At 38.6% G+C, this 57671-nt stretch carries 56 protein-coding genes, 1 other RNA gene and 1 pseudogene (2 of these 58 running past the window's edge); 35 read left to right on the top strand and 23 right to left on the bottom strand.

The annotated features are described in order from the left end of the window. Positions 1–1556, top strand: partial view of an ABC transporter substrate-binding protein gene (locus tag KKW16_RS04140; RefSeq protein WP_048953937.1) — the 3' portion only. The gene continues 88 nt to the left of window position 1, outside the view; only the last 1556 of its 1644 coding nucleotides appear in the window; the start codon falls outside the window, past its left edge; it ends in the stop codon at positions 1554–1556. Positions 1557–1611: 55 nt separating this feature from the next. Then, positions 1612–2244 carry a pyridoxamine 5'-phosphate oxidase gene (gene pdxH / locus KKW16_RS04135; protein ID WP_215767931.1) on the top strand — a complete coding sequence of 211 codons (633 nt, stop codon included), beginning with the start codon at positions 1612–1614 and terminating at the stop codon, positions 2242–2244. Positions 2245–2330: 86 nt separating this feature from the next. Here the strand turns inward: pdxH and KKW16_RS04130 are convergent, their stop codons facing one another. The 3 genes from KKW16_RS04130 to KKW16_RS04120 form a co-directional block, all read right to left on the bottom strand. After that, complete coding sequence (locus KKW16_RS04130) at positions 2331–2876, bottom strand: YggT family protein (protein WP_048953935.1); 546 nt, start codon at positions 2874–2876, stop codon at positions 2331–2333. Continuing rightward, positions 2876–3823: a magnesium/cobalt transporter CorA gene (corA, locus tag KKW16_RS04125; RefSeq protein WP_005629627.1), complete on the bottom strand. Its 948-nt coding sequence runs from the start codon at positions 3821–3823 to the stop codon at positions 2876–2878. Before corA ends, KKW16_RS04130 begins: the two co-directional genes overlap by 1 nt. A 290-nt stretch (positions 3824–4113) precedes the next feature. After that, positions 4114–4713 carry a YajG family lipoprotein gene (locus KKW16_RS04120; RefSeq protein ID WP_048953934.1) on the bottom strand — a complete coding sequence of 200 codons (600 nt, stop codon included), beginning with the start codon at positions 4711–4713 and terminating at the stop codon, positions 4114–4116. Positions 4714–4805: 92 nt separating this feature from the next. On the opposite strand from KKW16_RS04120, the gene KKW16_RS04115 reads away from it, so the two are divergent. The 10 genes from KKW16_RS04115 to mnmA all read left to right on the top strand — a co-directional run bounded on the left by KKW16_RS04115 (position 4806) and on the right by mnmA (position 13964). Beyond that, positions 4806–5117 carry a BolA family protein gene (locus tag KKW16_RS04115; RefSeq protein ID WP_048953933.1) on the top strand — a complete coding sequence of 104 codons (312 nt, stop codon included), beginning with the start codon at positions 4806–4808 and terminating at the stop codon, positions 5115–5117. 293 nt (positions 5118–5410) lie between these two features. Beyond that, positions 5411–6754, top strand: a complete 1344-nt coding sequence (locus KKW16_RS04110; RefSeq protein ID WP_005636870.1) for a Na(+)-translocating NADH-quinone reductase subunit A — start codon at positions 5411–5413, stop codon at positions 6752–6754. A 2-nt stretch (positions 6755–6756) separates the two neighbouring features. Continuing rightward, positions 6757–7992 (top strand): NADH:ubiquinone reductase (Na(+)-transporting) subunit B, encoded by a 1236-nt coding sequence (locus tag KKW16_RS04105; RefSeq protein WP_005636872.1) that lies wholly within the window; start codon positions 6757–6759, stop codon positions 7990–7992. After that, positions 7985–8770, top strand: a complete 786-nt coding sequence (locus KKW16_RS04100; RefSeq protein WP_005633382.1) for a Na(+)-translocating NADH-quinone reductase subunit C — start codon at positions 7985–7987, stop codon at positions 8768–8770. Before KKW16_RS04105 ends, KKW16_RS04100 begins: the two co-directional genes overlap by 8 nt. Then, positions 8770–9399 (top strand): NADH:ubiquinone reductase (Na(+)-transporting) subunit D, encoded by a 630-nt coding sequence (locus tag KKW16_RS04095; protein ID WP_005633380.1) that lies wholly within the window; start codon positions 8770–8772, stop codon positions 9397–9399. Before KKW16_RS04100 ends, KKW16_RS04095 begins: the two co-directional genes overlap by 1 nt. Before the next feature lie 3 nt (positions 9400–9402). Continuing rightward, positions 9403–9999 (top strand): NADH:ubiquinone reductase (Na(+)-transporting) subunit E, encoded by a 597-nt coding sequence (nqrE, locus tag KKW16_RS04090; protein ID WP_005633378.1) that lies wholly within the window; start codon positions 9403–9405, stop codon positions 9997–9999. A 10-nt stretch (positions 10000–10009) separates the two neighbouring features. Beyond that, positions 10010–11245 carry an NADH:ubiquinone reductase (Na(+)-transporting) subunit F gene (nqrF, locus tag KKW16_RS04085; RefSeq protein WP_005636875.1) on the top strand — a complete coding sequence of 412 codons (1236 nt, stop codon included), beginning with the start codon at positions 10010–10012 and terminating at the stop codon, positions 11243–11245. A gap of 144 nt (positions 11246–11389) precedes the next feature. Next, on the top strand, positions 11390–12430 hold the full coding sequence (locus KKW16_RS04080) for an FAD:protein FMN transferase (protein ID WP_048953932.1): 1041 nt from the start codon (positions 11390–11392) through the stop codon (positions 12428–12430). Positions 12431–12432: 2 nt separating this feature from the next. After that, positions 12433–12693 carry a (Na+)-NQR maturation NqrM gene (gene nqrM / locus KKW16_RS04075; protein ID WP_005633372.1) on the top strand — a complete coding sequence of 87 codons (261 nt, stop codon included), beginning with the start codon at positions 12433–12435 and terminating at the stop codon, positions 12691–12693. A gap of 116 nt (positions 12694–12809) precedes the next feature. Next, a complete protein-coding gene (gene mnmA / locus KKW16_RS04070; protein WP_106014025.1) occupies positions 12810–13964 on the top strand; it encodes a tRNA 2-thiouridine(34) synthase MnmA in 1155 nt (384 codons plus the stop codon). A gap of 45 nt (positions 13965–14009) precedes the next feature. Here the strand turns inward: mnmA and rplS are convergent, their stop codons facing one another. From rplS to rpsP, 4 genes are read right to left on the bottom strand one after another with little or no spacing between them, the layout of a single operon-like run. Beyond that, positions 14010–14360: a 50S ribosomal protein L19 gene (gene rplS, locus KKW16_RS04065; protein ID WP_005626422.1), complete on the bottom strand. Its 351-nt coding sequence runs from the start codon at positions 14358–14360 to the stop codon at positions 14010–14012. Positions 14361–14396: 36 nt separating this feature from the next. After that, the gene (gene trmD, locus KKW16_RS04060; RefSeq protein ID WP_048953930.1) at positions 14397–15137 is read right to left on the bottom strand and encodes a tRNA (guanosine(37)-N1)-methyltransferase TrmD; all 741 of its coding nucleotides are present in this window, start codon (positions 15135–15137) and stop codon (positions 14397–14399) included. A 37-nt stretch (positions 15138–15174) separates the two neighbouring features. After that, complete coding sequence (rimM, locus tag KKW16_RS04055) at positions 15175–15702, bottom strand: ribosome maturation factor RimM (RefSeq protein WP_065265330.1); 528 nt, start codon at positions 15700–15702, stop codon at positions 15175–15177. Positions 15703–15746: 44 nt separating this feature from the next. Then, on the bottom strand, positions 15747–15995 hold the full coding sequence (gene rpsP, locus KKW16_RS04050; RefSeq protein ID WP_005626429.1) for a 30S ribosomal protein S16: 249 nt from the start codon (positions 15993–15995) through the stop codon (positions 15747–15749). A 310-nt stretch (positions 15996–16305) separates the two neighbouring features. Here rpsP and KKW16_RS04045 point away from each other — a divergent pair, with 310 nt between their 5' ends. Continuing rightward, complete coding sequence (locus KKW16_RS04045) at positions 16306–17085, top strand: amidohydrolase family protein (RefSeq protein ID WP_048953928.1); 780 nt, start codon at positions 16306–16308, stop codon at positions 17083–17085. Between the two features lie 24 nt (positions 17086–17109). Further along, the gene (gene nadN / locus KKW16_RS04040; protein ID WP_048953927.1) at positions 17110–18921 is read left to right on the top strand and encodes an NAD nucleotidase; all 1812 of its coding nucleotides are present in this window, start codon (positions 17110–17112) and stop codon (positions 18919–18921) included. A gap of 228 nt (positions 18922–19149) precedes the next feature. Here the strand turns inward: nadN and KKW16_RS08985 are convergent. After that, positions 19150–19907: pseudogene (locus KKW16_RS08985) on the bottom strand (transposase); the annotation flags it as partial. A gap of 311 nt (positions 19908–20218) precedes the next feature. On the opposite strand from KKW16_RS08985, the gene KKW16_RS04030 reads away from it, so the two are divergent. Genes KKW16_RS04030 through fecE form a run of 4 tightly spaced genes read left to right on the top strand, consistent with a single transcriptional unit; the run spans position 20219 to position 23848 of the window. Next, on the top strand, positions 20219–21109 hold the full coding sequence (locus KKW16_RS04030; RefSeq protein ID WP_065265329.1) for a Fe(3+) dicitrate ABC transporter substrate-binding protein: 891 nt from the start codon (positions 20219–20221) through the stop codon (positions 21107–21109). Beyond that, on the top strand, positions 21109–22098 hold the full coding sequence (gene fecC, locus KKW16_RS04025) for an iron-dicitrate ABC transporter permease FecC (protein ID WP_065265328.1): 990 nt from the start codon (positions 21109–21111) through the stop codon (positions 22096–22098). Before KKW16_RS04030 ends, fecC begins: the two co-directional genes overlap by 1 nt. After that, positions 22098–23081, top strand: a complete 984-nt coding sequence (gene fecD, locus KKW16_RS04020; RefSeq protein ID WP_106014028.1) for a Fe(3+) dicitrate ABC transporter permease subunit FecD — start codon at positions 22098–22100, stop codon at positions 23079–23081. The genes fecC and fecD overlap by 1 nt, the downstream gene beginning before the upstream one ends. Further along, entirely contained in the window at positions 23081–23848 is a 768-nt protein-coding gene (gene fecE / locus KKW16_RS04015; RefSeq protein ID WP_106014029.1) for a Fe(3+) dicitrate ABC transporter ATP-binding protein FecE, read from the top strand. Before fecD ends, fecE begins: the two co-directional genes overlap by 1 nt. A gap of 65 nt (positions 23849–23913) precedes the next feature. On the opposite strand, the gene clpB is transcribed toward fecE, so the two are convergent. From clpB to ssrS, 3 genes are all read right to left on the bottom strand, one after another. Further along, positions 23914–26481: an ATP-dependent chaperone ClpB gene (gene clpB / locus KKW16_RS04010; RefSeq protein ID WP_048953922.1), complete on the bottom strand. Its 2568-nt coding sequence runs from the start codon at positions 26479–26481 to the stop codon at positions 23914–23916. A 128-nt stretch (positions 26482–26609) separates the two neighbouring features. After that, complete coding sequence (locus tag KKW16_RS04005) at positions 26610–27173, bottom strand: 5-formyltetrahydrofolate cyclo-ligase (RefSeq protein WP_048953921.1); 564 nt, start codon at positions 27171–27173, stop codon at positions 26610–26612. 17 nt (positions 27174–27190) lie between these two features. Next, positions 27191–27388: non-coding RNA, 6S RNA (ssrS, locus tag KKW16_RS04000), on the bottom strand. Positions 27389–27572: 184 nt separating this feature from the next. Here ssrS and yaaA point away from each other — a divergent pair. The 3 genes from yaaA to pfkA all read left to right on the top strand — a co-directional run bounded on the left by yaaA (position 27573) and on the right by pfkA (position 29995). Next, the gene (gene yaaA, locus KKW16_RS03995) at positions 27573–28349 is read left to right on the top strand and encodes a peroxide stress protein YaaA (RefSeq protein WP_048953920.1); all 777 of its coding nucleotides are present in this window, start codon (positions 27573–27575) and stop codon (positions 28347–28349) included. Beyond that, complete coding sequence (locus KKW16_RS03990; protein WP_048953919.1) at positions 28342–28923, top strand: HI_0983 family protein; 582 nt, start codon at positions 28342–28344, stop codon at positions 28921–28923. Before yaaA ends, KKW16_RS03990 begins: the two co-directional genes overlap by 8 nt. Positions 28924–29029: 106 nt before the next feature. Beyond that, positions 29030–29995, top strand: coding sequence for a 6-phosphofructokinase (gene pfkA, locus KKW16_RS03985; RefSeq protein WP_048953918.1), 966 nt, complete (start codon positions 29030–29032; stop codon positions 29993–29995). Between the two features lie 87 nt (positions 29996–30082). Here the strand turns inward: pfkA and KKW16_RS03980 are convergent, their stop codons facing one another. Further along, entirely contained in the window at positions 30083–30853 is a 771-nt protein-coding gene (locus KKW16_RS03980) for a M48 family metallopeptidase (protein ID WP_048953917.1), read from the bottom strand. A gap of 140 nt (positions 30854–30993) precedes the next feature. Between KKW16_RS03980 and mtr the strand changes: the two genes are divergently transcribed. Next, positions 30994–32250, top strand: a complete 1257-nt coding sequence (mtr, locus tag KKW16_RS03975) for a tryptophan permease (RefSeq protein WP_048953916.1) — start codon at positions 30994–30996, stop codon at positions 32248–32250. Between the two features lie 85 nt (positions 32251–32335). On the opposite strand, the gene ychF is transcribed toward mtr, so the two are convergent. The 4 genes from ychF to KKW16_RS03955 all read right to left on the bottom strand — a co-directional run bounded on the left by ychF (position 32336) and on the right by KKW16_RS03955 (position 36242). Then, positions 32336–33427 (bottom strand): redox-regulated ATPase YchF, encoded by a 1092-nt coding sequence (gene ychF, locus KKW16_RS03970; protein ID WP_048953915.1) that lies wholly within the window; start codon positions 33425–33427, stop codon positions 32336–32338. A 47-nt stretch (positions 33428–33474) separates the two neighbouring features. Then, positions 33475–34059, bottom strand: coding sequence for an aminoacyl-tRNA hydrolase (pth, locus tag KKW16_RS03965; protein ID WP_048953914.1), 585 nt, complete (start codon positions 34057–34059; stop codon positions 33475–33477). Positions 34060–34185: 126 nt separating this feature from the next. Then, complete coding sequence (locus tag KKW16_RS03960) at positions 34186–35493, bottom strand: MFS transporter (protein WP_048953913.1); 1308 nt, start codon at positions 35491–35493, stop codon at positions 34186–34188. A 47-nt stretch (positions 35494–35540) separates the two neighbouring features. Further along, positions 35541–36242, bottom strand: coding sequence for a 7-cyano-7-deazaguanine/7-aminomethyl-7-deazaguanine transporter (locus KKW16_RS03955; RefSeq protein WP_065265325.1), 702 nt, complete (start codon positions 36240–36242; stop codon positions 35541–35543). A 209-nt stretch (positions 36243–36451) separates the two neighbouring features. Here KKW16_RS03955 and KKW16_RS03950 point away from each other — a divergent pair, with 209 nt between their 5' ends. The 3 genes from KKW16_RS03950 (at position 36452) to purN (ending at position 40824) form a co-directional block, all read left to right on the top strand. After that, the gene (locus KKW16_RS03950; RefSeq protein WP_048953911.1) at positions 36452–38674 is read left to right on the top strand and encodes a FepA family TonB-dependent siderophore receptor; all 2223 of its coding nucleotides are present in this window, start codon (positions 36452–36454) and stop codon (positions 38672–38674) included. 379 nt (positions 38675–39053) lie between these two features. Then, positions 39054–40091: a phosphoribosylformylglycinamidine cyclo-ligase gene (gene purM, locus KKW16_RS03945; protein ID WP_048953910.1), complete on the top strand. Its 1038-nt coding sequence runs from the start codon at positions 39054–39056 to the stop codon at positions 40089–40091. A 94-nt stretch (positions 40092–40185) separates the two neighbouring features. Beyond that, on the top strand, positions 40186–40824 hold the full coding sequence (gene purN / locus KKW16_RS03940; RefSeq protein WP_065265324.1) for a phosphoribosylglycinamide formyltransferase: 639 nt from the start codon (positions 40186–40188) through the stop codon (positions 40822–40824). A 32-nt stretch (positions 40825–40856) separates the two neighbouring features. Here purN and cpdA read toward each other — a convergent pair whose 3' ends face one another. Further along, entirely contained in the window at positions 40857–41681 is an 825-nt protein-coding gene (gene cpdA / locus KKW16_RS03935) for a 3',5'-cyclic-AMP phosphodiesterase (RefSeq protein WP_048953908.1), read from the bottom strand. 9 nt (positions 41682–41690) lie between these two features. Beyond that, positions 41691–42323: an ADP-ribose diphosphatase gene (nudF, locus tag KKW16_RS03930; RefSeq protein WP_048953907.1), complete on the bottom strand. Its 633-nt coding sequence runs from the start codon at positions 42321–42323 to the stop codon at positions 41691–41693. Positions 42324–42699: 376 nt separating this feature from the next. Here nudF and acpP point away from each other — a divergent pair, with 376 nt between their 5' ends. From acpP to hflC, 5 genes are all read left to right on the top strand, one after another. Further along, positions 42700–42930, top strand: a complete 231-nt coding sequence (gene acpP, locus KKW16_RS03925; protein ID WP_005627318.1) for an acyl carrier protein — start codon at positions 42700–42702, stop codon at positions 42928–42930. Positions 42931–43134: 204 nt separating this feature from the next. Beyond that, entirely contained in the window at positions 43135–44466 is a 1332-nt protein-coding gene (locus KKW16_RS03920) for an anaerobic C4-dicarboxylate transporter (RefSeq protein ID WP_048953953.1), read from the top strand. 60 nt (positions 44467–44526) lie between these two features. Beyond that, a complete protein-coding gene (locus KKW16_RS03915; protein ID WP_215767930.1) occupies positions 44527–45234 on the top strand; it encodes a 4'-phosphopantetheinyl transferase family protein in 708 nt (235 codons plus the stop codon). 121 nt (positions 45235–45355) lie between these two features. Further along, entirely contained in the window at positions 45356–46591 is a 1236-nt protein-coding gene (gene hflK / locus KKW16_RS03910; protein WP_165818740.1) for an FtsH protease activity modulator HflK, read from the top strand. Next, the gene (gene hflC / locus KKW16_RS03905; RefSeq protein WP_005639909.1) at positions 46591–47478 is read left to right on the top strand and encodes a protease modulator HflC; all 888 of its coding nucleotides are present in this window, start codon (positions 46591–46593) and stop codon (positions 47476–47478) included. The genes hflK and hflC overlap by 1 nt, the downstream gene beginning before the upstream one ends. A 43-nt stretch (positions 47479–47521) precedes the next feature. Here hflC and KKW16_RS03900 read toward each other — a convergent pair whose 3' ends face one another. The 5 genes from KKW16_RS03900 to KKW16_RS03880 all read right to left on the bottom strand — a co-directional run bounded on the left by KKW16_RS03900 (position 47522) and on the right by KKW16_RS03880 (position 53732). After that, positions 47522–47956 (bottom strand): methyltransferase family protein, encoded by a 435-nt coding sequence (locus KKW16_RS03900; RefSeq protein WP_111407583.1) that lies wholly within the window; start codon positions 47954–47956, stop codon positions 47522–47524. A 63-nt stretch (positions 47957–48019) separates the two neighbouring features. Beyond that, positions 48020–49483 carry an N-acetylglucosamine-specific PTS transporter subunit IIBC gene (gene nagE, locus KKW16_RS03895; RefSeq protein WP_111407582.1) on the bottom strand — a complete coding sequence of 488 codons (1464 nt, stop codon included), beginning with the start codon at positions 49481–49483 and terminating at the stop codon, positions 48020–48022. 88 nt (positions 49484–49571) lie between these two features. Then, positions 49572–50699: an N-acetylneuraminate epimerase gene (locus tag KKW16_RS03890; protein ID WP_165818739.1), complete on the bottom strand. Its 1128-nt coding sequence runs from the start codon at positions 50697–50699 to the stop codon at positions 49572–49574. Positions 50700–50822: 123 nt separating this feature from the next. After that, complete coding sequence (locus KKW16_RS03885; protein ID WP_048953901.1) at positions 50823–52673, bottom strand: TRAP transporter large permease subunit; 1851 nt, start codon at positions 52671–52673, stop codon at positions 50823–50825. Positions 52674–52745: 72 nt separating this feature from the next. After that, complete coding sequence (locus KKW16_RS03880) at positions 52746–53732, bottom strand: sialic acid TRAP transporter substrate-binding protein SiaP (protein ID WP_080351572.1); 987 nt, start codon at positions 53730–53732, stop codon at positions 52746–52748. A gap of 276 nt (positions 53733–54008) precedes the next feature. Between KKW16_RS03880 and KKW16_RS03875 the strand changes: the two genes are divergently transcribed. The 5 genes from KKW16_RS03875 to nagB all read left to right on the top strand — a co-directional run. Continuing rightward, the gene (locus KKW16_RS03875) at positions 54009–54695 is read left to right on the top strand and encodes a putative N-acetylmannosamine-6-phosphate 2-epimerase (RefSeq protein ID WP_111407580.1); all 687 of its coding nucleotides are present in this window, start codon (positions 54009–54011) and stop codon (positions 54693–54695) included. A 44-nt stretch (positions 54696–54739) separates the two neighbouring features. Then, positions 54740–55642 carry an N-acetylmannosamine kinase gene (locus KKW16_RS03870; protein ID WP_111407579.1) on the top strand — a complete coding sequence of 301 codons (903 nt, stop codon included), beginning with the start codon at positions 54740–54742 and terminating at the stop codon, positions 55640–55642. Next, positions 55635–56501, top strand: coding sequence for a MurR/RpiR family transcriptional regulator (locus KKW16_RS03865; protein WP_111407578.1), 867 nt, complete (start codon positions 55635–55637; stop codon positions 56499–56501). Before KKW16_RS03870 ends, KKW16_RS03865 begins: the two co-directional genes overlap by 8 nt. 10 nt (positions 56502–56511) lie before the next feature. Then, positions 56512–57390 (top strand): N-acetylneuraminate lyase, encoded by an 879-nt coding sequence (gene nanA / locus KKW16_RS03860; protein WP_215767929.1) that lies wholly within the window; start codon positions 56512–56514, stop codon positions 57388–57390. Positions 57391–57568: 178 nt separating this feature from the next. Then, positions 57569–57671: the beginning of a glucosamine-6-phosphate deaminase gene (nagB, locus tag KKW16_RS03855; RefSeq protein WP_009500377.1), read on the top strand. 701 nt of this gene lie beyond the right edge of the window; 103 of the gene's 804 nt are visible here — the first part of the coding sequence; its start codon is at positions 57569–57571; its stop codon lies off the right edge, out of view.

Here is a 57671-nt window from a genome sequence, read left to right as displayed (position 1 = left end):
CACAAGCTGAAACTAAATCAGCATCTAACAACACTTTCGTTTACTGTACAGCAAAAGCACCTTTAGGATTTAGCCCTGCACTTGTGATGGAGGGAACATCTTATAATGCAAGCTCACAACAAGTGTATAACCGCTTAGTTGAATTTAAAAAAGGCTCAACAGATATTGAACCAGCCTTAGCTGAAAGCTGGGAAATTAGCGATGATGGTTTAACTTATATATTCCATTTAAGAAAAGGTGTTAAATTCCATACAACAAAAGAATTTACCCCAACACGTGATTTTAATGCGGATGATGTTCTATTCTCATTCCAACGTCAGTTAGATCCAAATCATCCATATCACAATGTATCTAAAGGGACCTATCCATATTTCAAAGCAATGAAATTCCCTGAATTGTTAAAATCAGTGGAGAAAGTAGATGACAACACAATTCGTATTACCTTGAACAAAAAAGATGCGACTTTCTTGGCAAGTTTAGGTATGGATTTTATTTCTATTTATTCCGCAGAATATGCGGATGCAATGTTGAAAGCTGGTAAGCCTGAAACAATTGATAATCGCCCAGTGGGAACTGGGCCATTTGTTTTTGTTGATTACAAAACGGATCAAGCTGCTCAATATGTAGCAAATGAAAACTATTGGAAGGGTAGAACACCATTGGATCGTTTAGTTATCAATATTGTGCCAGATGCGACAACACGTTATGCAAAATTACAGGCGGGCTCTTGTGATTTAATTTTATTCCCGAATGTAGCGGATTTAGCCAAAATGAAAACAGATCCAAAAGTACAACTTTTGGAACAAAAAGGTTTGAACGTGGCGTATATTGCATTCAATACCGAAAAAGCACCGTTTGATAATGTCAAGGTTCGTCAAGCACTGAACTATGCAGTAGATAAAAAAGCGATTATTGAAGCGGTTTACCAAGGCGCAGGTACACCAGCTAAAAATCCACTTCCTCCAACAATTTGGAGTTACAACGATGAAGTTCAAGATTATCCGTACGATCCAGAAAAAGCAAAACAACTTTTAGCAGAAGCAGGTTACCCAAATGGTTTTACAACAGATTTTTGGATTCAACCTGTTGTACGATCTTCTAACCCAAATCCCAAACGTATGGCTGAACTTATCATGGCTGACTGGGCAAAAGTTGGTGTAAAAACTAACCCAGTTACCTATGAATGGGCGGATTACCAAAAACGTGCGAAAGCGGGTGAGTTAACTGCGGGTATCTTTGGTTGGTCTGGTGATAATGGTGATCCTGATAACTTCTTATCTCCATTATTGGCAAGTTCAAATGCGGGTAATTCCAATATGGCTCGTTTTAAAAATCCAGAATTTGATGCATTACTAGATAAAGCAATCGGATTAACAAATAAGGAAGAACGCACCGCACTTTATAAACAAGCACAAGTTATCGTTCATAATCAAGCACCTTGGATTCCAGTGGCGCATTCTGTTGGTTTTGCACCACTTAGTCCACGCGTAAAGGGCTATGTACAAAGCCCATTTGGCTATGATTCATTCTATGGTGTGAGTGTTGATAATAAGTAAGTAATATTTTAAAGCCTTAGTTTTATACTAAGGCTTTTATTTTGACGGAGGGAAAATGGATTTACATCATATTCGTGAAGAATATAGAAAACGTGTGTTATCACAACAAAATTGTCAAGATAATCCGATTTCGCAATTTGAATTGTGGATGAATGAGGCTATTAATAGCCAGGTTTGCGAACCGACAGCAATGAATATCTCGACAGTAGATAAAGAGGGGAGACCTAGTAGTCGAGTCGTCTTGTTGAAAGAGGTTAATTCAGAGGGTTTTGTCTTTTTTACGAATTATCATAGTCATAAAGGACAAAATATAGCCAATAATCCCAATGTGGCAATTACTTTTTTCTGGCCTGAGTTAGAACGTCAAGTTCGAATTGAAGGGAAAGCGGAAAAAATTCCTACAGAACAATCAGATGCGTATTTTGCTAGTCGTCCTTATACCAGTCAGATAGGGGCTTGGGCAAGTGAGCAAAGTACGGTTATTTCGGGCTATAAATTTTTATTAAGCAAAGCAGCATTAATTGCCGCTAGATATCCATTTCATGTACCACGGCCGATGCATTGGGGAGGTTATTTAATTCGTCCAGAAATAGTTGAGTTTTGGCAAGGTCGTCTAAGTCGTTTACATGATCGGATTTATTATAGAAAAGGAAATGGCAATTGGATCCGTGAAAGGTTATCACCTTAAATTTTGAATTTGGTTGCTTTAAGAGAAATTAGGTTAAGTATAAAAATACTTAACCTAATTAATATAAATAATTTTTGAGTAATTGTTTAACCAGCAATTATCCAAAGTCCACCTAACATATCAAGCATTAGGTTATTTAAGAATAATAAGATAAATACGACGACCATAGGGGAAAAATCAATCATGCCAAATGTTGGCAAGAATCGACGGATAGGTCTTAAAAGTGGTTCTGAAAGTTGATAAAATGCATAAATCACAGGGCTATTGCCACGATTAAACCAACTTAAAACAGCGCCAATAAAAAGCACATAAAAAATTGCTAAACCAATGCTTTTCAATACAGTTAACACACCCAATACTAAGAGTACATTTACTGATAAACCAAAATAAATAATACCTTTCAACATACCGATAATAAATATTAGCAGTAAAGCAGAAGTATCGATATTTTTCACAGTAGGCGCAATTTTACGCAGAGGTTTTAATACTGGATCAGTCATTTTTACTGCAAATGTTGAAACAGGGTTGTAATAATCCACTCGAGCAAACTGTAACCAAGCTCGTAAGATTAAGACAAGTGCATAAAGATTAATAATTGATCCAATAAATAATGCGGTTTGGGATAATTCCATCATAACCATCCTTTTCTTCTAAAATAAATATATGGTGTCAATGCTGCGGCGATCATTAATCCAATTGCCATTGGATAACCATATTTAAAATGTAATTCAGGCATAAAATCAAAGTTCATACCATAAGTGGATGCAACTAATGTTGCAGGAAGGAACATCACAGAAACAACTGAGAAGAATTTCATAATTTTGTTCTGTTCAATATTGATGTAACCCATTGCAGCTTGCATTAAAAAGTTTACTTTTTGGAACAATGATTCATTATGAGGCTGTAAAGATTCAATATCTCGTAATATTTCTCGTGCTTGTTCTAACTGGTTTGTTGGTAAGCGCGTTTTGCGAACCAAGAAACCTAATGCTCGTTGGGTATCCATCAAGCACAAACGAACTTTTGAGCTCGTATCTTCTTGTTCCGTGAGCGTATTTAATGCTTCATCAAAGGCTTCATCTTGTTTTCCGTTTAAAATAACGCGACTCAACTCTTCCAAATCTGCATAAACGTTTTCAATCACGTCCGCTAATTGCTCAATTTTCGTTTCAAATAAATCCAGTAAAACTTCATAGGAATTACATTCTAACAAACGCTGGCTACGTGAACGCATACGATATAAACGGAATGCTGGTAGCTCGCGATCACGCAACGTAAATAAACGACCATCACGAATAGTAAAAGCGACGCTCGCTAAATCAGCATAATTGTCTTCATCTTCGCAATAAAAAAATGAGTGAAGGTGTAAACCATCTTCGTCTTCAAAGAAACGGGCGGAAGCTTCGATATCTTCCAATTCTAGAAAAGATGCTAAGCTCTGGCCTAAGCCTTCTTGTAGCATTTCACGTTCTTCGCCTGTCGGCTCAAGTAAATCAAGCCAAATGGCAGTATTGAGATCAGTTTGGTCTTCGTCAATGCGAACCAAGCGGGAATCATTGATAGCAAACGCGTTGATCATTTCATACTCCTTATAGGATTATGAACAGCTAACAGTGAACAAATTAAAGAAGAAACGAAAGTGCGGTGAAAAATCGCAAAGTTTTCGTTAAGAGATGCCGAAACAACGGTAAATTTACCGGCGAACGCGCGCCGATAATAAAAGGCGGGCGTCTAGAGCGATATTCGGTATCGACTATGACTGTCCAAAGTGTGTGTCCTTCTCGTTAAAAAATCGGGCGAATGTTACGCTTGAAAGCGGTGTTCGTCAAGTTTTAATCTTAATAAAAAAGGGCAAAATTGCCCTTATAATTAGTTTGTATATTGATTAATCGCAGCGGATACTTCTTGATCTTGATAAATGTTATTCACAATATCGTTAAATGTTTGAGACAGAACTTTTTGAATTTCGTCATTATCCGCGTTTAATGCGCCTTCTTGTGAACGAGTAGCATTAAATGCTTTGTTATATGAGCCTTTCGCGCCTTGAACATAAACAGTTGCTTGAATTTTGGTATTAAGTTTATAACGAAGATTACCTTGTTCTACTTGCGTAGCAAATTCACGCACATCCACAGTTACCCACGCATTTGATCCATTGGATTGCCCAATTCTGAAACCTTTACTAATAAGATTTTGTTGCATCACTTGTTGGAATAATTGTGTAACACTCGGTGATGAATTTAATTTAATGAGTTCTCCACGCTTGGTATAGCTCGCGATATCTTGCGTTGTGCGGCTATCTTTCGTTGTTACATACACAATCGCATTTTGATTAATGTTCATTGTGGCATTCGGTGCTGGTGGTGTGAACGTTAATGTATTTGATTGTGCTTGGCAGCCAGCAAGGAACAGCGTGGCGGCTGCAATACTTACTGCTGATAATGTTTTGATTTTGTTTGATAATGTCATAATTTCCCCAATGAGCCAGTTAAAACTGTGTTATTCTTGCAAACTTCATTGCTAATGTATAGCGTTTCATTGTGATTTTGTGGAGATTTATGATGTCTGTTCAACAAACTATCGAACAAAAAATTCAACTAGAATTTCAACCGCACTTTTTTAGTGTAGAAAATGAAAGCCACTTACATAGTTCTGGTCGTGGCGAGGAATCTCATTTTAAATGTGTGATTGTGAGTAATGTTTTTGAAGGAATGCGTAAAGTACAGCGTCATCAACGTGTTTATCAATTGCTTGCAGATGAGCTTAATGGCGGTATTCATGCGTTAGCGTTGCACTTGTTTACTGCAGAGGAATGGGGAGAGTTAAATGAGAAAATTCCCGCTTCAACGAAATGCGCAGGCGTTGGACATTAATTTTTTATGTTATGAAGATGTAACATTTTTTTGATATATCGCAAAAGGTTTTTACAAAAAAGTAGGCGTTTAAGTAGCGAAAAAAGCAGATTTTCGCTAGAATAAGGCGTTTAATTTTATCCAAATTCAATTTCTCGATAAGCATGTTTATCGTGAAGTTAACCGATTTGAGTTTTTTATTTTTGTGGCATTGATGTCTTTCTAAAGGTGCTTTGTCACGCTCAAACACGAGATTGCATTTAACTTGCTTATTTGCAATTGTATTTTTAACCTTGAAAAGTAGTGCAAACAGTATGATTACAATTAAGAAAGGCTTGGATCTCCCAATTGCGGGAAAACCAGCACAAGTAATCCACAACGGAAATGTTGTGAATCAAGTTGCGATTCTAGGTGAGGAGTATGTGGGGATGCGTCCTTCGATGAAGGTGCGCGAAGGCGATGTTGTAAAGAAAGGCCAAGTGCTTTTTGAAGACAAGAAAAATCCTGGTGTGATTTTTACAGCCCCTGCAAGTGGTACTATCACTGTAATCAATCGTGGTGAGAAGCGTGTATTACAATCTGTCGTAATTAATGTGGAAGGAAATGAGCAAATCACTTTCGCAAAATATAGTACAGAACAATTGAATACGCTTTCTTCTGAACAAGTAAAACAAAACCTTGTTGAATCAGGTTTATGGACTGCATTACGTACTCGTCCATTTAGCAAAGTACCTGCGATTGATAGTGAACCAGCCTCAATTTTCGTGAATGCAATGGATACCAATCCATTAGCCGCAGATCCTGCAATCGTGCTAAAAGAATTTTGGCAAGATTTCACGAATGGTTTAACAGTATTAAGTCGTTTATTCCCTTCAAAACCGTTACACTTGTGTAAAGCAGGTGATACCAATATCCCAACTGTTGATCTTGAAAATTTACAGATTCATGATTTTGGTGGCGTCCACCCAGCTGGTCTTGTTGGTACTCATATTCATTTTATTGATCCTGTTGGTGTAAATAAAACTGTATGGCACATCAATTATCAAGATGTGATTGCAGTGGGTAAATTATTTACAACAGGTGAGCTTTATGTTGAACGTGTAATTTCTCTTGCTGGTCCGCAAGTGAAAGAGCCTCGTTTAATTCGCACTGTAATTGGTGCTAATCTCTCTCAATTAACCCAAAATGAATTAAGTGCGGGTGAAAATCGCGTAATTTCTGGTTCAGTGCTTTGTGGACAAACTGCAAAAGGTGCGCATGACTATTTAAGTCGCTATGCATTGCAAGTCTCGGTAATCGCTGAAGGTAATGAGAAAGAATTCCTAGGCTGGATTACACCTCAATCAAATAAATATTCAATTACTCGTACAGTGTTAGGTCACTTCGGTAAGAAATTATTCAACTTCACTACGGCTGAAAATGGTGGTGAGCGTGCAATGGTTCCAATTGGTAGCTATGAGCGTGTTATGCCGTTGGATATTTTACCGACATTATTATTACGTGATTTAATCGTGGGTGATACCGATGGTGCGCAAGCGTTAGGTTGTCTTGAATTAGATGAAGAAGACTTAGCGTTATGTTCTTTCGTTTGCCCGGGCAAATATGAATACGGTTCAATCTTGCGTCAAGTATTAGATAAGATTGAGAAGGAAGGTTAAAAATGGGTTTAAAAAATCTTTTTGAAAAAATGGAACCCGCGTTTTTACCAGGTGGTAAATACAGCAAGCTTTATCCGATCTTTGAATCGATTTATACCTTGCTTTATACACCAGGTACGGTAACGCACAAAAATACTCACGTTCGTGATGCGTTAGACTCAAAACGTATGATGATTACGGTTTTCCTTGCGTTGTTCCCTGCGATTTTCTACGGGATGTACAATGTGGGTAACCAAGCGATTCCAGCCTTAAATCAATTAGGCAATTTAGATCAACTAATTGCTAACGATTGGCACTATGCACTTGCAAGTTCATTAGGTTTAGATTTAACTGCCAATGCAACTTGGGGCTCGAAAATGGCGCTGGGAGCGATCTTCTTCTTACCAATTTACTTAGTGGTTTTTACCGTTTGTACAATTTGGGAATTGTTGTTCTCAGTGGTGCGAGGTCATGAAGTAAATGAGGGGATGTTCGTTTCAACCATTTTATTTGCGTTAATCGTTCCACCAACATTGCCATTATGGCAAGCCGCATTAGGTATTACTTTTGGTATCGTTGTTGCAAAAGAAATTTTTGGTGGCGTTGGTCGTAACTTCATGAACCCTGCACTTGCAGGCCGAGCTTTCTTGTTCTTCGCCTATCCAGCTCAAATTTCAGGTGATACTGTTTGGACTGCTGCTGATGGTTTCTCTGGTGCAACCGCACTTTCACAATGGTCACAAGGTGGTCAGGGAGCATTACAACATACAGCCACTGGCGCTCCAATCACTTGGATGGATGCTTTTGTTGGTAACTTACCTGGTTCAATGGGTGAAGTTTCTACGCTTGCAATTTTAATCGGTGGCGCAGTGATTGTGTTCACTCGTATTGCTGCATGGCGCATCATTGCTGGTGTGATGATTGGTATGATTGCAACTTCAACTCTATTCAATTTAGTGGGTTCTGATACTAACCCAATGTTCTCAATGCCTTGGCATTGGCACCTTGTTTTAGGTGGATTTGCATTAGGTATGGTATTTATGGCAACAGACCCTGTTTCAGCATCCTTTACCAATGCAGGTAAGTGGTGGTACGGTGCATTAATTGGTGTAATGGCTGTATTAATTCGTACTGTAAACCCAGCTTATCCGGAGGGAATGATGTTAGCGATTTTATTTGCAAACTTATTTGCACCGATTTTCGACTACATCGTTGTTCAAGCAAATATCAAACGTCGGAGAGCAAGAACAAATGGCTAAGTTTAATAAAGACAGCGTTGGTGGTACAGTTACCGTTGTTGTATTGCTAAGTTTAGTGTGTTCTATCATTGTTTCCGGTGCCGCGGTGGCATTGAAATCGAAACAAGATGAGCAAAAAGCACTGGACGTTCAACGTAATATTTTAACGGTTGCTGGCTTAATGAAAGAAGATAATGCTTCCGTCATTAAAGACACTTATAACAAGTTTATTGAACCACGTTTAGTGGATTTGCAAAGTGGTGATTTTGTTCAAGCATCAAAAGAGGATGTAGAAAAATTTGATCCAAAAACAGCAGTAAAATCGACCGCACTTAGTCAAGCCATTCCGGTGGAACAAGATAAAGCCGGAATTAAAGTGCGTGCCAATCAAGCGCGAGTTTATCTTGTAAAAGATGAACAAGGTCAAGTCAATCAAGTCATATTGCCGATGTACGGTCGCGGTTTATGGTCAACAATGTACGGTTTTGTTGCGGTTGCCCCAGATGCCAATACCATCAAAGGCATTACTTACTATGATCAAGGTGAAACAGCAGGTCTTGGTGGTGAAATTGCCAATCCGCGTTGGCAAGCACTTTTCGTAGATAAAAAACTGTTTGATGATGATCAACGTGTGGCTATTCGTATTGCTAAAAATGCTTCTTCTAACAAAGAATACGGTGTTGATGCTTTATCAGGTGCAACTTTAACCTCAAATGGTGTGCAAGGTTCCTTTGATTATTGGTTTAGTCAAAACGGTTTTGGTCCATTCTTAGCAAAATTTAAAGCGGGGGCAAGATAATGGCTGATGCAAAAAGCAATTTAAAAGCACTTTTGCTTGATCCGATCGTAAAAAATAACCCGATTGCGCTGCAAATTTTGGGTATTTGTTCTGCATTAGCGGTCACAACTCAATTACAAACCGCGATCGTTATGGCCATTGCGGTAAGTTTAGTAACTGGTTTTTCCAGTATGTTTATTTCAATGATTCGTCATTACATTCCAAATAGTATTCGTATCATTGTACAACTGGCAATTATCGCTTCTTTGGTAATCTTAGTTGACCAAGTATTGAAAGCTTTTGCTTATGGTTTATCTAAGCAGCTCTCGGTATTTGTAGGCTTGATTATTACTAACTGTATCGTGATGGGCCGGGCAGAAGCTTTTGCGATGAAATCTCGTCCACTTGAGAGCTTTGTTGATGGTATCGGTAACGGTTTAGGTTACGGTGCAATTTTATTAATTGTTGCAACGTTACGTGAGTTAATCGGTTCTGGTCGTTTACTTGGCTTTCCAGTATTCCAAACCATTCAAGACGGTGGTTGGTATCAACCAAACGGCTTGTTCCTTCTTGCACCAAGTGCGTTCTTTATTATCGGCTTCATCATTTGGGGTTTAAGAACGTGGAAACCTGAGCAACAGGAGAAATAATCAATGGAACATTATATTAGCCTATTTGTGAAGGCGATCTTCATTGAAAATATGGCGCTTTCTTTCTTCTTAGGGATGTGTACTTTCCTTGCTGTATCAAAAAAAGTGTCAACCGCATTCGGCTTAGGGGTTGCAGTAACAGTTGTGCTTGGCATTTCTGTGCCAGCGAACCAATTTGTATTTGAACATGTGTTAAAAGATGGCGCCTTAGTTGAAGGGGTAGATTTATCCTTCTTAAGCTTTATTACGTTTATCGGTATTATCGCGGGTATCGTTCAAATTCTTGAAATGACGCTCGATAAATTCTTCCCAGCACTGTATAACGCATTGGGGATTTTCCTTCCGCTTATTGCCGTAAACTGTGCGATCTTTGGTGGCGTATCCTTTGCGATTCAACGTGAATATACCTTCGCAGAATCTGCCGTGTACGGTATTGGTGCAGGCTTGGGGTGGATGTTAGCAATTGTTGCGCTTGCAGGTTTAACTGAAAAAATGAAATATGCTGATGTACCAGCAGGCTTGAAAGGATTAGGAATAACCTTTATTTCTGCTGGATTGATGGCGCTTGGCTTTATGTCATTCTCTGGTATTCAATTATAAGGAGGCATAAATGAGCGAATCTTCAATTTTATTATTAGGTGTTGCAGCATTTACCGCTATTATTTTAGTACTCGTTGCGATTATCTTGTTTGCCAAGTCAAAACTAGTCGATTCTGGTGATATTACTATTGGTATCAATAACGATCCAGAGAAAGCGATTACATTACCTGCAGGTGGCAAATTATTAGGTGCTCTAGCGAGTAAAGGTATTTTCGTGTCTTCTGCTTGTGGTGGCGGCGGCTCTTGTGGTCAATGTGTGGTAAAAGTGAAAAATGGTGGCGGAGAAATTCTTCCAACCGAACTTTCTCACATTAACAAACGTGAAGCAAAAGAAGGTTATCGTCTAGCTTGTCAAGTTAACGTGAAAGGTAATATGGAAGTTGAACTTCCAGAAGAAATCTTCGGCGTGAAAAAATGGGAATGTACTGTTATTTCTAACGATAACAAAGCAACCTTTATCAAGGAGCTTAAATTGGCTATTCCTGAAGGCGAGGAAGTGCCATTCCGCGCGGGTGGATATATCCAAATCGAAGCTGATCCACACGTGGTGAACTATAAAGATTTCGATATTCCTGAAGAATACCACGAAGACTGGGATAAATATGATTTATGGCGTTATGTCTCTAAAGTTGACGAGCATATTATCCGTGCTTACTCAATGGCTTCATACCCAGAAGAGAAAGGCATTATTATGCTTAACGTTCGTATTGCAACGCCTCCTCCGCGTCAACCTGATGCACCTCCAGGTCAAATGTCTTCATACATTTGGTCATTAAAAGCGGGTGATAAAGTCACTATTTCTGGTCCATTTGGTGAATTCTTTGCGAAAGAAACTGATGCTGAAATGGTATTTATCGGTGGTGGTGCGGGTATGGCTCCAATGCGTTCTCATATTTTTGACCAGTTAAAACGTCTTCATTCTAAACGTAAAATGTCGTTCTGGTATGGTGCACGTTCTAAACGTGAAATCTTCTATCAAGAAGACTTTGACCAATTACAAGCTGAAAATCCAAACTTTGTATGGCATGTTGCATTATCGGACGCATTGCCTGAAGATAATTGGACCGGCTATACAGGCTTTATTCACAATGTGCTTTATGAAAACTACTTGAAAAATCATGAAGCACCAGAAGATTGTGAATACTATATGTGTGGACCTCCGGTGATGAATGCAGCTGTAATTAAAATGTTGAAAGATCTTGGTGTTGAAGATGAAAACATTTTATTAGATGACTTTGGTGGCTGATTTTAGTTAATCAATTCATCATAAAAACTGACCGCACTTTGTGATGAAGTGCGGTCAAAATTTAAGGTATTTTTAGAAAATTTTCTATGATTACAGGTAAGTTTTGTTGAGTTTGCCAGTAATTCACAGATGTAGGAAATCCAGATGAAAAAATTAATAAGCGGTATCATGGCGGTAGCAATGGCATTAAGTCTTGCAGCCTGTCAAAAAGAAACAAAAGTTATCTCATTAAGTGGTAAAACAATGGGAACAACTTATCATGTTAAATACCTTGATGAAGGCTCAATGAAAGCAACATCTGAAAAGACGCATGAAGAAATTGAAGCAATCTTAAAAGATGTAAACGCGAAAATGTCCACTTACAAAAAAGATTCGGAACTGAGCCGTTTCAATCAAAATACCCAAGTGAATACACCGATTGAAATTTCAGCAGATTTTGCCAAAGTATTAGCTGAAGCGATTCGTTTAAACAAAGTGACTGAAGGTGCATTGGATGTAACTGTTGGTCCTGTTGTGAATTTATGGGGATTTGGTCCTGAAAAACGCCCAGAAAAACAACCTACGCCAGAACAATTAGCTGAACGCCAAGCTTGGGTTGGTATTGATAAAATTGCCCTCGATATGAGTGGTGCAAAACCGACATTAAGCAAAGCACTTCCTCAAGTTTATGTCGATTTGTCCTCGATTGCTAAAGGCTTTGGCGTTGATCAGGTGGCTGAAAAGTTAGAACAACTAAATACTCAGAATTATATGGTTGAAATCGGTGGTGAAATTCGTGCGAAAGGAAAAAATATTGAAGGCAAACCTTGGCAGATCGCAATCGAAAAACCAACTACAACAGGTGAAAGAGCGGTTGAAGCTGTAATTGGATTAGACAACATGGGAATGGCAAGTTCTGGCGATTATCGTATTTACTTTGAAGAAAATGGTAAACGCTTTGCTCATGAAATTGATCCGAAAACAGGTTACCCAATTCAGCATCATTTAGCCTCAATTACGGTCCTTGCGCCAACCTCAATGACTGCAGATGGCTTATCAACAGGTTTATTTGTGCTGGGTGAAGACAAGGCGTTAGAAGTGGCAGAGAAAAATAATATTGCCGTTTACTTAATCATTAAAACAGATAATGGTTTTATCACAAAATCATCCTCTGCTTTCAAAAAATTAACAGAAACAAAAGAATAGTTATGCAAACTTTATTTTTTACTTTAATCGCTTTTGTCGCAATTATATTGTTGATGTCTATCGGATTTATTATCAAAAAACAAAGTTTAAAAGGCAGCTGCGGTGGTTTATCTGCCCTTGGTATTGCCAAAGCTTGCGATTGTGATAAACCGTGTGACACGCTTCAATCAAAATTAGATGCGGGCGATGAACAAGCGAAAGCTGAATATGAGCAAAAATTTGCGAAAAAAGATGATGATTCGCAATTTTATGAAGTGAAATAACTTGCTCAAAAATGACCGCACTTTATGTGCAAAATAAAATTAACGGCAAAATTATTTTGCCGTTTTCTCATTCAATGACCAATGTGCTTCGCCTTAACCGAAGTTACGGGAGAACTATGTTAATTTCAAATACTTATAATCAACACTTTCCTCAACTGACGCAAGAGCAGCTTGCGAGAAATGCGACAAAAAAAGTGATTTGTGGTATGTCTGGCGGAGTGGATTCTTCTGTGTCAGCTTTTATTCTTCAACAGCAAGGCTATCAGGTGGAAGGCCTGTTTATGAAAAACTGGGAAGAAGATGATGATACGGATTACTGCACTGCAGCAGCTGATCTTGCAGATGCTCAGGCTGTATGTGATAAGTTGGGTATTAAACTACATAAAATTAATTTTGCGGCAGAATATTGGGATAATGTCTTTGAGCATTTTCTGACTGAATATAAAGCAGGGCGCACGCCGAACCCAGATATTTTGTGTAATAAAGAAATTAAATTTAAAGCATTTTTAGAATATGCAGCTGAAGATCTTGGTGCCCATTACATTGCAACAGGACATTATGTACGTAGAGCTGGTGATGATGAAAATGTAAAATTATTACGTGGTCTAGACGCCAATAAAGATCAAAGTTATTTTCTTTATACCTTAAGCCATAAACAAGTAGGGCAAAGTTTATTCCCCGTTGGTGAAATCGAGAAGCCCATTGTTCGCGCTATTGCTGAAGATCTTGGTTTAATTACAGCGAAGAAAAAAGACTCTACAGGTATTTGTTTTATTGGTGAGCGTAAATTTAAGGATTTCTTAGCTCGTTACTTACCTGCTCAACCTGGCGATATTCGTACTGTTGATGGTGAAATTATTGGTCGCCATGATGGTTTGATGTATCACACGTTGGGACAGCGCAAAGGATTAGGCATTGGTGGTTTGAAAAATGCGGGTGATGAGGCTTGGTATGTGGTAGATAAGGATGTGGAAAATAATGAACTTATTGTCGCTCAGGGGCATGACCATCCTCGTTTATTTTCAAAAGGTTTGATTGCTAGCCAATTACATTGGGTTGATCGTGAACCAATTCGAGAGTTATTACGTTGCACGGTGAAAACACGTTATCGCCAACAAGATATTTCTTGTGTGATTGAACCGATTGATGATGAAACTATTCGAGTGATTTTCGATGAACCTCAATCAGCCGTCACACCAGGGCAATCTGCCGTATTTTACCTTGGTGAGGTTTGTTTGGGCGGCGGGATTATCGAAGAACGGATTAAATAACCTAACAAAAAAGGCTTGGAATTCCAAGCCTTTTTCTTTGCGAAATTATTCGCCCAAACGCTCTTTAATACGAGCAGATTTACCTGAACGTTCACGTAAGTAGTAAAGTTTAGCTTTACGTACTGCACCTTTACGTTTAACAGCGATAGAATCTACAGCTGGAGAGTGAGTTTGGAATACACGCTCAACGCCTACGCCGTTAGATACTTTACGTAAAGTAAATGCTGAGTGCAAGCCACGGTTACGAATTGCAATAACCACGCCTTCGAATGCTTGCAAACGACGTTTGCTACCTTCAACTACCCATACTTTAACTTCTAAAGTATCACCAGGGCGGAAGCTAGGTACGTTTTGTTTTAATTGTTCTTGTTCAAGTTGTTTGATAATGTTAGACATTGTTTGATCCTTTATTGATCCTAGATGTAACTGAAACTAACTGCTATGCTCGGCTTGCGCCTCTTTTAACAGTTTACGTTGTTCGTCAGTCAGAGCTAGGCCCTCTAAGAGCTCAGGGCGTCGGAGCCACGTTCTTTTTAGCGATTGTTTTAATCGCCATTTCCGAATTTCTTCGTGGTGTCCCGACATCAGCACGGGTGGTACAGTTAATCCTTCTAACACTTCCGGTCTGGTGTAATGCGGGCAATCTAATAAACCATCTGCAAAAGAATCTTCTTCTGCGGAGGCTTGCTTGCCTAGTACACCGGGAATAAAACGCGCAACAGCATCAATTAATGTCATTGCCGGCAACTCCCCACCGGTCAGAACGTAATCGCCGATTGACCATTCTTCATCGATTTCAGTTTGAATCAATCGCTCATCAATACCTTCGTAACGTCCACATAACAAAATCAATTTCTGATTTTGAGCAAGCTCGGTTACGCCGCCTTGATCGAGTTTACGTCCTTGTGGCGAAAGGTAAATCACCTTTGCGCCTTCTCCTGCAGCTGCTTTCGCAGCATGAATCGCATCCCGTAAAGGTTGCACCATCATCAGCATTCCCGGGCCACCACCATAAGGGCGATCATCCACGGTTTTATGCTTGTCGAATGTAAAATCTCTTGGATTCCAACATTCCACTTGCAGAAGATTATGTTTTACAGCTCTAGCTGTAACCCCAAATTCCGTAATCGCTTTAAACATTTCGGGGAATAATGAAATCACCCCTATCCACATAAAAAGCCTACTACATTACGTTTGTGCATACTTGAGATTAGAAACCAGCGTCCCAATCCACTTCAATTGTTTTCGTGGTGAGATCGACTCTTTTAACTACTTGTTCATACAAAAACGGAATTAACCGCTCTTGTTTTCCAAAAGCATCTTTCGTATTGGCTTTAACTACTAACACGTCATTAGAACCGGTTTCCATCATTTCTGTTACCGTTCCCATTGTATAACCTTCTAGGTTTACGACTGAGCAACCAATTAAATCGTGCCAGTAATAATCACCCTCTTCTAGTTCTGGGAAAACAGATAAATCCACACCAATTTCAACATTTGCTAAAATTTGTGCGACTTCACGATCATCAACGCCTTTTAATTTCACGATGATTTCGTGGTTATGATGACGCCAGTTTTCTAATTCTGTTGGCTGCCACTCACCTTTGATTTTTAAAAACCAAGGCTGATACTCAAAAATGCTTTCAGCTTGTTCTGTTGATGAATAAATACGTAACCACCCACGGATACCGTAGGTTGAGCCTAATTTGCCCACAACTTCAATACGTTGTTGTTCCATATTTCTCACCTATCTTAGTTTAAGAACTAAATCAAAAAGCAAAATTATGCTGCTTTTTGAGCTTCTTTTACCAAGCTCGCAACACGATCAGAAAGTGATGCACCTTGACCAACCCAGTGGTTAACACGGTCTAGGTCGATACGAACACGTTCTGCGTTACCTTGTGCGATTGGGTTGAAGAAACCTACACGCTCAATGAAACGACCGTCACGTGGTGAACGGCTGTCAGCTACTACGATTTGATAAAATGGGCGTTTTTTAGCTCCGCCACGAGATAAACGAATGGTTACCATAACCTTCCTCTAAATGTTTAATTACTAAAAGAATATTCCCAAACTCGAAAGCGATTTAAGAATATAGCTTACTTTTTTCTCTGTATATATAGACAAAAAGCTTAAAGATTTTATACTTTTTGAACAAAATTGCAAGTTTTGGATGACCATTATAATAGGTACGTTATTTTCTCTTGAAAAGGTAAATATTATCATTCACATACAATTTTGTTTTACGTATAATCTAAGAAACTCTCAAGCAGTTTTAGGTCAAGTTTACGCGTTAAGCGGTATTTCACATTGATAAAATATCAGTTAAATGAGGTTTATTATGAAAATCGGTTTTCATTCAGTGTTACTTGGATTAGCGTCATGTATTGGCATTCAACAATCTGTGGTAGCGAGTCCTCCTTCGTCTTCTCAACAATCAGTATCTGCTGAGTCACCTGAAGCTTTAAAGCAACAATTTTCAATCGCTTTAGCCAAACAAGAAAAGCAACAAGTTTCGATTTTACAGAAAAAACTCACCGCGCTTTTTTCTTTACCTCCTCAATTCCTAGATAATCAGATCCAAATAAGCGAAAAAATCCTCACTCGCATTTTTAAAACAGATAAAAATCTCACCCCTAAATTTCTTGATTATTTATACTTTGAACCGATAAATACTGGCGATGCTAATTTAATTCAGGAAATGAAGAAAAACTTGCTAGTGTCTTTTTTGGCGAATGAGCAGGCAAAAATTTATATTCGTCAAACAGATAATTCGGAGCAATTTGTTCAGGCTTTGCTAGAACGGGGAGCCAAACCAGATCAAATCATATTATTGTCTTTGGATGCTAAAGGCATATTTCAAAAAATTATTGAACAGATACATCAAGATTTTCCTAATCAAACAACTTTTTCTATTACTGAGAATCGAGTGAGTTTGATAACCCCATCTTCTGAAATTAAGCCCCGCCTCGCTCTAGCTAATATGATGTTTGCTCGCCAATTTAAAGGGGTGGAGGTTGATGATTTTTCGTATTTAGATCAAGCGCGTGAAAATCTTCAACACAATAACTATACTATTCGTTATAAGACTTTCCAAGCAATGCTTGAAGGCTTAAATTAATCCGTTTACTCATAAGGAGCCATTATGTTTTTATCTAAAAAATCAGTTACCTTTGCAGTTAGTGCATTAGCAATGCTTTGCTCAGGCACAACCTTTGCTAAAGAAGTGCCGCAAGCACATAAAGCTGTGGAGTTAAGTATCTTGCATATTAATGACCATCATTCTTACTTGGAACCGCACGAAGCGAGAATTAATTTAAATGGTCAACAAACAAAAGTGGATATTGGTGGTTTTTCTGCTGTGAATGGAAAACTTTATGAGTTACGCAAAAAGTATAAAAATCCATTGGTGCTACATGCTGGTGATGCGATTACTGGTACGCTGTATTTCACCCTTTTTGGTGGTTCCGCTGATGCGGCTGTCATGAATGCAGGTAATTTTGATTATTTTACTTTGGGTAATCATGAATTTGATGCGGGTAATGAAGGTTTATTAAAACTACTCGAGCCATTAAAAATCCCAGTACTTTCAGCTAATGTTATTCCTGATAAAAATTCAATTTTATATAACAAATGGAAACCTTACGATATTTTCACTGTGGATGGAGAAAAAATTGCTATTATCGGTTTAGACACCGTGAATAAAACGGTTAATTCCTCTTCACCAGGTAAAGATGTGAAGTTCTATGATGAAATTGCTACCGCACAAATTATGGCAAATGCGCTAAAACAACAAGGTATTAATAAAATCATCCTACTTTCACACGCAGGTAGTGAAAAAAATATCGAAATCGCGCAAAAAGTTAATGATATTGATGTGATCGTTACTGGCGATTCGCATTATTTATACGGAAATGATGAATTACGTGGTTTAAAATTACCAGTAATCTATGAATATCCGCTTGAATTTAAAAATCCGAATGGCGAACCGGTGTTTGTAATGGAGGGTTGGGCTTATTCTGCTGTTGTGGGGGATTTAGGTGTTAAATTCAGTCCTGAAGGTATTGCGTCTATTACTCGTAAAATTCCTCACGTGTTAATGAGTTCTCATAAACTTCAAGTGAAAAATGCGGAGGGTAAATGGACTGAATTAACTGGCGATGAACGTAAAAAAGCACTTGATACTTTAAAATCAATGAAGAGTATTTCACTTGATGATCATGATGCAAAAACAGACATGCTTATTTCAAAATATAAAAGTGAAAAAGATCGTTTAGCACAAGAAATTGTTGGTGTTATCACTGGTTCTGCAATGCCGGGTGGTTCAGCAAACCGTATCCCAAATAAAGCAGGCTCAAATCCAGAAGGTTCTATCGCAACGCGTTTTATTGCAGAAACAATGTATAACGAACTCAAAACAGTGGATTTAACCATTCAAAATGCAGGTGGTGTGCGTGCGGATATTTTACCGGGCAATGTGACTTTTAATGATGCTTATACTTTCTTGCCTTTCGGTAATACGTTATATACCTATAAAATGGAAGGTTCGTTAGTGAAACAAGTGCTTGAAGATGCGATGCAATTTGCTTTAGTTGATGGTTCTACAGGGGCATTCCCTTATGGAGCAGGTATTCGTTACGAAGCGAATGAAACACCAAATGCGGAAGGTAAACGCTTAGTGAGTGTGGAAGTCTTGAATAAACAAACCCAACAATGGGAACCAATTGATGATAATAAACGTTATCTTGTTGGTACCAATGCTTATGTAGCTAGCGGTAAAGATGGTTACAAAACTTTTGGTAAATTATTTAATGATCCAAAATATGAAGGCGTTGATACATACTTGCCTGATGCGGAAAGTTTCATTAAATTTATGAAAAAACATCCGCACTTTGAGGCTTACACTTCATCAAATGTAAAATTTAATGCTTCGACTGATGCGTTACCTAAAAAATAAAATTTAAAAATAGCGTGTATTTAACACTCGATTTTATACCTCAGGCAAACCCACTTTATAGACCATCTGGTATAAAGGTGGGTTTTGTCTCTTTCTATTACATTTCACTTTAGATTGCCATTCAAGCAGTCAGTTTCGTAGAGTTTTTCCCTTGCTCCGATGACTTAACTGTATCGACGTTTTCTATCGTAGCTTGATAAGTGTGTCAGGTAATCAGCCTTTCGGTTTTTTGATTTTGCTCGGGCGATGATAATCAAATACACTAATAACCTCTCGGCGAGCCAAGCTTTCTGTGATAGGGGCGGTAAAATAGTCAGCATCAAGCCTGACGGCTTTTTTGGGAGGAGCTGAAAGCGTTATGTCGAGGAATTAAGGTGAGCAATATAGGGTTAGTTGTCATTGATATTACCTGCCCGAGGCAAAGGTATTTAAAATAATCCTATGCTTGCCTTGATGTCTTTGATTTCTGCCACTTTTTCACTCGCTTTTAACGGCTTCTTTCCTTTTTTCGTATTTTCACCACATCTTGGGTGAGCATATCAATATACTGACTGACTTGTACCTTATACTTTTTATTATGTTTTTCGCTCTTATTAGCGCTAGCTTTAAATGGGTACTGTCTGTAAACGGATACTTGCCCCCATCAAGCCTTTTTCAATTGCTTTCCATACGATACAAGTAAAAAATATGCTCAAATACATCCGCACCATTAAAACGACGAAGATTATTTTGGCTAAGTGTGCTGGTGTCAATCACTTTTTTGTTAAGGACATCCCTAAAACCAGTGGTAAACCACATTGGCTTATCCATTGCCGTTCACTTTTAATACCAAAGAGATAGCCCAACAGTATTATTTTAAACTATCAAATAGGGTCAACAGCTGGATGACCGTTATCCTGACAATAAAGATGAGCGCCCTCATCATGGATAAATTCAAAATCAATGGATCTCGCTACTTTGTGAACAAGATGGTCTTGTTGAACCAATTGCTAAAGACTTATCATCTTGAGTTCATATAGAGGAGGGGCAGTATTTTTAAGCATAGGCATTTTCTTGTTTGATATGTCTATTAGATCAAACTTCTAGAGCTATGTTAGCGGTCTAAAATAACACGTATTTAACGCGCTATTTCTGTTTTAAAGTAGCCTCTTAGTAATTAATATTTAGATGTTATTAGAAATAACAAAATGCTATATAGCAAGAATTCAGTAATTTTAGGATTCAATCAAAAGAAAATCATTATCAATTCATTTTTTTTGTGTATAATTACCTCGTTTTTATTACTGGAGGACATGTCATGAAAAAATTATTAAAAACAACTCTCACTTCTGTATTGTTAATGGCATCTACTTTCGCCGGTGCAGTAACGGTAAAAGATGCTAATGGTGAGTTTACCCTTGATAAAACCCCAACCAGAGTGGTGGCATTAGAGTATTCTTTCGTAGATGCCCTAGCACAAGTGGGGGTAAGTCCTGTGGGAGTGGCTGACGATAATAAAGTTGAGCGTATTTTGCCGCAAGTACGCGAAAAAATTGCTGCATGGCAATCCGTTGGTACGCGTTCTCAACCTAGTCTTGAAGTGATTGCTTCTCTCAAACCCGATTTAATTATTGCTGATCCTTCCCGTCACACAGCGGTGTTTGAAGAATTGAAAAAAATTGCGCCAACAGTGATGTTCGATTCTCGTCATGAAAGTTATCAAGAAAATCTTGAAACTGCGCAAAAAATTGGTGATTTAGTGGGTAAAAGTGCTGAAATGAAAGCGAAGATCAATGAACATAATGATTACATTGCCAACATCGCAAAAAATTTAGGTGTGCAAGGCAAAAAAGCCTCATTTGGTACTTCCCGAGAAGATAAATTTAATATCCAAAATGACAATGGCTATGTGGGTAGTTTTTTAACGACATTAGGTTTTGCCCCAACTAAACTCAATAGTGATCAAGCTTTCGTAGAAATCAACCTTGAACAATTAGTAATGGAAAAACCGGAATACTTGTTCATCGCCCATTATCGTGATGAAAGTATCGCGCGCAAATGGGAAGCTGAGCCACTTTGGAAAACCATTCCTGCCGTAAAAGCAAACCATGTTTACAGCGTTGATGCCGACATGTGGGCTCGCGGTCGTGGCTTAGAAGCGAGCAAAATTATGGCAAAACAAATTGAAGGTTTCGTGAAACAAAAATAATGATGAAGTCCACTTTCCGTTGGGGACTTCCCCTTATCATTCTGGCTTTACTATTATGGGGAAGCCTGTTTTTGTATTATCCTATCGAAATTCGACCGCTTGCAGCTTTACAAGCGCTCCTCCCCGATGGCGATGAAATTGCCAAAATTACGGTAACCGATTTACGCTTACCGCGCGCATTAGTTGGCATGATTTTAGGTGCCAATCTTGCGGTGGCAGGTGCGTTGTTACAAACCATTACGCGCAATCCACTAGCCTCCCCTACATTACTCAGCGTGAACTCAGGAGCCAGTCTTTCCATGGTGACCGCCAGTGCGTTTAGCCCCTTAATTCTTTCTGGTTATAGCATTGCTTTAGTGGCTAGTATCGGTGGCGGTCTGAGTTGGCTTGTGGTGATGCTGATCAGCAACGGATGGAAAGACAACAGCGGGGATCGTAGCCGGGTGATTTTAGCGGGGATTGCCGTATCACTACTTTGTGCCGCGCTCACGAAATTGGTGCTGATTATCGCGGAAGATCATGCCTTCGGTATTATGAGCTGGCTAGCTGGTGGCATTGCACATGCCCGTTGGAATGAATTATTGACATTATTTCCGTTCTTTATTTTGACCGCACTTTTCTGCCTGTTTTTTGCCAGCCGTTTAAATTTACTCAATTTAAGCGATGAATCCGCTCGTTCACTAGGCATCAATCTCTTCCGTTTACGTTGGTATGCTAACATCATGGCGTTATTGATTGTAGGTTCAAGCGTAAGTGTTGCCGGCCCCGTGGCCTTTATTGGCTTACTAGTGCCCCATCTTGCCCGCTATTGGATTGGTTATGACTTGCGAAAATCGCTCCCCATGGCGATGCTACTCGGCGCAATTTTAATGCTCGCTGCAGATACCATTGCCCGCGCGGTCAACTTCCCTAGTGAAGTGCCTGCCGGTGCGGTGCTTGCCTTAATCGGTGCCCCAGTTTTTGTATTATTTGCCAGAGGAAGACACTAATGCGAACCTCTCATGTATCTTTTCGTGTTATCGGCTTTTATGTCGTCACGCTCAGTCTGATGGTACTACTCTTTGGATTGAGTATTCGCCTTGGCACTTATACGCTTTCCTTTGAGGAAATTTGGGTGGCCTTTCAGCCTGATGATAAAAACTATTTTACCTTGATGGAATATCGCCTCCCCCGTGCTGTGTTAGCCATTTTATTAGGCGGAGCCTTAGCAATTTCTGGTGTATTAGTACAAAGTGTGGTGCGCAATCCACTTGCCTCTCCCGATATTTTAGGGATTAACAATGCGGCAGGGTTGGTTGCCGTTTCGGTATTGATGTTCTTGCCAAACTTAGCATTTTACTGGATGCCAATTTTTGCCTTTTTAGGCGGTGTACTCTCTTTTGTCATTTTATGGGTCGTGTGCGGTTTTAACTTCCGCCCTATCAAAATGGCAATTATTGGGGTCGCACTATCCGCGTTATGGGCAGCCATTAGTCATTATCTGATGCTTACTAATCCAGTCGAGATCAATACGGCAATGTTATGGCTCACAGGAAGCCTGTGGGGGCGCAGCTGGTCTTATTTAAATGTGGTATTACCATGGTTAGTAGTGTTGCTACCCTTGCCATTTATTTTCTGTCGCGATCTCGATACCCTTGGTTTAGGTGAAAACAAAGCTTCCACCTTGGGGGTGACCGTAAATAAAGTGCAAATTAGCGTTTTAGTGCTAGCGGTAGCCCTTTCTACTACAGCCGTGGCAATTTGTGGTCCGATTGCCTTTTTAGGCTTAGTTGCTCCGCATCTTGCTCGCCGTTTAGTCGGTGGCAGACATCGCACCCTATTACCGGCAGCCTTGATTATTGGCGCCCTCTTATTACAACTTTCGGATATTTTGGCGCGGGTAATTGACCCACCAACTGAACTCCCAGCGGGTATTCTGACTGCAATTATCGGTGCGCCATATTTCTTCTACTTATTGATGAGAACTAAATAATGAGCATTGAAATCAATAATTTATCTTTGGGTTATCAAGATAAACTCGTGGTTAAAAATCTGTCGCTAAAATTCCCGAAAAATAAAGTGATTGCATTAATCGGCCCAAATGGTTGCTGTAAGTCCACCACATTAAAAGCGGTGGCTCGCTTGCTCAAACCGAAGCAAGGTTCAATCACCCATAAAGGTCAGGATATTTGGCAAAAAAGCCCTAAAGAATATGCCCAAGAATTGGCTTTTCTCCCGCAGCAACACCTGGTACCAGAAGGGATTAAAGTGCGAGAATTGATCGCCTACGGGCGTTCGCCTTACTTAAATCTCTGGGGCAAACTCAGCCAAAAAGATGAAGAATTGGTCACTTGGGCGATGGATCAAACACAAACTGCCGAACTTGCCGAACAGTTGGTTTCTGATTTATCTGGTGGTCAGCAACAACGCGTCTTCTTAGCCATGACTCTTGCGCAAGATGCTGAATTAGTGCTACTCGATGAGCCTACCACTTATCTGGATTTAAACCGCCAAGCTGAACTCATGGGCATGATGCGACAAATGCAGCAGAATGGAAAAACAGTGATTACTGTATTGCATGATCTTAATCAAGCTTGTCGTTATTGCGATTATTTAATTGTGATGAAAAGAGGTGCTGTAATGGCACAGGGAGCCCCGGATGAAGTGATGACAGAGGATTTGTTAAAAGAAGTGTTTGATTTGGACGTCATTATTCACCGTGATCCAATCAGTGATACGCCGATGTTTATATTAAAATAAATCGAAATTTGGTTGTACTTATGATAAAGCCATTTAGTATTAACTAAATGGCTTCTTTTAATTGGTTATTGTCTTGTTTGGACTTTGTTATCTATATAATCAACAATGACTTGTCCTGGCAATAAGTGACCTGATAATATTTCCTGAGCTAAACCATTTTCAATTTCTTGTTGAATTGCACGTTTCAATGGACGTGCACCATAAATTGGGTCGTAACCCACTTCACCAATGAAATCTAATAAAGCGTCAGTAAACACCAATTCATAGCCGCGAGTTTCCATACGTTTTGCTAAGCGCTCTAATTGAATATTTGCAATCGCACGAATATTCTCTTTACCAAGCGGATGGAATACCACTGTCTCATCAATACGGTTGATAAATTCCGGACGGAAATGTTGGCTAACAACCGACATCACTAAGGACTTCATTTCGCTATAGCTTTCCTCTTTGTTACCTTGGATTAAATCAGAACCTAAGTTAGAGGTCATGATCACCACGGTATTACGGAAGTCCACGGTACGACCTTGCCCATCAGTTAAACGGCCATCATCCAATACTTGTAACAAGATATTGAATACATCCGTATGGGCTTTTTCTACTTCATCTAACAAGATCACTGAATACGGACGACGGCGAACAGCTTCAGTTAAATAACCACCTTCTTCATAACCAACATAACCTGGAGGTGCCCCGACTAAGCGAGAGACACTGTGTTTTTCCATAAACTCAGACATATCAATGCGCACCATGGCATCTTCACTATCAAACAAGAATTTAGCCAAAGTTTTGCAAAGCTCTGTTTTACCTACACCTGTCGGACCGAGGAACAAGAAAGAACCAATTGGGCGGTTAGGATCGGAAAGACCAGCACGACTACGACGAATCGCGTTTGCGACGGCATCAACTGCTTCTTCTTGGCCAATCACTCGTTTATGTAGTTCATCTTCCATGCGCAAGAGTTTTTCTTTCTCGCCTTCCATCATTTTTGATACTGGAATGCCTGTAGCTTTAGAAAGCACTTCTGCGATTTCTTCATCCGTGACGCGATAGCGTAAAAGCGTCATTTCTTTTCCTTCACTGGTTTCAGCTTGCTCGAGTTGCTTTTCAAGAGCAGGGATGCGGCCATATTGCAACTCAGACATTTTAGCTAAATCACCCGCACGACGAGCTTGTTCTAGTTCGGTTTTTGCAGTATCTAATTCTTGTTTAATATGTTGAGAGCCAGAAAGCGTTGCTTTTTCAGATTTCCACACTTCTTCAAGTTCAGCATATTCACGTTCTTTTTCGGTCAATTCTTTCTCTAACATTTCTAAACGTTTGCGACTTGCTTCGTCTTCTTCTTTTTGTAACGCCTGTTGTTCCAATTTTAGTTGGATAATACGACGTTCAAGACGATCAAGCGGTTCAGGTTTAGAATCTATTTCCATACGAATGCTAGACGCCGCTTCATCGATCAAATCAATGGCTTTATCAGGTAACTGACGATCAGAAATATAACGGTGTGAAAGCGTTGCTGCAGCGACAATCGCAGGGTCAGTAATATCTACATGGTGGTGAATTTCATAACGTTCTTTCAAACCACGTAAGATCGCAATAGTATCTTCTACACTTGGTTCGTCCACAAAGACTTTTTGGAAACGACGCTCAAGTGCGGCATCTTTTTCGATATATTGACGATATTCGTCTAACGTTGTTGCACCCACACAATGTAATTCACCACGCGCTAAACTTGGTTTTAATAAGTTACCCGCATCCATCGCACCATCGGTTTTACCCGCGCCGACCATAGTATGAATTTCATCAATAAAGAGGATAACGCGACCTTCTTCTTTCGAAAGTTCATTGAGAACCGCTTTTAAACGCTCTTCAAATTCACCACGATATTTCGCACCAGCAATCAACGCCCCCATATCTAATGAAAGTACGCGTTTATTTTTCAAACCTTCTGGAACTTCACCATTTACAATGCGTTGTGCCAAACCTTCCACGATAGCGGTTTTACCTACACCCGGTTCACCAATTAACACAGGGTTGTTTTTGGTACGACGTTGTAATACTTGAATCGCTCGACGGATTTCTTCATCACGCCCAATCACAGGATCAAGCTTGCCACTTTCTGCACGAGCAGTTAAATCAATCGTATATTTTTCTAATGCTTGTCTGCTTTCTTCTGCATTTTGATCATTCACGTTTTGTCCCCCTCTAATTTGCTGGATGGCTTGCGAAATTTGTTCTTTTTTCGCACCGCACTTTTTCAAAATATCGCTGAGCGCTCCTCGTTCTTCTAAAGCTGCAAGCAAAAATAATTCGCTTGAAATAAATTTATCTTGGTTTTGTTGTGCAAATTTATCGCATAGATTGAGTAAATTAATGAGCTGGCGTGAAAGTTGTACATCACCGCCATTGCCAATCACTTGCGGCAATTTATTTAGTTCAGTCTTTAACTCATTACGCAATAAAGTTACATTTACGCCACTTGCAGTTAAAATTGGTGCAATTGAGCCGCCCTGTTGATTTAAAAGTGCGGTCAATAAATGCACGGGTTCAATAAATTGATTATCTTTTCCGATAGCAAGTGATTGTGCTTCGCTTAAAGCTTCTTGGAACTTTGTTGTAAATTTTTCAATGTTCATACACTTTCCTCAATTTGGTTTTGGCTTTCGCCGTTTGCCTAAATTAAGTAAGATCGTTTAAAGGGATTTCAAGAGAAAAATTGAAATATTTTTGATTTTATCTATCAATAAAAATTTGATGATAGGTTTCAACCCACCAAAATATCGAATAGTGGGACATCCCAATGCTCAGTGGGAAGATTTTCTACTTGCTGACATTGATGTGCTAAACCTACCGGAATAAAAGATTTATCTTGCCAATTCTGTAACGTGCGATCATAAAACCCACCGCCCATGCCAAGGCGATTTCCCTGTTTATCAAAAGCCACTAATGGCGTGAATAAAATATCCAGTTCATTTAATGGTAAAACATTTTGAACATTCAGCTTCGGCTCCCAAATACCAAACTGATTTTGTTTCATTGGCGTATTAGGTAAATAGTGTAAAAACAATAAATGATGTTGAGTAAAAGGATGTAAAACAGGCAAATACACATTTTTGTTTTGTATCCAAAGGGATTGTACTAAGGTTTTTGTCGAAATTTCACCATCAAAAGAAAAATATAATGCAATATTTTTGGCTTGTCGTTGATCGATAAGATTTAACGCCTGTTGAGTCACTGATTGTTCAGCTTGTTGCTGTTGAAGTGCGGTTAAATTTGCTCGTATTTTTCGAATTTCAGAGCGGATTTGCTGGCGTTTTTGAATATTCATAGAAATGAAAGGAGAAGATAGGACCCAGAGTGCCGCTGCGGGCAGTAGTCCTTGAACCCGACGGTTCAAGGAAATCAGTTGATACCGTTTTCAGGTTTCTTAGCCCAATGAACGAGTCAAAGGTTAAGCCTACACACCAACGATAGGAAACCAATTTATAAGATTTAAAGTATCGGCTCAGGGACATAGCCCACTGACGAACACCCCAGGTAATTCTTATGGGATTATACTAGCCCAATTTTATTAGCTTGACTAGCATTTATTTTTTTATGTTGTAGAGTTGGTTATAAAATGAACCTTGGTGTTTGTGATAGTTTCAAAAAAGACCAAATCATTGTCTGCCTCAGACTATTAACTTATGCTAAAATACCGAGGATTATCTCTGATAAAAGGATGACTATGTTAGCTATTATTTCTCCCGCTAAAACTCTTGATTTTGAAAGTGCGGTAAAAAATTTTTCTGTTTCTCAACCGCACTTTACTGATTACAGCGAACAGCTTATTGAAGTTTGTCGTAAACTTTCTCCGCAAGATCTTTCATCACTTATGTCTATCAGCGATAAGTTAGCCGGTCTAAATGTTGCACGCTTTGCTGAATGGACAAAAATTCACAATGAAAACAATTCCCGTGCTGCATTATTTGCATTTAAAGGAGATGTTTATACTGGTTTAGATGCTGATTCACTTTCTGAGGATGATGTTGCCTTTGCACAATCCCATTTACGTATGCTTTCTGGCCTTTATGGACTTTTAAAACCGCTTGATTTAATGCAACCTTACCGATTAGAAATGGGCACAAAATTAGTCAATCCAAAAGGAAAAGATCTGTACGCCTTTTGGGGAAATGTGATTACCCAAGCGGTTCAACAAGCTATTGATGAACAAGGTGATAATATTCTGATAAATTTAGCCTCAGATGAATATTATAAATCGGTTAAAGAAAACCATCTTAATGCCCAAATTATTAAGCCTGTTTTCTTAGACAATAAAAATGGCAAATACAAAGTAATTAGCTTTTATGCTAAAAAAGCTCGAGGCTTAATGTGCCGTTATCTTATTCAAAATCGTTTAACCGAAATTGAACAATTAAAAGAATTTGATTTAGGTGGTTATTGGTTTGATTCAACATCATCAACTGAAACCGAATTTGTATTTAAGCGAGATATCAATGAATAAAATTTTTATCATATTGACCGCACTTTTACTTTCAGGCTGTGCAACTAAATTAACACAACTTAATATTCCTACCCAAATTGAGCATAATGGAAAAAATTATGTACTTGCGGGTAGTCAAGATTTAGATACGATAGCTCGATATGTTTATGTTGCGAAGCCAGATACCTTAGAAAATTGGCAGTCACAAATAGAAGTGCTTTTTGATCGTAATCATCCTCCGCGTTCAATAACATCGCGTATTGCGTTACGTGAGCGTATTTATCGCAATACGGGGGTAAAGCATTTTCATTTTGATATTGTTCCTGACAAATCTCCTAATGCGACTGAACTAGAGGGGTATGTTGTGTATTCACCAACAAAAGAAAATCCCTCTTGGCAGGTAAATATGATGAGGGGCCGTGATTTGCCTCAGTGTGGTTTTGTGCAGTTTCAATATGCTCAAAAAGTACAACAACCTTATCTTTCAGCTCGTTTTTCTGATGAAAAAGTACGTAAATATATCCAAAAATATATTGTCGAAAAAGAGATTAAGCATTTGCAAGATCTAGAATGGTTATGGGATTGTAAGCATTAATATAAGTGTTACACATAATCAAAATCTTGTAAGATTTCACTAGAGTAGATACCTCAAATGGTGTAATCTTAACAGCATTTTCAATTGAGATTAGAAGTAGAAAATTATGATTAAAAAAATTGCAGTATTAACAAGTGGAGGCGATGCGCCAGGTATGAATGCAGCAATCAGAGGGGTTGTTCGTTCAGCACTTGCCGAAGGCTTGGAAGTGTTTGGAATATATGATGGTTATCAAGGTTTATTTAATAATAAAATTAAACAACTAAACCGTTATAGTGTTTCTGATATTATTAATCGAGGCGGTACGTTTTTAGGTTCCGCCCGTTTTCCTGAATTTAAAGATTCTACTGTAAGAGCAAAATGTGCGGAAATTTTGCGTTCTCATGATATTGATGCATTAGTTGTTATTGGTGGTGATGGATCTTATATGGGGGCAAAATTATTAACAGAAGAGCATGGTTTTCCTTGTGTTGGTTTGCCTGGTACGATTGATAATGATGTAGCGGGTACTGATTATACAATTGGTTATCAAACTGCTTTGCAAACAGCTGTTGATGCTATCGACCGCTTACGTGATACATCAAGTTCTCATCAACGTATTTCAATTGTAGAGATTATGGGACGCCATTGTAGTGACTTAACAATTTCTGCGGGGATTGCGGGCGGATGTGAATATATTGTGGCGTCAGAAGTTGAATTTAATCGAGAAGAACTTATTCAACAAATAGAACGTAGTATTATCCGTGGTAAACGTCACGCAATTATTGCGATTACAGAACTATTAACTGATGTGCATTCTCTTGCGAAAGAAATCGAAGCGCGTGTAGGGCATGAAACTCGTGCAACCGTATTAGGTCACATTCAGCGTGGTGGTTCACCTTGTGCATTTGATAGAATACTTGCATCTCGTATGGGCGCATATGCCGTTGATTTGTTACTTCAAGGCAAAGGTGGTTATTGCGTGGGAATTCAAAATGAACGACTTGTTCATCATGATATCATTGATGCTATTAACAATATGCAACGTGAGTTTAAAGCTGATTGGTTAGAAGTAGCAAAACGTTTAGAATAATCTTTTATTTTATCTTGAGCAGGCGCATATTGTGCCTGTTTTTTTATATTTCAGGGTTAATAATAGAATTTGATTAGTCTATTCTATCTACTTAGAACTTTTATAAAGTTCAATCGCTTTCGGCAATAAACGTCTCAAATTTTCTTGTCGAGACTCATCAGTAGGATGCGTTGATGACAGTGCTGCCAATACACCACCTGTATGGTCAGATGCCGTTTTCATTTTATCCCATAGCCCTGGCGCAGCCTGAGGATTAAAACCTGATTTAGCCATTAACATTAATCCAACTTCATCTGCTTCTGTTTCTGCACTACGTGAATAAGGTTTATCTAAAGCGTAATCTTTTACTAATCCGACAGCCAATCCGCTAGCCTCTTCTCCAATGGTTGTTGAAAGAGCTACATGAGTAAGCTGTGCAGCAATATTGGTGACTATTCCAAAATTTGTTTGAGATTTACCATGTTCTTTTAATGCATGTGCCATTTCATGTCCCATAACAGTCGCGATTTCATCATTAGTAAGTTTTAAACGATCCACTAATCCTGTATAGAATGCCATTTTTCCACCAGGCATTGCCCATGCATTGAGTTGATCCGATTTAATAACATTTATTTGCCATTTGAAAGGCAGATTAGTGTGATTTTCACGATCCGCATAAGGCACCATTTTTTCAAAGATTGAGTGAATACGTTTTGCTGTTGTGGAGCTATAGTCTATTTTACCTCTTACTTTCATTTTATTAATTTCTTGAGTGTAGTTGTGTTCTGATTGTTGGTTAACTTCAGCTGAACTTACGCAAGCAGCAAGAACAAAAGAGTTGAGAAGGATAAAAAACGGCTTTTTATAGTCTTTAAGCATATTGAATAATCTTATAAAAATATCTAGTAAACAATATAGATTGATTATAGGGATATTGTAACCATTTTACGAGAGATAAAATATTGCGTTTTATCATTGCACTACTATAATAGTGCGAATTTTTATTTTGAGAAAAGATTATGACACAAAAAAAACATCCTTCTTTGCTTGGTGGAGCGATGATTATTGCCGGAACAGCAATTGGTGCAGGTATGTTAGCCAATCCAACTTCAACAGCTGGTGTATGGTTTATTGGTTCCATTTTAGCTTTGATTTATACCTGGTTTTGTATGACTACGTCAGGATTAATGATTCTAGAGGCTAACTTGCATTATCCGACGGGCGCAAGCTTTGATACGATTGTGAAAGATTTGCTAGGCAAGGGATGGAATCTTATAAATGGCTTATCGGTTGCTTTTGTTCTTTATATTTTAACTTATGCCTATATAACTTCTGGTGGTGGTATTACGCAAAGTTTATTAAATCAATTTTTGAGATCACCAGAAAGTGCGGTAGAAATTGGGCGTACTTCAGGTTCCTTAATTTTTTGTGTTGTTTTGGCTGTATTCGTTTGGTTTTCTACAAAAGCCGTAGATCGATTTACGACGGTTTTAATTGCGGGAATGGTTGTTGCTTTTTTTCTTTCAACGACGGGATTGCTTAGTTCGGTAAAAACAGAGGTGTTATTGAATACCGTAAGCTCTGGTGAACAGCAATATTTACCTTATATATTGACCGCACTTCCTGTGTGTTTAGTCTCTTTTGGATTTCATGGCAATGTACCAAGCTTAGTGAAATATTATAATCGAGATGCTCAGCGAGTAATGAGAGCAATTTTTATTGGAACCAGTTTAGCTCTCGTTATTTATATTTTATGGCAATTAGCGATTCAAGGTAATTTACCGCGTACAGAATTTGCACCAGTAATAGAAAAAGGCGGTGATGTGTCTGCTTTACTGGAAGCGTTACATAAATATATTGAAACTGATTATATCGCGATTATTCTGAATTTTTTTGCTTATATGGCGATTGCAAGTTCATTTTTAGGGGTAACATTAGGGTTATTTGATTATATTGCTGATTTATTAAAGTTTGATGATAGCTTTCTCGGACGAACAAAAACAACGATAGTGACATTTATTCCGCCTTTGTTGTTAAGCCTCCAATTTCCCTATGGATTTGTGATTGCGATTGGTTATGCTGGGCTTGCTGCAACGATTTGGGCCGCTATTGTGCCTGCCTTATTGGTTCGTGCAAGTCGTAAAAAATTTCCAATGGCAGATTATAAAGTCTATGGGGGAAGTATGATGATTGGCTTTATTATTTTGTTTGGATTATTAAATATAATTGCTCAAGTGGGTATAAATTTGGGATGGTTATCTAGCTTTACAGGCTAGTATTAAAAGATATTAGAATTAAATAAAATGGTCGATAATTTTGTTTATCGACCATATAAATTTTTAATAGAGTGATATTGACGGCTTACACGTTAAAACGGAAATGCATCACATCGCCATCTTGTACGACGTACTCTTTACCTTCTAAGCGCCATTTACCTGCTTCTTTTGCACCGTTTTCGCCGTTGAATTGGATAAAGTCTTCGTAAGCGATAACTTCTGCTCGGATAAAGCCTTTTTCAAAGTCGGTGTGGATTACTGCTGCTGCTTTTGGTGCGGTTGCACCAACTGAAACAGTCCAAGCTCGTACTTCTTTTACGCCAGCAGTGAAATAAGTTTGAAGATTTAAAAGTGCGTAACCCGCACGAATTACGCGGTTCAATCCTGGTTCTTCAATGCCTAAATCTTGTAAAAATTCGACTTTTTCTTCATCATCAAGTTCCGCAATTTCAGATTCAATTGCCGCACATACAGGAACAACAACTGCACCTTCTTTTGCAGCAATTTCACGAACGCGATCTAAATATGGGTTATTTTCAAAACCATCTTCATTTACGTTTGCGATATACATTGTTGGTTTTAAAGTTAAGAAGTTGTAACTCTTAATTGCTTGCAATTCTTCTTTGTCTAATCCAACAGAGCGAATCATTCCCGCATTTTCAAGTACAGGGAGGATTTTTTCCATAACAGAAAGTTCAAATTTAGCCTCTTTATCGCCACCTTTTGCACGTTTTTGTAAACGTTGGATCGCACGTTCACAGCTGTCTAAGTCTGCTAAGGCTAATTCGGTATTGATGGTATCAATGTCATCTTGTGGGTCAATTTTCCCCGCAACGTGCACAATATCGTCATTTTCAAAGCAACGAACGACGTGACCGATCGCATCGGTTTCACGAATATTAGCGAGGAATTTGTTACCTAAGCCTTCACCTTTACTTGCTCCCGCAACTAAGCCTGCGATGTCCACAAATTCCATCGTGGTAGGCAATACGCGTTCAGGCTTAACGATTTCTGCCAATGCATCTAAACGCGGATCTGGCATTGGCACGACACCAGTATTTGGTTCGATAGTACAGAATGGATAGTTTGCGGCTTCAATACCAGCTTTAGTGAGCGCGTTAAAAAGAGTAGATTTGCCGACATTTGGCAATCCCACAATACCACATTTGAATCCCATAATTTTTCCTTATTTTGAGTAAAACGGTTGTAAAAGTAACCGCACTTTTAAATTTTAAAACTGTTTAAACGGTTGGTCGCTTTGACCATTCCATCTTTGAAAATCATTTCTATACAATCAGTCGCTTCATCTAGCACTTTTTCAAGTGCATCGCGATCTGCTGGTGAGGGTTTATTTAAGACGTAACCTGCCACTAAATCACGATGGCCAGGATGCCCAATGCCAATACGTAAACGGTAGAAATCATTGTTATTGCCTAGTTGAGCCACAATATCTTTTAAGCCGTTGTGTCCACCGTGCCCGCCACCTTGTTTGAGTTTTGCTGTGCCTGGCGGTAAATCTAATTCATCATGAATCACTAAAATTTCTTCAGGTTTAATACGGTAAAAACTTGCCAATGCCCCAACCGCTTTACCGCTTAAATTCATAAAAGTTGTCGGTACTAAAAGGCGCACTTCTTTTCCATTCACTAAAGTGCGGGCAGTTTTTCCGAAGAATTTACTTTCTGGATTTAGCGAAACGTTAAAACGACGTGCCAAGCGTTCAATAAGCCATTCGCCCGCATTGTGGCGTGTATCGGTATATTTATCGCCAGGATTTCCTAAACCAACAATAAGTTTTATTTCTGACATTTTTATTTGATGATGTAAAAAATAGTGGCGTATTGTAGCGAAAAAGAGAATGTTTTGAAAGGATAGTCTGTATTGGTAAAGACTGTTATATCAAAGAAAACCCGCTCAAGTGAGCGGGAGATTTGATTAATGGCGACGTTTTAAAGAGAAGAGGGCAATAGTGGAAATTAAGAGGACAAATCCAACACCAATATATAAATTTTGTTTTTCCCAACCACTATCTAAAAGTTTACCTGCAACAGTAGGGGCTAAAATTGCGCCAATACGCCCAACACCGATCGACCAACCTACACCAGTACCACGAATATCAGCATCATAGGTGAGTGGATTTAATGTATATAATCCGCTAATACATCCATTCATTAATGCGCCAACAAGAATGCCGAATACCATTGCTAACCATAAAATAGAGGCTGAACCAATAAATAACATCACCGATGCAGAAGATAATAGGGTAAATAAAATTAATACAGAACGGGCCGTCCAACGACTTGCAAGTAAGCCATAAATTAATGCGCCACAGGTTCCGCCTAGTGAGATCATCATGCCTACACTAACACTTTGTTCGGTGGTCATTCCAGCCTCTTTTAGTAGGGCAGGTGTCCATGAGCTGACAAAATAGAAGCTGAACATAATGGCAAAAAACGAAGTCCAAATTAATAAGGTTGAACGCAAGTATTTTTCACTGAATAACTGAGTAATAGGTAATTTAGTTTTTGTTTTTTCTATTTTAGATGGTAATACCCATCCTTCACCTAAACCAATTTTTTGGGCTATCATATTTAAGCGTATTTCTGCATTTCTAGGCTGCTTGTTCGTTAAGAAATCAATTGATTCAGGTAACCAAATAAGCAAAATAAGAAAGCATAAGGCGGTTAAAATCGCTCCTGCTAAAAAGACGGAGCGCCAGCCATACTCACTTTGTAGCATAACGGAAAACATTCCACCCAATACGGCACCAATACCAAAACCAGCAGCGTATACACTAATGGCAAAACTACGCCATTTTTTTGATGAATATTCACTGGTAATCACATTGGTTCCAACTAAAATTCCACCTACACCAAGGCCTGTAATGACTCGCCAGAAACCGAGCATTTCATATTGGGCAATAAATGCTGAACCTAACATACCAACAGCTGATAAAAATACCGCAATTAAAAGTAATGGGCGGCGACCGATTTTATCTGCTAGTGGAGCAAGGAAAAGTGATCCCGCCGTCATGCCAAATAAACCCGCACTTAATAAATAACCTAACTCTATGCCAGATAGACTAAATTCGCCACGAATGGCCGTTGCAGTAAAGGCAAGTGCGAGGACATCAAAGCCATCTAATAAGTTCATAATGGCAGCCATCACGACAATTAACCATTGATAACCGCTCATCGGGCTTTGTTCAATTTTTTCTCGAAGAGAAAGAGAATGTTGTGTCATTATTGTTCCTTTTTGTTGTTATAAAAGATCATGTGCATATTGCTACATTAAAGGTGCGCAGCGGTAAGTTTTTGCAGTTTTCGCAAGATCATATTTAGCACAATGCCATAAGCTGGCACAAATAGCATAATACCGACAAATAGCTTAAATAAATAATCGACAAAACCAAGTTGAGCCCAGTGTTCAGCCATAAATGGATCGGCACTTTCATAGAATGCAACGCTGAAGAAGACGAACGTATCAGCCATGGAGCCAAATGTCATTGAGCTAGTTGGTGCTATCCACCATGTTTTTAATTGGCGTAAACGGTTGAATACGATGACATCTAATAATTGTCCAACGACATAAGCGGCAAAGCTGGCAATTGCGATGCGAAATACAAATATATTAAATTGGGCTAATGCGTTAAAGCCTTGGAATTGGCTTTCGGAAAATAAAACAGAGACAACATAACTGACAATTAATGCCGGAAACATAACAACGAAAATAATTTTCCGCGCATCTTTTGCACCAAATACGCGCACTGTGAGATCTGTTGCTAAAAATATAAAAGGAAAAGTGAGGGTTCCCCAGGTGCTATGAAAAGAAAAATCATTGGCTGCACCAAGTGCGGTTAATTTTAACGTTATTTCGAAAGGAACCTGCACAAAATAATTGCTAGCTGCAATGATCAGAATATGAAAAAAACTCAGCCAAATAACGGCTCGATATTTTTGTTGTGCATTAAAGATTGGTGTATTTAATTTCATTTTATACCTTTTTAACCTAAGAATCGGGGTGAGGGAACCCGAGATGTTCAAATGAGGCGGTAGATAATACGCAGATTTATTGGGATTGCAAGATAGTATCAGCGAAATAGCATGACAAAAATTTTCATTTTTTCTATGAAATTTATTACTTGACAGAAAATACAAAAAAAAACGATAATTTTTATCAATTATCTGCTTAAGGAAATAATATGAAAAAAACTAAATTTGCATTACTGCCTTTATCTGTTTTTATTGCAACTGTTAGCTATGCAAATCAGACCGAATCTTTAGATGAAATTAAAATTACTGCTGAGAATCAGGTAAAACAATCACTTGGTTCTTCTCTTGTTACTGCAAAAGATTTAGAGAAACGCCCTGCGACAAATGATGTTTCTGAAGTATTACGTACCATGCCTGGTGTGAATTTAACGGGTAATTCTTCCACCGGACAACGTGGTAATAAACGTCAAATTGATATTCGTGGTATGGGACCTGAAAATACATTGATTTTAGTGGACGGGAAACCTGTTACCTCTCGTAATGCAGAGCGTTATGGTGTACGTGGTGAACGTAATTCTCGTGGCGACAGCAACTGGGTGCCGGTTGAAGCGATTGAAAAAATTGAAGTATTACGTGGTCCTTCAGCAGCACGCTATGGCTCAGGTGCAATGGGTGGGGTAGTTAATATCATCACTAAACCTGTTACCAATGATTTACACGGTAGCTTAAGTTATTACACCAACCAACCAGAAGACAGCGATGAAGGCGCAACGAACCGTGTCGGTTTTAATCTAAGCGGAGCGTTAATTAAAGACGTATTGCAATTCCGTTTATATGGTAACTGGAATAAAACTCAAGCGGATGAAGTCGGTATTAATGGCAATCCTGCGATTGCTGGTCGTGAAGGTGTACGTAATAAAGACATTAATGGCCGTTTAGTGTGGAATATCAATGAGAAAAATAAATTAACCTTGGATTCTGGCTTTAGTCGCCAAGGTAATATTTATAACGGTGATACACAAAATAGTGCGACTGATCTTTACAATAGTATTAAAGCACCTTATACCAGACAACTTGCTAGCTCAAAGGCGGAAACTGCTCGTTTATACCGACAAAATTATGCGTTAACTTATGAAGGTAAGTTTGATCATTTTGATAACAAAACTTACATTGCATTTGATAAGACTAAAAATAGCCGATTACCTGAAGGATTAGCCGGTGGTCCAGAAGGAAGTTATACCAGCACTACAGGTTTTACTGACTCAATTTTAAAAAATACGCGTTTTAGTTCAGAATTCTATATTCCACTTACACTTGGTGTAGAACACATGGTTACCTTGGGATTTGAAGGTACACATAGCACCTTAGATGATAAGCAGTCAATGACACAAAATCTTGGAGAACAAGTGATTTTTGTGACGGATGCTAATGGGAAAAGAAACAGAATAGTAAAAAAAGACCCAACAGAATCATTCCCAGGTATTACAAAAAATCGCGGTGGTTATTCTAGCCAGACCGAATGGGCTATTTTCCTAGAAGATAATGTTTCGGTGACTGATAAGCTTATTTTAACACCTTCAGCTCGTTATGATCATAATAGTTATTCGGGATCGAATGTGAGTGGTGGGCTTAATTTCCTGTATGCTGTCACAGATAATGTGAATGTAAAAGGTGGAATTGCTAGAGCTTATAAAGCACCAAATCTTTATCAAACTAATCCAAACTACTTACTTTATACACGTGGTCAAGGTTGCCCAACCGCAGGTGATTATGCATGTTATTTCCAAGGTAATGAAGATTTGAAACCAGAAACTAGCTGGAATAAAGAGATTGGAGTGGAATACAATAAAGACGGTTATCTTGCATCTATTACATATTTCCGTAACGATTACCGTAACAAAATTGTGCCATCAGATAAGCTTATTGGTGTGACATCCAATAAAAATGAAGTATACCAATGGAGTAATGCGAATCGAGCACTTGTTGAAGGTCTAGAGGGAAATTTAACCTTACCATTAATCGAGAATAAATTATCTTGGGTTAATAACTTCACTTATATGCACAAAACCAAAAATAAAGATACGGGCAATCCGCTTTCTATTGTGCCGAAATATACGTTAAATTCTAGCTTGAGCTATCAGATTACAGCCGGTTTTGACGCAATGCTGACTTATACACAATATGGCAAACAAACTGGTCGTAAAGTAAAAGAGATTAGAATGGAAAATGCGGCAGCATTAGCTAACTCAACTGAAATCGGTAGTTATGCCGTTTGGGGGGTAAGTGCAGGCTATAACTGGAAAGATACGATTAGTGTGCGTATTGGTGTGAGCAACTTATTTGATAAACGTATTTATCGTAAAAATAATGGAGCAAGCACTTACAATGAGCAAGGTCGCGCTTATTATGCAACAGTAAAATATACTTTCTAAGTAAGAAAAAATGATTCAAGCCCTGTTTATGCAGGGCTTTTTTATGTGTAGCCAACTTAGATCACAAAAACGCAAAGAGATTTTGATTTAATACGCAAAATAAATAACAAATATTATCGAAGCCACAGCCAACGTGCTGGTGTGTCAACATTGCCTGAACCTGGTCGTGATATTCGCTTTAATGTAAATTATACATTCTAGATTAATTTTTCATTATTCAATACTCATAGCTATCTGCACCTCAAGAGCCTTAACTTAGGAAACTTTTGAGGTGCAGATTTTTTATTATTGAAGCATAAAAATTTTATCGCAAACGTTTGCTTAACCTGTTAAAATCAGTTTAGATTTTATTTCTCCAATATTTCAATAGGAAAAAATAGTGAGTAAACCATCATTAAGCTATAAAGATGCCGGTGTAGATATTAATGCTGGCAATACCTTGGTTGACCGAATTAAACCGGAAGTAAAACGCACAACGCGGCCAGAAGTTATTGGTGGATTAGGTGGGTTCGGTGCCCTATGTTCAATTCCAAGTAAATATAAAGAACCTATTTTAGTTTCTGGCACAGATGGAGTTGGTACGAAGTTGCGTTTAGCAATTGATTTAAAAAAACACGATACGATTGGTGTAGATTTAGTTGCTATGTGTGTGAATGATTTAGTTGTGCAAGGTGCCGAACCGCTGTTTTTCTTAGATTATTATGCCACGGGTAAACTTGAAGTAAATATAGCTACAGATGTAGTGAAAGGTATTGCAGATGGTTGTGTAGAGGCTGGTTGTGCTTTAGTGGGTGGTGAAACAGCTGAAATGCCTGGTATGTATCACGAAGGTGATTATGATTTGGCTGGCTTCTGCGTAGGTGTAGTGGAAAGATCTGAAATAATTGATGGTAGTCAAGTACGTCATGGAGATGCTTTAATTGCATTAGGCTCTAGTGGACCACATTCCAATGGGTATTCTTTGGTACGTAAAGTTATTGAGGTTGCAGATGTTAATCCAGCGACAGCGCTGCTTGAAGGAAAGCCATTGATTGAACATTTACTTGCTCCAACCAAAATCTATGTGAAATCAGTATTAGCTTTAGTTAAACAAGTCAATGTTCATGCTATTGCGCATTTAACTGGTGGAGGCTTTTGGGAAAATATTCCTCGTGTTTTGCCCAAAAATGCTAAAGCGGTCATCAGCGAAAAAAGTTGGCAATGGCCTGCAATCTTTAAATGGTTACAAGAAAATGGCAATATTGATACCTATGAAATGTACCGCACTTTTAATTGTGGTGTTGGAATGGTAATAGCTTTACCTCAAGATCAAATTGATACAGCATTGGCGATATTAAAACAAGCTGGTGAGGATGCGTGGTTAATTGGACACATAGAAGATGCTAAAGAAAATGATGAAAAGGTTGTGATCTTATAGCATATTATTATTCGGGTTTAGGGGCAGATTTTATATCTGCCCTTATGTTTTAGATATTAAAACTGAAACTTTATACTATTTTATCGATAATATTATGAAAAAAATCGCTGTTCTAATTTCTGGTCAAGGTAATAATTTACAAGCGATAATTGATGCTTGCCAAACACAGCAAATACCCGCGGAAATTGTTTGTGTTATAAGCAATAAAGCAAATATTTTTGGTTTAATTCGGGCTAAAAGTGCGGGTATTTTTTCACGTGTTTTTTTACGCAATAATTTTGAGAGCAATTTGGCAATGGATCAATCTATTGCTGATGAGTTGGATAAATTTGATGTTGATTTAATTGTGCTGGCTGGTTATATGAAAATCCTGACACCTGAGTTTATACAACGTTTTGAGGGAAAGATTATTAATATTCATCCTTCACTTTTACCTAAATATCCGGGCTTGAATACTTATCAAAAAGCTTTAGACGCAGGCGATAGAGAGCACGGTACGACAGTACATTTTGTCAATGAGGAAGTTGATAATGGTGCAATTATATTACAAGCCAAGGTGCCTATTTTTGATAATGATACGGTGGAAGTTATTGAAGCTCGTACTCGTGAACAGGAATATCGTATTTATCCGATCGTGGTGAAATGGTTTATGGAAAATCGTTTAAAGCTTCAAAATGGCGTGGCTTATTTGGATGATATTCCTTTACCAGAGCAAGGCTATGCAAATAATTAAAAACGACAGAGTTTATTCTGTCGTTTTATGTATTAGTAGCCTTCTTCTTGCATATTAGGTAAAAATTGAGCTTCTTGGATCCGCTTTACTTGAGTGTAAATTGAACCATTTTCATGTAGCTCAATTTCACGCCAACCAGGTTGTAGATTATCCAGTGTAAAATGATGGCTATCCGGTTTAAACTGGATACTTGTGGCAGGTGTTGCCATTACTTGGTAGCCATTCCAAAGAGCATTAACTTCTTGATGAATATGCCCATACAAAATACCTTTTACATTGCTAAATTTCCCAAGTACTTCTGCCAGTTCATGTGAATTGCGCAAGTTATGTTGATCAAGCCAAGCAGAATTTGTTGGTAATAAGTGGTGATGTAGAACTACCAACGTATAGCGATTAGGATGTTGTGCAAGTTTTTCTTCTAATAAATTTAATTGGTGTTGGCTGAGCTGACCATGAGGAACACCATAAACTTGACTATCCAATAATAATGCTTGCCAATATTTACCCAATAAAAGATGCTTTGCACTTTCTATTGGTGTTTTGTTTAGGTGTTCTACCATTTTAGGTTGAAAATCATGGTTACCTGGTATCCAAAAAATAGGTTTATTTAGAGGCGTCACCATTTCTACAAAACGGCGGTATCCCTCATCACTCCCATCTTGAACCAGATCACCAGTAGCAAGGATAATATCAAAAGTATTATTTTCTTGTTGGATTTCTTTTAATACTTGAGTAAAGCTTGCTTGTGTATTTACACCCAAAAGGGCAGTTTCTTTTTCTTTGAATAAATGCGGATCAGTAATTTGTAATAATTTTATGATAGATTTCTCTGTTTGATAGACAAAGGTATTTTTCATCGATGCCACCTAATTACGTAACCAACGTTTTTGTAATTGAGCATAATTTAATTGAAGCCACTGCAATCCAATGACCGCAATGCCGTTATCAATTTTCCCCTCGCACATCCATTGATACGCTTGCTCGCGCTTTACAACATGTACGCGAATGTCTTCATTCTCATCAGCCAAGCCGTGAATGCCTTTTGCTTGTGAGCTATCTACCTTTCCAACAAATAAATGAAGCCTTTCTACCGTGCCACCTGGGCTATCCCAAACACTTAAGCAATGAGTCAAATTTTTTACGGTTATTCCTGCTTCTTCTTTGCTTTCACGTAAAGCGACTTCCTCTGGTTTTTCATCTTTCTCCACCATGCCCGCAATTAATTCGAGCAACCAAGGTGAACGCATGCGTTCAGGGTGATAAGCTGCACCAATACGTACTTGTTCAACTAAAACGACAGAATCAGCTTTAGGATCATAGGCAATAACTGCAGAAGCAGCACCTTTAATGAGTAACTCTCGCGTGACAATCTCGCTTTCACCACCAGCAAATAGCTTATGTTTAAATTGAATTTGTTTTAGCGTGAAAAAGCCTTTATATAGCGTTTTTTCCGCCACAATTTCCATATCTTCTTGACTAAATTGTTGAATGTCAGACATCTTTTTCTCCAATACTTCTCTGGAGATAATACGCTTAAAAGATGATAAAAAAAATAGAACGGGCTTACTTTTTACTGAAAGTTTGAAGTGAGTCACAAAATATTATTAGGTATTGAGCAGAAAATATTCATTGATAATCACCTTTCCTGTTTTTAGTCGTTATCTAGAACAGCCAGTAAAATTCAGACTATAGAATGTGGTAAAGTGTGATAGATAGTGATAGAATCAGACGTGCTATGCAGCTTTTTTCTCGGTGTATGTTTTTTTATTGTCTATTTCGTGGTGCGACCAGCCTATAAAATAGTTGCAAGTTGATAAAAAATACATACACTAACCGCTCTTTTATGAGTTAAAACCAACAAAATAGGAAAAACAAATGAGTATTGAAGAACGCGTGAAAAAAATCATCGTTGAACAATTAGGTGTTAAAGAAGAAGATGTTAAATCTGAAGCTTCTTTCGTTGAAGATTTAGGTGCGGACTCTTTAGACACAGTTGAATTAGTAATGGCTTTAGAAGAAGAATTCGATATCGAAATTCCAGATGAAGAAGCTGAAAAAATCACAACTGTTCAATCTGCGATTGACTACGTGCAAAACAATCAATAATTTCAAGTTGGGCGACTTTTTAAGTCGCCTAATTTTTTTCAAAAATTTCTTTCTCAAATCACCGCACTTTTCTCTTATTCCTGCATTGTAAAATTGATCTGAATTACCTTTTAATAAAATTCTTGCTCTAAAATTTAAAAAAGATTTAGTTTTATGCCTCAAAAAGGGTATTATTTTTACAGTTTTTTTATTTTTGAGGTACTTATGCTTTATTTAGAATTTTTATTCCTATTATTAATGCTTTATATGGGAAGCCGTTACGGTGGTATCGGATTAGGTGTTGTGTCTGGTATCGGTCTTGCTATCGAAGTTTTCGTATTCCGTATGCCAGTAGGGAAAGCACCGATTGATGTAATGCTCATCATTCTTGCAGTAGTGACTTGTGCATCCGTACTTGAAGCTGCAGGCGGTTTGAAATTTATGTTACAAATTGCTGAACGCATTCTCCGTAAAAATCCAAAACGTGTAACGTTACTAGGCCCATTGGTCGTGTATTTATTAACATTTATGCTTGGTACTGGTCACTCAGTTTACACAATCATGCCAATCATCGGCGATGTTGCATTGAAAAATAAAATCCGTCCAGAGCGCCCAATGGCAGCGTCTTCGGTGGCATCTCAATTAGCAATCACATCTAGCCCACTCTCTGCAGCTGTTGTCTTCTATTTAGGTAAAATTACTGCAATGCCTGGTTTTGAGCATATTAGTTTGTTAGATATTATTTGTGTGACTGTTCCTGCGACTTTAGCGGGTACGATAGCGCTTTCTTTATATAGTATGCGTCGTGGTAAAGAGTTAGAACAAGATCCTGAATATCAACGTCGTTTACAAGATCCCGTATGGAGCGAACGTATTTTAAATACCACAAGCACAACATTGAATGAAGCCCTTCCACAAGGTGCTAAAAAATCAGTTTATTTGTTCTTATTAGCATTAGTTGTGATTGTTGCGATTGCGATGATTCCTGAAATTCGTACTATCGGTAGCGGAAAAGCAATTTCCATGTCGCTAATCATCCAAATGATGATGCTTTGCTTTGGTGGTGTGATTTTACTTGCAACGAAAACAAATCCTCAAATCGTGCCAAATGGCGTGGTATTTAAGTCTGGTATGGTGGCTGCTATTGCGATTTATGGTATTGCTTGGATGAGCGATACTTACTTCCAATATGCAATGCCAGAGTTTAAAGCCGCGATTACTGATATGGTTCAAGCTTATCCTTGGACATTTGCATTGGCATTATTTGCAGTTTCTGTCGTAATTAACAGCCAAGCAGCAACAGCTGTAATGTTATTACCAGTTGGTATTGGTTTAGGTATTCCAGCACCAATCTTGGTTGGTTTGATGCCAGCAACTTATGCCTATTTCTTCATCCCAAATTATCCATCAGACATTGCAACAGTAAACTTTGACGTAACGGGTACAACAAAAATTGGTAAATATTATTTTAACCACAGTTTCATGGTGCCAGGTTTAATTGGGGTTGTTGTTGCTTGCTTAGTCGGTGTTTCTGTGGCGGAATTAGTGATTCGCTAATTTACACATAAACTAAATCCTTTTAATATAAAAGCACCTTTGAATGGTGCTTTTATTTTTATGACAACCTACATCGCCTACGGCAATATAAATCAACCTTTTTCTTTGGAATCCTTACCCTATGCACTGATTCCAGAAAATCTATATCAAACTGAAACGGATAGCTCGCGTGTTTTTCAGCGTCATCAGTGTCGTCAGCTTGCTCACTTATTACTTTTCCAACTTCTAAAAATAGCAGGAAAATCTACCTCACTTTTATCTCAAATTCAACGTACCGAAAGTGGCAGACCTTATTTTATTGATGAGCGAATAGATTTTAATATTAGCCATTCTGGTGATTGGGTTGCAGTAATATTAGATATTAGAAATGAAGAAAAAAGTGCGGTGGGAATTGATATTGAATTTCCTAAAATAAGAAATTTTACGGCGTTGATGGAACATATTGCACCAAAAGAAGAAATTGATTGGTTTCATCATCAGCAGGATTCTTTGAAGGCTTTTTATCGTTGTTGGTGTTTGCGCGAAGCTGTATTGAAATCTCAAGGATTTGGGATCGTAAAATTATCCAATGTTCGTCATTTTCCTGAACAACAAAAAATTTTTTCAGATTATTGTCCGCAAGGCCAGTTGTCGTTTACTGATGAACTCCCTGTTTATTTAGCCGCTTTTGTCAATCATCAAGAAAAATTACCGCACTTTTATGAGTGGAGTGGTGAAAGTTTACAGATAAAAGAACTTCAAAAATGCGTTCTTTATGAGGTGAATTAATCAAGAAAATCCTTGTGTAAAATCAAGGATTTTTTATTGCCTAAAAAGCCTTGCATTTTCATAGACGCGCCCCATTTATTTAGCTAAACTCTTAACAATTTTTTGACAAATGGAGAATGAAATGTCACAGAACGGTTCAGATCGCGATCCTTGGAGTAAACCAGGGCAAAACAACGACCAACAGCCGGGAAATTCATCCAATAATAATGGATGGAATAACAATCAAAATCGTGGGAATCAAGAACAATCTCCGCCAGATATTGAGGAGATTTTTAATAACCTTCTCAGAAAATTAGGTGGTGGAAATAAAAAGAGCGGTCAAAATAATGGTAGTTTTCAAAACAGTACGCCATTTAATTTTGGAAAAGTGGTGCCGCTTGCTGTGGCGATTGGTGCGATTATTTGGGGCGTAAGTGGTTTCTACACTATTAAAGAGGCTGAGCGTGGTGTGGTGCTTCGTTTTGGTGAATTGCATTCTATTGTTCAACCTGGTTTGAACTGGAAACCAACATTTGTAGATAAAGTATTGCCGGTGAATGTAGAGCAAGTTAAAGAACTTCGCACACAGGGTTCAATGCTGACTAAAGATGAAAATATGGTTCGTGTAGAAATGACTGTGCAATATCGAGTGCAAGATCCTGCTAAATATCGTTTTAGTGTGACGAATGCGGATGATAGTTTAGGTCAAGCGACTGACAGTGCATTGCGTTATGTGATCGGCCATATGTCAATGAATGATATTTTAACAACAGGCCGTGCGGTTGTTCGTGAAGATACGTGGAAAGCATTAAATGACATTATCAAATCCTATGATATGGGACTTGAGGTTATTGATGTGAACTTCCAATCTGCGCGCCCACCTGAAGAAGTAAAAGATGCGTTTGATGATGCGATTAAAGCTCAGGAAGATGAACAACGTTTTATTCGTGAAGCGGAAGCCTATGCCCGAGAGAAAGAGCCGATTGCGCGTGGTGATGCACAACGTATTATTGAAGAAGCGACAGCTTATAAAGATCGTATTGTGTTAGATGCTCGAGGCGAAGTGGAACGTTTGCAGCGTTTATTGCCTGAATTTAAAGCTGCGCCAGATTTACTGCGTGAGCGTTTATATATTCAAACCATGGAAAAAGTCATGGCAAATACGCCAAAAGTGATGCTTGATGGCAATAATGGTAACAATTTAACTGTGTTACCCTTAGAACAAATTATGGGTAAAAAAGTATCAGCTAAAGCGCCAGCCGTAACAGAAAGAGCGGTAGAATCTGCGCCTGTTTTATCTCAGCCAGAGCGCATTAATCATTCTTCAAGCCAACTACCAAGCACTGTTGAGCCGATTCGCCAAGGGAGATTTAACTAATGCGTAAATTTTTATTACCAGCTATTTTTGTCATTGCGGCAGTGGTGTATTCCAGTGTCGTGGTCGTGACGGAAGGTACACGCGGTATTATGTTGCGATTCAACAAAGTACAACGTGATGCAGATAACAAAGTGGTTGTCTATGAACCAGGCTTACATTTTAAAGTGCCTTTGATTGATAGCATTAAAGTTTTAGATGCGCGTATTCGCACCTTAGATGGATCAGCAACACGTTTTGTTACTGTTGAGAAAAAAGACTTGCTAGTAGATTCTTATGTGAAATGGAAGATTAGTGATTTTGGTCGATTCTACACATCTACTGGTGGTGGCGATTATACTCAAGCTTCAAGCTTGTTAAGCCGTAAAGTAAATGACCGTTTGCGTTCTGAAATTGGTACAAGAACCATTAAAGATATCGTTTCTGGTACGCGTGGTGAATTAATGGAAGGGGCAAAAAAAGCTTTAAATTCAGGGCAAGATAGTACGGCGGAATTGGGTATTGAAGTAATTGATGTACGTGTAAAACAAATTAATTTACCGGACGAAGTATCTTCTTCAATTTATCAACGAATGCGTGCAGAACGTGATGCAGTCGCGCGTGAACACCGTTCTCAAGGTAAAGAAAAAGCAGCATTTATCCAAGCAGATGTAGATCGTAAAGTGACCTTGATTCTTGCTAATGCAAATAAAACTGCACAAGAATTACGAGGCTCAGGCGATGCAGCGGCGGCAAAATTATATTCAGATGCTTTTGCTCAAGAACCACAATTCTTTACTTTTGTACGTAGCTTAAAAGCCTATGAAGCAAGTTTTGCAAACTCTGACAATATGATGATTTTAAAACCAGATAGTGATTTCTTCCGCTTTATGCAAGCTCCGAAGAAATAGATTTAAAATTGATAAAAACACCTTCCTTGTGAAGGTGTTTTTTTTATAGCCAGCGTCTTACTTTTTGTTTGTAACGACGATATTCATCGCCAAATTTACTTTCCAAATAGGTTTCTTCTCGGGCTATTTGAAAGCGATTCATAACTAGTATAAAGGCAAGCACGCCTAACCAAGCTAAACTATTACCCAACCAAAGAGACCAAGCAATTAACATTAACAGCAAGCTTAAATACATTGGATTACGGCTAAATTGAAATATGCCTGTAGAAACTAATTGTGTTGTGTGTTTAAAGTCATGAGGATTAATGGTCGTTTTGCGGATAAAAAATTGAAGCACACTGCCTCCAGCAATCAAAAATGAAAGCGTAATGACAAAGGCAATAACTGCAAAATAGACAGAATAACTCGCTACTTTTGGCAAAAAATACATTACAGTGCCAATTAATAAACAGAGTAGTGGTGGTGGAATAAATAACATCGCTAAATCTCATTAATAAAAATGCCGCCTAGTGATAGACGGCATGTAAAGTGCGGTCAAAATTTATTTTAATTTTGCTTTAATTGCTTCTGCTACAAGTTCAGCTTCAGGCCCTAAAATGACTTGCAATCCATCATTGCCTAATTTTACATTACCTTTTGAACCAAGCGCTTTAAGTTGATCTTCATTAATATTGTGATGGTCAACTAAAGTTAAGCGTAAACGAGTGATGCAAGCATCCACAGTTTTGAAGTTTTCTGAACCACCTAAAGCAGCGATAAATTTCACCGCTCTTTCTTCGCGAGATTGGTTACTTTGTGTTGGGGCTGCAGCTGTTTCTGCTTTATCTTCACGTCCTAGCGTTTTGAGATTAAAGGTATTAATTGCAAAACGGAACACAAAATAATAGATAGCAAAGAATACAATACCTTGTACAAGTAACATATACCAGCTAACGGCAAGTGGGTTGCGGCTAGAAAGTACCATATCCACTAAACCAGCACTAAAGCCGAAGCCAGCAATCCAGTGCATTGTGGCTGCAATGAATACAGAGATACCCGTTAATAATGCATGCAATACATAAAGTATCGGTGCAACGAACATGAATGAGAATTCAAGCGGTTCGGTGATCCCTGTAAAGAAAGAAGCTAGTGCACCCGCAAGCATAATTGAGGCCACTTGTACTTTTTGATTTGGTTTTGCGCAGTGATAAATCGCAAGAGCAGCACCTGGTAAACCAAACATCATCACTGGGAAGAAACCAGCTTGATACATACCAGTTACCCCTACAGTTGCAGTGCCTTCGGCAATGGATTTAGCACCGCCTAAGAAGTTTGGAATATCATTGATACCTGCTACGTCAAACCAGAATACAGAGTTTAAGGCATGGTGTAAGCCAACAGGAATTAATAAGCGGTTGAAGAAACCGTAGATCCCCGCACCGACTGCACCTAAATCTTTGATGGATTCACCAAATGAAACGAGCGCGTTAAAAATATGCGGCCAAATATAGAGTAAGGCAAATGATACAGCGATCATCACGAAAGAAACCAAAATTGGGACGAGGCGTTTTCCGCTAAAGAACGAAAGTGCCTTTGGTAATTCAACTTGATAGAAACGGTTGTAAAGTTCAGCTGAAATCACACCAATTAAAATCCCGATAAATTGGTTATTGATTTTTTTGAATGCGGCAGGCACTTCACTAATATCAATGTGTTGTAATTGTGCTACACCTGCAGGGGAAAGTAGGGTGGTTACTACATAGAAACCAACAAGGCCTGAAAGTGCGGCGGAACCGTGTTTGTCTTTTGCAAGACCAAACGCGACGCCCACAGCGAAGAGTAAGCCCATGTTATCAATAATTGCTGCACCAGATTTAATTAATAATGCTGCTAATTGACTGTTTGCCCCCCAACCATCTGGGTCGATCCAATAGCCAATACCCATTAATAATGCCGCAGCAGGTAAGGCTGCCACAGGCACCATTAAGGCTTGACCGATTTTTTGTGCGTAACTAAGTACACTCATATAATCTCCTTAATTTTTATATTTTGATGAAATCAAAAGGCTTGAGCCCATTCTTTGCCTCAAGCCTTATACATTATTCTATGCCAAATTATTCAACGGTCAATTTTTTACCATCGTAGCTAATGGCTTTAACGCTGGTTAACGCTTTACCACCGTCAGTTTCACCACCGATGAGCAATACTTTATTGTTGTAAGACACAGAGAAACCATAGCCAATATTCATTGGTAATTCACCAACGATACTCCATTTACCATTATTTAAAGTATAAACTTCGTTATGCCATGTTTTGGTTAAACCTTTATGCGCATGGAGTTTGCCTTCCTTGAATTGTTTAATTGAACCAGGGAAGTTTGCGCCACCAGTCACTAAATAATGGCCATGGCTATATCCTGCGAGTGCGCCAGCTAAACCATCTTGTGATTTACCTTTTGGCGCAGGTAAGTCAGGTAAGTTTTTCCATTGCACACCTTTAGCAGTGAATTTGCCTTGGTGAGTTTCTGCGGTGCGAAGGCCAGGTTTCACTTCACCATTGACAACCACTAAGTCATTACCTTGAATGGTGAATGCCGCACCTGCACGACCAGAGAATGGAATACGACCTTCATTGCGCCATTTATTGGTTGATGGTTCATAGCTCAATAATTCTGTTGTGAAGAAATAATCTTCTGGACGTTGATCGAAATAAGCTGCTGCGATTTCATCTTTTTTCGCTTTATCTTCACCCGCTGCCACGGTGTCTTGGAAGAAACCATTAAATATAGAGAGGTTAGAACCACCTAAAATATAAACTTTATCACCGTGAGATGCGCTGCTTGAACCGACTAAACCACGCGGAGAGCGAGTAGGAAGTTTCACCCAAGTATTATCAGCTGGATTGTAGCTGTAAGCATCATTAACAAGTTGAAGTTCGCCCTTTTCATTTTTTTGCAAACCACCGAATACATAAAGTTTTCCATCTACGGCTGCTGCAACAGGTTGATTACGTTCACCACCAGGGAATGCTGCAATTTCTTTCCATTGTGCAGCAGGATCTTTTAAGTCTAAAGAATAGAATTTATTGCCACCCGAACCTAAGCCTACATATACGGTATCACCGATGAGTGCGCCAGTTCCGCTTTTGATGCCTACTGGTAAATCTGGATAGACTTGTGCGTTAGCTGAAAATGCAACAGTTGCAAAAAGTGCGGCGCATAATGCTGTTTTTGTCAATTTCATAATAAACCTCATTTATTAAGTTATGTTTATGGTTTGCTATTCATAAAACCGCATTGAATAGGATTTATTTTATAAAAAAAGTGCGGTTATAAAAGCCTTGCTTTTTTTAACCGCACTTTAGTGTTAAGACATCAATAGATTTGGCACAAAAGTAATGATTTGTGGGAAAATCGTAATTAATACTAATGTTAAGAATATCGGTATTAAGAACGGCAATACACCTTTTGTTACAGTGGATACTGACATATTACCCACACGCGCCACCACAAAGAGAGCCATACCCATTGGTGGTGTTAAGATACCGATCATCATATTCAATGTAGTCATTACACCGAAGAATACTAAGTCGATATTAAATTGCATTGCGATTGGAATTAACATTGGTAACACTAAGAATTGCAATGCTAATGCATCAATGAACATACCCAAGAAGAGCAAGAGGGCATTGATCATGACTAATACCATAAGTGGAGAATCAGCTACGGCAACGAATATATCTGCTATACGCATTGCAACTTGTTCACGTGCGATCATATCTCCGAAGAAGGTCACGGTCATAATCATTAATGCAACCACACCAGTAATTGCCATAGCTTCAATGCAGCTATTAAAGAGCATTTTCATTGTTAATTCTTTATAAACGAATTTACCAATGATGACGGAGTAAGTTGCAGCAACAACGGCAGATTCTGTTGGGCTAAATAAGCCAGAGAAGATACCACCGATGATGAGTAATGGGGTTAAAATTGCCCAGAACGCTCTTTTGAATGATGTGCAAAGTTCTTCACGAGTTGCTTTTGGTGTTCTTGGATAACCACGTTTTTTAGATACGTAGTAGTTCATGATCATCAAGGCAATCGTTACAAGTACGCCTGGTACAAAACCTGCAACGAAGAGTTTCGCAATAGATTCGTTGGCAATTACACCGTAAATAATCATGGCGATACTTGGTGGAACTAATGGACCGATGATACAAGATGCTGCAGTGATACCACCACAAATATCATCATCATAGCCTGCATCGCGCATAGCCTTGATTTCTAACTGACCTAAGCCACCCGCATCAGCAAGTGCAGAACCTGACATACCTGAGAACAATAAACTTGCGCCAATATTTACATGCCCCATACCACCAGTGTAGTGACCGAGTAAGGCTTTTGCGAAGTTAAAGATACGTTCTGTGATACCGCCAGTATTCATTAAAATACCCGTTAGAATATAGAACGGCACAGCAAGTAATGAGAAACTATCTAAACTCATGGTCAGTTTTTCAGCCGCTGCGTTTACTACGTTCCATCTGGTCATTGAGAAATAAAGTAATGTGGTAATAAATAATGACCAACCTACTGGCACACCGAGGAACATAATAACCAGCCAGAATATTAGGGCAACGTATACAGAGTTAGAACCAAATTTCACATATTCTGTGATGCGCAATACTTTGTACCACTCTGGGAACGTAAATAAAATGCCTAATAAAATGACCGCACTTATAATGAAGAACGTCGCCGGTAAATAGCTTTTATCTTCTTTAAAATTGTCTGCTTGAGCTTGGAAGAAGCGCACTAACATTAGGATAGAAATGATCGGCAGAGAAGCATAAATCCATTTCTCTGAAATTCCGCCTAATGCGTCAATAGGGAAATCTGCACCAAGGAACGTTTTAATACCAAAATGGATAAAGAAAATAATGCCAAGGAAAATCATTAACTGTACAAAAGAGTTTGTTACTTTTTTGACAGAAGCAGGCATTAAATTGGTTAAGAAGTCGATGTAAACGTGTTCTTGTTTGCGGATAGCCACACTAATACCGAGCATACCTACATATACAAACAATAATTTAGCGAGTTCCTCACTCCAAATTAATGGTGATTGGAAAGCTTGGCGGAATAGGATTTGAGCAACAAGAATACCGAAGATGGCAAGGAATAGCGCACCGCCAATCCATTCTTCAAGTTTGTTAAAAAATTTCATACTTCACTCCGAGAGATTGTGGAGAACGAAAATGAGTACGCCAACCAAATTGTTGGCGCATATAATAGGGGATTATTTAATCGCTTGGATTTCTTTTAATGCTTTTTCACCTTTCTCACCAGTTTGTTTCACAAACTCAGCATAGAATGGTTTCATCGCATCTTTGAATGGCGCTAAATCTGGATGGGTTACTTTTACACCTTGTTTTTCAAAGAATTTCACCAAATCTTTTTCGCCATCTACGAATAATTTAGTGTGGTATTTTGCTGCATTTTCAGCGGCGTCTTTGACTACTTTTTGAAGATCTTCCGGTAATTCTTTATAAGTTTCGTTACTCACTAAATAAAGTTGGTCATTCAAGATGTGGTTAGTCATCGCTAAGAATTTTTGCACTTCATAGAATTTTTGTGCTTGTACGGTCGCTAATGGGTTTTCTTGACCATCGACAGAGTTAGTTTGAAGTGCAAGATATACCTCAGAGAATGCCATAGGTGTTGGCGATGCACCTACATATTTTGCGTATGCTAAGTTAGTTGCGGCATTGGGTACACGAAGTTTTAAACCTTTCATATCCGCAATGCTATTGATTGCTCTATTTGAAGTTGTTTGGCGAGTCCCATTATAGGCCTGAGAAAGTAGCGTGATGCCAAGCTCTTTATTCATTTTTTGAACTAAATCTTTACCAAATGCGGTTTCTTGTAATGCTTTTTGTGCAACGTTGTAGTCGGTGATGACATATGGTAACGCGAACACTGCTGCTTCAGGATAGAATAATTGGAAACGAGCTGATTCAGCAAAAGTGAAGTCAAGAGAACCGTCTTTTAATTGTTTTAACATTGCACGGTCGTCACCAAGTTGTGAACTCGGATAAAGTGAAACTTCAATTTTACCATGTGATTTTTCTTTTACTTCTTTCGCAAACATTTCAGCTGCTTTGTACTCATTAGATGAAGTACCTGCATTCATACCAAATTTTAAGTCATAATCTGCGGCAAAAACGGCTGAAGAAACGCCTAATGTGATAGCAGTTGCAAGGAAAAGTTTAGTAAATTTCATAATGTTCGCTCCTGTGTGAACCTATGTTGATATAAGCCATAATTGGCTTGGATTGAAAGTGAATGCTCGATGTTTTAGACATCAAAAAAACGACTCGGGCGCTATTCTAAAGTAAAAAAATACTTTTTGAACTGCTCTTTGAAGTTTTATTTCAAAATTGAGAGGTAGATCACATTGGCAAAAAAATACTTCAAAAAAAATTTTAAAATGGAGTTATGTTTTTATATAATGCTGAGCACTGACGAAAATGCAGGCTCAGTTATATTTAGGAGTGATATTATGTCGAAATTATCTCATCAAGATGTGCTTTCTCAAATTCAATACGGTCTCATTGCTTCTTGCCAACCCGTTGATGATGGTCCAATGGATAAACCTGAAATTGTTTCTGCCATGGCTCAAGCTTCCGTTGCTGGTGGCGCATCAGGTTTACGTATTGAAGGTGTAGATAACCTTAAAGCGACACGTCCTTTCGTAAACATTCCAATTATCGGTATTGTAAAACGTGACTTACCTGATAGTCCGATTCGTATTACGCCATTTCTGCAAGATATTGAAGATCTTGCCAATGCAGGGGCAGATATTATTGCGGTAGATGGCACTAGCCGCCCTCGTCCAGTTGATATTGAAAGTGCGGTGAAAAAAATCCATGAAATGGGCTGCTTGGCTATGGCAGATTGCTCTAATTTAGAAGAAGGCTTGTATTGTCAAAAACTCGGTTTTGATATTGTGGGGAGCACAATGTCCGGTTATACAGGTGGTCCAGTTCCCGAAGAGCCTGATTATCAATTAGTGAAAGATTTAAAAGCAGCGGGTTGTTTTGTGATGGCAGAAGGTCGCTATAACACGCCTAAATTGGCAAAAGTGGCCATTGAAATTGGCGCAGATTGCGTCACTGTTGGTTCAGCACTAACTCGCCTTGAGCATATCGTGAGTTGGTTTGCTAATTCTGTGAAATCTGCAAGATAGTCGTAAGACGTGTGAGAAAATACTTCATACTATAAGGATAAGTTATGCGTTGTTTAGCTCTAGACATTGGCGGTACAAAAATCGCGGCGGCTATCGTAAAAAATGGCGAAGTTGAACAACGCCAACAAATTCATACACCGCGTGAAAATGTGGTAGAAGGAATGCATCAAGTATTAGAACAACTTCTTACTCATTATGCAGGGCAATTTGATTATGTGGCGGTGGCTTCAACCGGTATTATAAATGATGGTGTTTTAACCGCACTTAATCCTAAAAATTTAGGTGGTTTGAATCAATTTCCACTAAAAGAAAGTATTGCTAAACACACGGATAAACCAATTGGCTTATTAAATGATGCGCAAGCCGCAACCTATGCGGAATACCAACTCCAAGATTCAGAAAAAGTATCAAACTTTGTTTTTATTACTGTTTCTACTGGCGTGGGTGGTGGTGTCATATTAAACCAACAATTACAAACTGGTCCAAAGGGAATCGCAGGACATATCGGGCATACATTAGCGGATCCAAATGGTCCAATGTGCGGTTGTGGTCGTCGTGGTTGTGTAGAAGCCGTTGCTGCAGGGCGTGCAATTGAAGCAGTGTCTTCCCAATGGTACGATCCTTGTGAGCCAAGAGAAGTTTTTGAACGTTTTAGAAAAAATGATGAAAAAGCTACCGCACTTATAGAGCGTTCAGCCAAAGCCATTGCCAATTTAGTGGCGGATTTAGTGATTGGATTGGATGTGCAAAAAGTTGTTATAGGTGGTAGTGTCGGGTTGGCTGAAGGTTATTTACCATTAGTCAAACGTTTCTTACAGGATATGCCTGCTGTATATAGCTGTGACATTGAATCTGCTAAATTTGGTCAAGATGCAGGATTAGTCGGCGCAGCTTATTGGGTGAAAGATGTTCTGCTTGATAAACCAAAAGGAACAATTTATGGCTAAATTCGGAAATGTGTTAAATACCATTAGTTCGCTTTACCATAGTCTAACCAAGTCAGAGAAAAAAATTGCTGATACGATTTTACGTTCGCCTGATTTAGTGTCTCAATGCCCCCTTTCTGAAATTGCTAAGCATTTGGAAGTTGGAGAAGCTACGCTCGTCCGTTTTTGTCGAACTATTGGTTTTAAAGGCTTTAGCGATTTTAAATTAGAACTTTCCATTGAGCTTGCCACGAAAGATAACAATGATGAAACAGTGCTCGAAACAGAAATTATGCCGAGCGATGATTCTTTAACGATTGCACAAAAGTTGCAAGCGGCAGTTTCTAATGTAATGGAAGAAACGGTTAATTTATTAGATTTGAAACAGCTTGAACAAGTGGTTAAAGCTATTAAAAAAGCACGTTGTATCTTTTTATTCGGCGTGGGATCATCTGGTGTGACCGCTGAAGATGCAAAAAATAAATTGATGCGTATCGGTTTCCAAGTGGATGCAACAGGCAATAATCATTTTATGTATATGCAGGCGGCATTACTTACGCCTTCTGATGTGGCAATTGGTTTAAGCCATTCAGGATATTCCGCCGAAACGGCGCATACACTCAAAATTGCTAAACAAAATGGTGCAACGACAGTGGCATTAACTCACAGTTTGCGTTCCCCCGTTACAGAATATGCTGATTATGTTTTGGTAAATGGTAATAAACAAGGGAAGCTACAAGGTGACTCTATTGGTACCAAAATTGCACAGCTTTTTGTATTAGATTTAATTTATGCTTTGTTAGTGCAGGGCGAAGAAGAACTTGCAGCTCAGACCAAGCAAAAAACTCTTAATGTGATTCTTGAACAACGTATAAAATAGGAGAAAACTTATGCGTGATTTAAAAGGTATTTTCAGTGCATTATTAGTGTCATTTTATGAAGATGGCACAATTAATGAAAAAGGTTTACGTCAAATTATCCGCCACAATATCGACAAAATGAAAGTTGATGGTTTATATGTGGGTGGTTCAACAGGCGAAAACTTTATGCTTTCAACTGAAGAGAAAAAAGAAATCTTCCGTATTGCAAAAGATGAAGCAAAAGATCAAATCGCGCTAATTGCTCAAGTGGGTAGCGTAAACTTAAAAGAAGCAGTTGAATTAGGTAAATATGCAACAGAATTAGGCTACGATAGCTTATCTGCAGTTACTCCGTTCTACTATAAATTTAGTTTCCCTGAAATCAAACATTATTACGACACCATTATTGCAGAAACAGGCAATAATATGATCGTGTATTCTATTCCGTTCTTAACTGGCGTGAATATGGGAATTGAACAATTTGGTGAACTTTACAAAAACCCGAAAGTATTAGGGGTAAAATTCACAGCTGGTGACTTCTATTTATTAGAACGTTTGAAAAAAGCTTATCCAAACCACTTAATTTGGGCTGGTTTCGATGAAATGATGTTACCTGCGGCCGCACTTGGTGTGGATGGTGCAATCGGTTCAACTTTCAACGTAAACGGCGTTCGTGCTCGTCAAATTTTTGAATTGACCAAAGCGGGTAAATTAGCCGAAGCGTTAGAAATTCAACATGTAACCAACGATTTAATCGAAGGCATTTTAGCGAATGGTTTATATTTAACCATCAAAGAATTGCTTAAATTAGAAGGTGTGGATGCGGGTTATTGCCGTGAGCCAATGACAGCAAAAGCAACGGATGCTCAGCTTGCTAAAGCAAAAGAGTTGAAAGCGAAATTTTTATAATTAATGGAATATCGTGAGAACCTAGGGGATTGATTTCCCCAGGTTACTCATAATTTATCCCTCTTGGGGTAGCAATTCTCGTTTCCTGCTTCTCAGTTTTTCTATTTCGTAGTGGGGAACCATTATGTTTAACCGTTGGTTTGTTTATCTACGGTATTGAAAATAAAGGAAGTATAGTATGCGCCTTATTCCTCTACACAACGAACAACAGGTGAGTCGTTGGGCTGCACGCCATATTGTTGATCGTATCAATCATTTTAATCCTACGGCTGAACGTCCAT

The sequence above is a fragment of the Haemophilus sp. SZY H8 genome, from assembly GCF_018829755.1.
Lineage (GTDB): Bacteria > Pseudomonadota > Gammaproteobacteria > Enterobacterales > Pasteurellaceae > Haemophilus > Haemophilus haemolyticus_K.
The sequence above is the reverse complement of the archived record's forward strand: the minus strand, read 5'-3'. Positions and strand labels throughout refer to the sequence as shown.

Coding starts and splice junctions, on each gene's coding strand:
- KKW16_RS04110 (WP_005636870.1), top strand. CDS start 5,411: ATGATTACAATTAAGAAAGGCTTGGATCTCCCAATTGCGGGAAAACCA.
- clpB (WP_048953922.1), bottom strand. CDS start 26,481: ATGAACATTGAAAAATTTACAACAAAGTTCCAAGAAGCTTTAAGCGAA.
- KKW16_RS03890 (WP_165818739.1), bottom strand. CDS start 50,699: ATGAAATTGACAAAAACAGCATTATGCGCCGCACTTTTTGCAACTGTT.
- KKW16_RS04100 (WP_005633382.1), top strand. CDS start 7,985: ATGGCTAAGTTTAATAAAGACAGCGTTGGTGGTACAGTTACCGTTGTT.
- nadN (WP_048953927.1), top strand. CDS start 17,110: ATGTTTTTATCTAAAAAATCAGTTACCTTTGCAGTTAGTGCATTAGCA.
- nqrE (WP_005633378.1), top strand. CDS start 9,403: ATGGAACATTATATTAGCCTATTTGTGAAGGCGATCTTCATTGAAAAT.
- KKW16_RS04045 (WP_048953928.1), top strand. CDS start 16,306: ATGAAAATCGGTTTTCATTCAGTGTTACTTGGATTAGCGTCATGTATT.
- fecD (WP_106014028.1), top strand. CDS start 22,098: ATGCGAACCTCTCATGTATCTTTTCGTGTTATCGGCTTTTATGTCGTC.
- KKW16_RS03990 (WP_048953919.1), top strand. CDS start 28,342: ATGAATAAAATTTTTATCATATTGACCGCACTTTTACTTTCAGGCTGT.
- KKW16_RS03865 (WP_111407578.1), top strand. CDS start 55,635: ATGGCTAAATTCGGAAATGTGTTAAATACCATTAGTTCGCTTTACCAT.
- purN (WP_065265324.1), top strand. CDS start 40,186: ATGAAAAAAATCGCTGTTCTAATTTCTGGTCAAGGTAATAATTTACAA.
- KKW16_RS04130 (WP_048953935.1), bottom strand. CDS start 2,876: ATGGAATTATCCCAAACCGCATTATTTATTGGATCAATTATTAATCTT.
- KKW16_RS03870 (WP_111407579.1), top strand. CDS start 54,740: ATGCGTTGTTTAGCTCTAGACATTGGCGGTACAAAAATCGCGGCGGCT.
- KKW16_RS04120 (WP_048953934.1), bottom strand. CDS start 4,713: ATGACATTATCAAACAAAATCAAAACATTATCAGCAGTAAGTATTGCA.
- KKW16_RS03920 (WP_048953953.1), top strand. CDS start 43,135: ATGCTTTATTTAGAATTTTTATTCCTATTATTAATGCTTTATATGGGA.
- KKW16_RS03875 (WP_111407580.1), top strand. CDS start 54,009: ATGTCGAAATTATCTCATCAAGATGTGCTTTCTCAAATTCAATACGGT.
- fecE (WP_106014029.1), top strand. CDS start 23,081: ATGAGCATTGAAATCAATAATTTATCTTTGGGTTATCAAGATAAACTC.
- KKW16_RS03980 (WP_048953917.1), bottom strand. CDS start 30,853: ATGCTTAAAGACTATAAAAAGCCGTTTTTTATCCTTCTCAACTCTTTT.
- trmD (WP_048953930.1), bottom strand. CDS start 15,137: ATGTGGATAGGGGTGATTTCATTATTCCCCGAAATGTTTAAAGCGATT.
- fecC (WP_065265328.1), top strand. CDS start 21,109: ATGATGAAGTCCACTTTCCGTTGGGGACTTCCCCTTATCATTCTGGCT.
- mnmA (WP_106014025.1), top strand. CDS start 12,810: ATGTTAATTTCAAATACTTATAATCAACACTTTCCTCAACTGACGCAA.
- KKW16_RS03900 (WP_111407583.1), bottom strand. CDS start 47,956: ATGTTATTTATTCCACCACCACTACTCTGTTTATTAATTGGCACTGTA.
- hflK (WP_165818740.1), top strand. CDS start 45,356: ATGTCACAGAACGGTTCAGATCGCGATCCTTGGAGTAAACCAGGGCAA.
- pdxH (WP_215767931.1), top strand. CDS start 1,612: ATGGATTTACATCATATTCGTGAAGAATATAGAAAACGTGTGTTATCA.
- KKW16_RS04095 (WP_005633380.1), top strand. CDS start 8,770: ATGGCTGATGCAAAAAGCAATTTAAAAGCACTTTTGCTTGATCCGATC.
- nagE (WP_111407582.1), bottom strand. CDS start 49,483: ATGAGTGTACTTAGTTACGCACAAAAAATCGGTCAAGCCTTAATGGTG.
- KKW16_RS03885 (WP_048953901.1), bottom strand. CDS start 52,673: ATGAAATTTTTTAACAAACTTGAAGAATGGATTGGCGGTGCGCTATTC.
- KKW16_RS04080 (WP_048953932.1), top strand. CDS start 11,390: ATGAAAAAATTAATAAGCGGTATCATGGCGGTAGCAATGGCATTAAGT.
- mtr (WP_048953916.1), top strand. CDS start 30,994: ATGACACAAAAAAAACATCCTTCTTTGCTTGGTGGAGCGATGATTATT.
- nanA (WP_215767929.1), top strand. CDS start 56,512: ATGCGTGATTTAAAAGGTATTTTCAGTGCATTATTAGTGTCATTTTAT.
- rpsP (WP_005626429.1), bottom strand. CDS start 15,995: ATGGTAACCATTCGTTTATCTCGTGGCGGAGCTAAAAAACGCCCATTT.
- nqrF (WP_005636875.1), top strand. CDS start 10,010: ATGAGCGAATCTTCAATTTTATTATTAGGTGTTGCAGCATTTACCGCT.
- KKW16_RS03960 (WP_048953913.1), bottom strand. CDS start 35,493: ATGACACAACATTCTCTTTCTCTTCGAGAAAAAATTGAACAAAGCCCG.
- KKW16_RS04030 (WP_065265329.1), top strand. CDS start 20,219: ATGAAAAAATTATTAAAAACAACTCTCACTTCTGTATTGTTAATGGCA.
- nqrM (WP_005633372.1), top strand. CDS start 12,433: ATGCAAACTTTATTTTTTACTTTAATCGCTTTTGTCGCAATTATATTG.
- cpdA (WP_048953908.1), bottom strand. CDS start 41,681: ATGAAAAATACCTTTGTCTATCAAACAGAGAAATCTATCATAAAATTA.
- corA (WP_005629627.1), bottom strand. CDS start 3,823: ATGATCAACGCGTTTGCTATCAATGATTCCCGCTTGGTTCGCATTGAC.
- acpP (WP_005627318.1), top strand. CDS start 42,700: ATGAGTATTGAAGAACGCGTGAAAAAAATCATCGTTGAACAATTAGGT.
- nudF (WP_048953907.1), bottom strand. CDS start 42,323: ATGTCTGACATTCAACAATTTAGTCAAGAAGATATGGAAATTGTGGCG.
- rimM (WP_065265330.1), bottom strand. CDS start 15,702: ATGGAACAACAACGTATTGAAGTTGTGGGCAAATTAGGCTCAACCTAC.
- KKW16_RS04005 (WP_048953921.1), bottom strand. CDS start 27,173: ATGAATATTCAAAAACGCCAGCAAATCCGCTCTGAAATTCGAAAAATA.
- yaaA (WP_048953920.1), top strand. CDS start 27,573: ATGTTAGCTATTATTTCTCCCGCTAAAACTCTTGATTTTGAAAGTGCG.
- KKW16_RS04105 (WP_005636872.1), top strand. CDS start 6,757: ATGGGTTTAAAAAATCTTTTTGAAAAAATGGAACCCGCGTTTTTACCA.
- KKW16_RS04115 (WP_048953933.1), top strand. CDS start 4,806: ATGTCTGTTCAACAAACTATCGAACAAAAAATTCAACTAGAATTTCAA.
- KKW16_RS03950 (WP_048953911.1), top strand. CDS start 36,452: ATGAAAAAAACTAAATTTGCATTACTGCCTTTATCTGTTTTTATTGCA.
- ychF (WP_048953915.1), bottom strand. CDS start 33,427: ATGGGATTCAAATGTGGTATTGTGGGATTGCCAAATGTCGGCAAATCT.
- KKW16_RS03915 (WP_215767930.1), top strand. CDS start 44,527: ATGACAACCTACATCGCCTACGGCAATATAAATCAACCTTTTTCTTTG.
- hflC (WP_005639909.1), top strand. CDS start 46,591: ATGCGTAAATTTTTATTACCAGCTATTTTTGTCATTGCGGCAGTGGTG.
- pfkA (WP_048953918.1), top strand. CDS start 29,030: ATGATTAAAAAAATTGCAGTATTAACAAGTGGAGGCGATGCGCCAGGT.
- KKW16_RS03955 (WP_065265325.1), bottom strand. CDS start 36,242: ATGAAATTAAATACACCAATCTTTAATGCACAACAAAAATATCGAGCC.
- pth (WP_048953914.1), bottom strand. CDS start 34,059: ATGTCAGAAATAAAACTTATTGTTGGTTTAGGAAATCCTGGCGATAAA.
- rplS (WP_005626422.1), bottom strand. CDS start 14,360: ATGTCTAACATTATCAAACAACTTGAACAAGAACAATTAAAACAAAAC.